Origin of the sequence: Duganella sacchari (assembly GCF_900143065.1) — a bacterium.
Taxonomy (GTDB): Bacteria; Pseudomonadota; Gammaproteobacteria; order Burkholderiales; family Burkholderiaceae_D; genus Rugamonas; species Rugamonas sacchari.
In genome coordinates this window covers 1-41,281 of record NZ_FRCX01000022.1, presented here as the reverse complement: position 1 = coordinate 41,281, position 41,281 = coordinate 1, and the positions used below count along the sequence as shown (strand labels likewise).

The following is a 41,281-nucleotide window of genomic DNA, read 5'->3' as shown; positions in this document are numbered from 1 at the left end:
GACGCCAGGTTGTTGAGATTACCGGCGTAGGTCAGCTTGTCGTAGTTAAGAACAGGCTCATCCGACTGAGCCAGCCAGTCGAGGACGAAATTCGAGCCTATAAAACCAGCACCACCCGTTACAAAAATCATTTAGTATCCCGCAGCAAGAGTCAAAATTAGTCGGTAGACATGATTTTATGTGAAGTACCCGATATCCGGGGAAAATTCAGGGTATTTCAGATTCCCAAGCAACGAACCAGCGAGTATTCCTATGAAAACCTATGTAATCGGGGATTTGCAGGGCTGCCATGAGCAGGCTCTGGCGATGCTCGACCGCATACGCGAACACGCCGCCGCCGATGGCGTGGCGGAGCCTGCCATCCTGTTTGCGGGCGACCTGATCAACCGTGGCCCCGATTCGCTGGCCACGCTGCGCCATGTCCGCAAACTGGCCATGGCCAGTGGCGGCCTCATCGACAGCGTGCTGGGCAACCATGACCTGCACCTGCTGGCCGTGGCGTATGGCATCCGGCCCGAGCACAAATCCGATACGCTGGCCGAGATCCTGCATGCGCCCGACCGCGAGGAATTGATTGACTGGATACGCCACCGTCCGCTGGCGATCCGCGTCGACCATCACGTGCTGGTGCATGCCGGCCTGCTGCCGCAATGGACGGCTGCGCAAGCCATGGCCCTGGCGGGCGAGGTGGAAACCATGCTGCGCAGCGAGCAGGCCGCAGAATTTCTGGCCGAGATGTATGGCAATGAACCGGCCCAGTGGTCGGATGCGCTACACGGTGCGGACCGGCTGCGCTGCATCATCAATGCCATGACGCGCCTGCGCTTCTGCTCGGCCGATGGCGTGATGGACTTCAAGATGAAGGAAAGCGGCACCGCCGATCCGTCCAGCGGCCTGATGCCGTGGTTCGACGTGCCCGGCCGCCGCAGTGCGCGCGAGACCGTGGTGTTCGGCCACTGGTCGGCGCTGGGCCTGAAGCTGGAGTCCAACCTGATCGGCCTCGATAGCGGCTGCGTATGGGGCGGACAATTATCTGCCGTGTGCCTGGAAGACCGCAGCCTGCTGCAGGTGCAGTGCCCGGAATTCCAGCAGATCAGTGCGAAAGCAGCAAAGCAGGCATAAGCGCCGCCATCACCTGGTAGCCGCGGTCATTCGGATGCAGATGGTCGCCACTGCCATAGGACGGCAGCAGCCGCTCCGGCTGTGATGGATCGCGCAGCTGTGCGTCAAAATCCACCATGGCGTCCAGCAGACTGGTGCTGCGTATCCAGGCGTTGACCGCCTGGCGCTTGGCCTCGCCGGCCGCCGTGTACACAAACGGTGCGCCGACGCCGCCATACGGCAGCAGGGTTGCGCCGCATACCTTGACGCCGCGCTGGTGCGCGCGCCGTATCAGCGTCTGCATGCCGTCGACGATGTCTTGCGCCGAGGCCTGTTGGTCCGGCGTGGCCAGCATGTCGCCAGCATTGATGTCGTTGCTGCCCGCGTGCAGCACGATCCAGCGCACGCCCGCCTGGTCGAGCGCATCGCGCAGCAGCCGCCCCAACATGCTGGAGCCGACAAACGGCGGGACCGCATCACGGATCAGGCGGTTGCCGGCGATGCCGGCATTCACCACCGCCATCGATGCCGGCGCCAACCGCGCCGCCAGCACATCCGGCCAGCGCGCATAGGCGTTGGCGGTCGCGCCGACGCCATCGGCAATCGAATCGCCCAGCACCACCACGGCGCGTGCATCGCTGGCGGAGAGCACCTCTACGCCAGCCAGGAAATAGCGGCTGTCATCCGTTTGCGCCGCCAAAAGAACGGGCGCTGCGGTGGTATCCGCCCCTGGCGCCAGATAAACTGTCTGCAAGCCTTCGCCGTGGATGCTGGCGCGGCTGGCGCCCTCCGGCAGATACAGGCTGATCGCCAGTTCCTGCAGGGTCGCCACCGGCAGCGCCACGGCGTCGCTGACCACGCTCTGGCCCGGCGCAATGGTGACAGCCGGCTGGCCGTCAAAGCGCACCACGCGGTCGCTGGCGGGATCGATGGCGGCGTCTCCCACGCGCCGGGCGACACGCACCGGCCCTATCGTCACTGCCGTCAGTCCGTAGGCATTCGACAGGCGGATGCGCAGCTGGCTGCCACCGGCACTGGTGCGCACCACCTGGCGGATGGTCTGTGGCTGCATGGCCGGCCCGGCACTGTCCGGCGCCGCCGTCCAGCTGCTGACCCAGTCCGGCGCGGCCATACTCCATGCCGACGCCAGCAAACATAACAGAGCTACCACCACACGCATCATCGGACCATCCTGTCGGCTGTTGAGTGCGGCCAGTCTACGGATGCCGCAGGGGCAGATCAACAGCGTTGGCCGCATACCCGGTATGCACGCCGCGCATGCTGAGCTCAGTGAGCGTTGAAGTGGGTGACGCCGTGTTCGAAGCGGTTCAGAACGTCGAACATCAGCTGGCGGAACCACTGGTGTGCAGGATCGTGGTGGTTACGGACATGCCACAGCAGCCAGTAGCGGTAGGCGGGCACCTCAAACGGCAGCGGCTTCCAGACCAGCGGTGTGGCTGCGGCAAACTGGATCGCCATGTGCTCCGGCACCGTCAGCAGCAGATCCTGGTTGCAGGCGACGCGTAGCGCCGCCGAAAAAAACGGCACCGTCAGGCGCACATCGCGCCGCAAACCCAGTCTGGCCAGCGCCTGTTCGATGACGCCGTCCCTATCGCTGCCGCCGCTGATGCGCAGGTGTGTGGCGTGCACATAATCGTCCAGCGTCAGTGGCTGCTGCGCCAGCGGATGGCTGGCGCGCATCAGGCACACGGCGCGGTCTTCGCCCATCGCGCGGCCGTGCAGATTTTCGGGCAGCAGGTCGGCAATGGTGGCCACCAGGTCCACGCCTTCATCGCTGAGCAGGCGGTAGTAACCGGGTTCCCATAGCCGGAAGTTCAGGCTGGCCGCAGGCGCCTGCGCGCACATGGCCTGCACCAGCGCGGGCAGCATGTGATCGGCCAGATAATCGGAACCGGCAATGGCAAACGTGCGGGTGCAGGTGGCGGGTTCAAAGCCCGGACCATCGAGCACCGAGTGCAGCGCCGCCAGCACGGCCTTGAGTGGACCGCGCATGGCTTGCGCGCGCTGGGTCAGCAGGAAGCGCTGCCCTTCCCGCACCAGCAAGGGATCGCCATATTCAAGGCGCAGCTGCGCCAGCTGGCGGCTGAGCGCAGATTGCGTCAGCCCCAGTATCTCGGCGGCGGTGGTGAGATTGCGCGTCTCCAGCAGCACATCCAGCGACCTCAGAAGATTCAGGTTGTTGGATGGCTGCGGCATGATGACGGCGCCGTTAGTGCGCTACGACGGGCACGCCCAGCGCAGCGGCGACGGCCTTGTGCGAGGCTTCTGCCAGATCGCGGCGATGCGCACCGTCGCTGCTGAGCGGCGGCAGAATGGCCAGCCTGGCTTTCACCGGCGGACCGTTCAGGATCAACACGATGCTTTCCGCAAAACTGGTTTCGCCGATGAAGTCCACCGACGGATGCGAGCCGCCGTCAGCGTCCTCATAGGTCAGCGCAAACGGCTGTACCGGCACCTTGGCGTCAATCGCCGCTTCAAACAGATTGGCGTGGAACGGCAGCAGGCTGCCCTGCGCCGCCGTGGTCCCCTCCGGGAAGAAGGCCACGCGTTCGCCCTGTTCCAGGCTGGTGACCAGCCCTTTGAAGATGTGGCGCAGGTCGCGGCGGTTACCGCGCGAGATGAACACGGTGCCCGCCTTCTCCGCTAGCCATCCCGCCAGCGGCCAGGAACGGATCTCCGCCTTGGCCACGAAATGGCTGGGATAAAGGCTGTGCACCACAAAGATGTCCAGCCACGACACGTGATTGGCCACCACCATGGAGCAGTTCAGCACCGGCGCGCTACCGGCCGCGTGCTCCACCGTCACATTGCACAGTTTGAGCAGCTTGGTGGACCAGCGGCGGATATGGGCGTTGCGTTTCTCCAGCCCGATCCATGGGAACACGGTAGCGCAGATCGCCATCCCCTGAAACACGTGCAAAAGCACCCGCGCAAGGCGGAATATCGTCGACAGTTTCATGCAGGCGTATCAGCGTTGGTAAGCAACGTGGCCGGCCACGATGGTGGTTTTCACCTGGCCCGCCAGGTTATAGCCCAGGAACGGCGTGTGCTTGCCCTGGCTGGCCAGGGCGGAGGCTTCCACCGTCCAGTGGGCGCCGGCGTCGAACAGCACCACGTCCGCGACCGCGCCAACCGACAGCGTGCCAGCGGCCAGGCCAGCGACACGCGCGGCTTCCGACGTGATGCGGGCCAGTGCGCGTGACAGTGGACGCTGCGCTCCCGTATCCTGTTGCACGGCGTAGTCCTCGGCCCATTTCAGCGTCAGCGACAGCAGCAGTTCCAGGCCGGTGGCGCCTGGCGAGGCTTCGGCAAATGGCAGCAGCTTTTCGTCGTCGTCCACTGGCGTGTGGTCCGAGCACAGTGCGTCGATGGTGCCATCCAGCAGACCCCGGCGGATCGCATCGCGGTCGCGCTGGCTGCGGAATGGCGGCGTGAAACGCGCGTTGGAATCGAAGAAACCGATATCGGCGTCCGTCAGGTGAACGTGGTGGACACCGACGTCGCAGGTGACCGGCAGGCCTTCCTGCTTGGCGCTGCGGATCAGCTCCAGCGCAGCGGACGACGAAATGCGGCACAGGTGCACGCGCGCGCCGGTGGCGCGCATCAGTTCAAAGATGGTGTGCAGCGCGATGGTCTCGGACATCACGGGCACGCCGGACAGGCCCAGGCGCGACGCCAGCGGACCGGAAGCGGCCACGCCGCCACGGCCGATGTACGCATCCTGTGGACGCAACCACACGGTGTAGCCGAAGGTCTTGGCGTACTGCATGGCGCGCAGCAGTACATTGGTGTCGGTGACAGGTTCTTCCGCTTGCGAGAAGCCGATGCAGCCGGAGCCGGTCAGTTCAACCATCTCGGTCAGCGATTGGCCTTTCAGGCCGACCGTCAGCGCGCCCAGTGGGTGCACGTGCGCCTGGTTCAGCTGGCGCGCGCGGTGTTTGAGCATTTCAACCAGGCCTGGTTCGTCCAGCACCGGATCGGTGTCCGGTGGGCAGATCAGGCTCGTGACGCCGCCCTGCATGGCCGCCTGCATTTCCGACTGCAGCGTGGCCTTGTATTCAAAGCCCGGTTCGCGCAGGCGCGCCGAAAGGTCGACGAAACCCGGCGAGACGATCAGGCCAATCGCGTCGATGGTTTCGTCCGCAGTGAAACCCGCCGGTGCGGCGCCTACCGCCAGCACTTTGCCGTCGGCGATATAAAGGTCGTTGAGGCCGTCGATGCCGTTGGCCGGATCGATCACGTGGCCGTTCTTGATGTGGATATTTTTATTCAATGCGTTCATGCTTGCGTTCCTGCGACGATGCTCATGACAGCCATACGGACTGCGATACCAAAGGTCACCTGCGGCAGGATCACTGCCTGTGCGCCATCCGCCACGGCGGAGTCGATCTCCACGCCGCGGTTCATCGGCCCCGGGTGCATGACGATGGCGTCCGGCTTGGCCAGCGCCAGGCGTTCCGGCGTCAGGCCGTAGCTCTTGAAGTATTCGCCGGCCGACGGCAGCAGCGCGCCGCTCATGCGTTCATTCTGCAGACGCAGCATGATGATGACGTCCACGTCTTTCAGGCCTTCGTCCATATTGGTGAAGGTGCGCACGCCCATCTGCTCCAGGCCACCTGGCAGCAGCGTGTGCGGGCCGATCGCGCGCACTTCCGGCACGCCCAGCGAGGTCAGTGCGTGGATGTCCGAACGGGCCACGCGGCTGTGCAGGATGTCGCCGACAATCGCCACGCGCAGGTTGGTGAAGTCCTTCTTGTAGTGGCGGATGGTGTACATGTCCAGCAGGCCTTGCGTCGGGTGGGCGTGGCGGCCATCGCCCGCGTTCACCACGTGCACGTGATTCTGCTTGGTCTCCATCAGGTGCTTGGCGATCAGGTACGGTGCGCCCGATTGCGCGTGGCGCACCACGAACATGTCGGCGTGCATCGCCGCCAGGTTGTCGATGGTGTCCAGCAGCGACTCGCCCTTGCTGGTCGAGGAAGCCTGGATGTTCAGGTTGATGACGTCCGCCGACAGACGCTTGGCGGCGATTTCAAACGTGGTGCGGGTACGGGTCGAGTTCTCGAAGAACAGGTTGAACACCGATTTGCCGCGCATCAGCGGTACTTTTTTGACGTCGCGGTCGGAGATGCCGACGAAGGACGAGGCGGTGTCCAGAATGTGATTGAGGATGGACTTGGGCAGTCCCTCAATCGACAGCAAGTGCTGCAGCTCGCCGTGTTTGTTCAGTTGCGGATTAAGCATGGTCTTATTCGATAGTTAGCGTGAATTTGTCATCATCGGTGCGCTTGAGCACCAGCGCCTGGCCCGCAGGCACAGCGACCTTGGCGGCGACGAAATCGGCGGCAACCGGCAGCTGGCGCTCGCCACGGTCAACCAGCGCGGCCAGCATGATGCGCGCTGGACGGCCGTAGTCAAACAGCTCGTTGATGGCGGCGCGCGTGGTGCGGCCGGTGTACAGCACGTCGTCCACCAGCAGGATGTTGGCGGCGGCGACGTCAAAGGTGATGTTGGTCGGCTTGACCTCGGCCGGCAGTCCCTTCTTGGCGTAGTCGTCGCGGTAGAAGGACACATCCAGCACGCCGCAGCGCGCCGACAGGCCCAGGTCAGCCGCCAGGCGTTCAGCGATCCAGGCGCCGCCGGAGTGGATGCCGACAATCGCGACATCCGGCACGCCGGCCAGGCCGGCTTTCACATCGGCCAGCAGCGTCGCGTACAGCGCTTCGGCATCGAGTTGGTTGGGATTCAAGGTCATAGGGAGTCGAAGTATTGTTGCAGAATGATGGCGGCAGCGCGGTCGTCAATCACCTCGCCGCGTTTGGCCGAAATCACGGCCGAGGAATAGCGTTCATCGACCAGCTCCACCGGCAGGTTGAAGCGGCCATTCAATTGATTAGCAAAACGGCGCGCCCGCGCCGTCATTTCGTGTTCTGCGCCGTCCGGGTGCATGGGCAGCCCGACCACCAGCCGGGCGGGCTTCCACTCGTCGAGCATTTTCTGGATATCGGCAAAGCGCGTGGCATTGTCGATGGCGTTGATGACTTTGAGGGGTTCCGCCTGCAGCAGCATGGTGTTACCCATGGCCACACCGATGCGTTTTACGCCGAAGTCAAAAGCAAAGACTGTTTCTATGCTCATTTACGCGTGGCCCGCCTCGGAGGTCAGCATCAGCGGATCGATACCCAGCAGGCGCATCGCCGCCGTGTAGCGGTCTTCAATCGGCATATTGAACAGGATTTCCGGATCGGCGCCCACTGTCAGCCAGCCATTGCGGCTGATCTCTTCTTCCAGCTGGCCCGGACTCCAGCCCGAGTAGCCGATCGAAACCAGCATGCGCGGCGGACCATCGCCGGCGGCTACCGCTTCCAGCACGTCGATGGACGTGGTGAAGGCGATGTCCTTGGTCACCGTCAGCGAGGACGAATAGCGGTGGCCGGGCGTATGCAGCACGAAGCCGCGGTCGTCCTGCACCGGGCCGCCAAACATGATCGGTTCGTCGTCATGGCCTTCCAGGCCGTGATCGACCTTGAGGTCAATGCGCTCGAACAGCGTGTGCATGGTCATGTCGGTGGGCTTGTTGATCACCACGCCCAACACACCGTTTTCATTGTGCTCACAAACATACACCACCGTACCGCCGAAGACCGGATCCTGCATGGATGGCATTGCTATAAGGAAATGATTTGCGAGATTAAGGGTAGAAGCCGTGACGGCGCCAATGGGTTCCAGGGAATCGTCGGCGTCCTGCATCAAGCCGGCTACAGGTAGAGTTTTGCCTATTTTGCTCTTCTTCATACAAGTTGCTCTCTCTGCTGGGGTGCGTGTTCTCTCTGTGCTGCTGACAATTACTGTAGTATCGCGCGGCTAGCAACTCTGTTTACCCTGTAGTTTACACTGAATTGGGGCCGGATCTACGATCGCGTCCCCTACAAGATTGATACAGACCGAATGAAACTGACTTCTTCCCTCGTATGGCTACGCCGCGATCTGCGTGTTTTTGACCACGTTGCCCTGCATCAGGCGCTACTGGAAAGCGACAAGGTGTATTGCGTTTTTGTCTACGACACCACGATCCTGGACACCCTGCCGCGCCGCGACCGCCGCGTTGACTTCATCCACGCCAGCATTGCCGAAGTGGCATCCGAACTGGAGCAGATGGGCGGCCATCTCATCGTGCGGCATGGCGATCCGGTGCATGAAATTCCGGCGCTGGCGGCGGAACTCGGCGTGGAAGCGGTGTTCTGCAACCACGATTATGAGCCGCAAGCGATAGAACGCGACGCCACGGTGGAACGCAGCCTGCGCGCCGCCGGTCGCCAGTTCGCCAGCTACAAGGACCAGGTGATTTTTGAAAAGAGCGAGGTGCTGTCGCAGACCGGCGGCGTGTTCTCGGTGTTCACGCCGTACAAGAACGCGTGGCTGAAGAAACTGGCGGCCGATCCGTCGGTGCTGGCGCCGTACAACATCGAACCGCATGCGGCGCGCCTGGCGCCGCGTCCAGCGCACGCACCGGCGCTGCCCACACTGGCGGACCTGGGCTTCGAACCGAGCAATCTGTCCAAGCTGAAAATCCCGACCGGCATGTCGGGCGCCTCGGCGTTGTTTGAAGATTTTTTATCGCGCATCGCCGACTACAATGTGGCGCGTGACTATCCGGCCGTCAAAGGTCCATCCTACCTGTCCGTGCACTTCCGCTTTGGCACGCTGTCGGTGCGCCATCTGGTCCGCACGATCGTGGATCTGCAGGAACGCGGCGCTGGCGGCGAAGGCGCGGCCGTCTGGCTATCGGAGCTGATCTGGCGCGAGTTCTACGCCATGATCCTGTTCCACAATCCGCATGTGGTGGGCACGTCCTACAAGCCCGCCTATGACGCCATCGAATGGGAAACCGGGCCGGAAGCGGACCAGATGTTCGACGCGTGGTGCGAAGGCCGCACCGGCTATCCGCTGGTGGATGCGGCCATGCTGCAGATTAACCAGACCGGCTGGATGCACAACCGCTTGCGCATGGTGGTGGCCAGCTTCCTGACCAAAGATCTCGGCATCGACTGGCGCCGTGGCGAAGCCTACTTCGCGCTGCACCTCAACGACTTCGATCTGGCATCCAACAACGGCGGCTGGCAGTGGGCGTCGTCGTCCGGCTGCGATGCACAGCCCTACTTCCGCATCTTCAATCCGGTGTCGCAGTCGGAGAAGTTTGACGGCGAAGGGAAATTCATCCGCCGCTACCTGCCGCAACTGAAAGAGTTGAGCAACAAGGAAATCCACGCGCCATGGCTGGCGCCACGCCTGCTGGCGCCAGGCTATCCGGCGCCCATCGTCAAGCACGACGAAGCGCGCAAACGCACGCTTGAGCGCTACGAGGTGGTCAAGAAACCGTCAACAGGCCAGTGATCGCCTCCATCAGCACATCCTCCTGGAACGGCTTGCCGAAGTAGGCATTCACGCCCAGTTCCAGCGCTACGTTGCGGTGCTTGTCCGCGCTGCGCGAGGTAATCATGATGATGGGGATGTGCCTGGTGCGTTCATCGCCGCGCACATTGCGGGTCAGATCGAAGCCATCCATGCGCGGCATTTCGATATCGACCAGCATCAGGTCCGGCGAGGTTTCCTGCAGCTGCTCCAGCGCATCCACGCCATCCTTGGCCAGCAGCACGCGGTAGCCTTCGCGCTCCAGCAGGCGCTGCGTCACGCGCCGTACCGTCAGCGAATCGTCCACCACCATGATGGTGCGGCCAACTTGCGGCGTCACCGCCGGGCTGTCCGCCGCCACTTGCGCATAGTGCGCCTTCACTTCGGGATGGTGTGCCAGATGCTGCGCCAGCGCGACCGGATTCAAGATCAGCACAATGTCGCCGGTACCCAGCACCGTGGCGCCGGCGATGCCGACCATGCGCGACAGCTGCGGGCCGATGTTCTTGATGACCACCTCGCGATTGCCCAGCACCTCATCCACCTGCAGCGCCAGATGCTCGTTGCCGTTCTTAAGCATCATCACCGGCGCTGAGCGCTGCACCGGCGGCTGCGCGGTATCGCCCAACAGCGTCGGCAGGTACCGCATGCCTTGCTCGCGTGCTTCGCCGAGGGCGGCTTCCTTCATTTGCACCACCTGCTCAACCAGAATTGCTGGCAGGGCGTAGGTCTTGCCGCCAGCGGCCAGCAGCACGACCTGCGTGACGGCCAAGGTCAGCGGCAGGCGGATCGCAAAACGCGTGCCTTTGCCGCGTTCCGAGTACATATCCACGCGGCCACCCAGCGCCTGCGCTTCCGACTGCACCACATCCATACCGACGCCGCGCCCCGACAGCTCGGTCAACGACTCGGCGGTGGAAAAGCCGGGTTCGAAAATCAGGTCGGCGATTTGCGTATCGCTGGCGTCCTCGCCCTCGTGCAGCAGGCCGACGCTGATGGCCTTGGCCTTGATGCGGTCCAGATCCAGGCCGCCACCGTCATCGCTGAATTCAATCACGACTTCATTGCCTTCCTGCGCCACCTGCACCAGCAGTTCGCCTATTTCATTCTTGCCTGCGGCAGTGCGGCCCTGGCGCGACTCCACGCCGTGGGCGATGGCGTTGCGCAGCAGGTGTTCGAACGGTGCGGACATGCGTTCCAGCACACTGCGGTCCAGCTCCACCGAGCCGCCACGGATATCGAGGTTGACGCGCTTGTCCACGTCCTTGGCGCTTTGGCGGGCAACGCGGAACAGGCGTTCGGCAATGCTGGCGAATGGCACCATCCGCACGCGCATCAGGTCACGTTGCAGGTCGCGCGTCAGGCGGGCTTGCTGGGTAAGGTCGCCGTGGGCGTTATCGACGCTGCGGGTCAGGCTTTCGTGGAAGCTGGCGACGTCGTTGACGCTTTCGGCCATCATGCGGGTGAGTTCTTGCAGACGGGTGAAGCGGTCGAATTCCAGTGGATCGAATTCACGCTCGGTGGAAATCGACATGCGCGACGCGATCTGCGATTCGGCCTGCATTTCGATTTCACGCAGTTGGCGGCGCAAGCGGGCCAGGTTGTCGGAGAAGTCGCTCAGCGAGGTGCGCAGGGTTTCGACTTCGTTTTCCAACCGTGAGCGCGAGATCGATACTTCACCGGCCTGGTTCACCAGGCGGTCAAGAATGTCGGCGCGGACGCGGACCAGTGGCGATTTGGTGCTGGCCTGGGCTTCGTCGGCCGGTACGGCAGGTAGGGCGGCGGATGCATCGCTCTCCATTGGCGCAGGCGGCGCGTCGGCGAGCAGCGCATCCGGGCGTTGCAATTGTTCGAATAGCAGCAGCGCGTGGTCGTAGTGGGCCAGCAGTTCTTCGAAAGCGTGCGGCGTTGCGGAGCCGGCATGTACCATGTTTTCGATGTGGGTTTCGATTTCATGGCAATGCTGGCCGAGGCGCATCGCACCCGCCATGCGTGCGCTGCCTTTGACGGTGTGCAGCAGACGCAGCAGGCTTTGGGCTTGCGAGACATCGGCCGGATGGTGCTGCCAGGCGCGCAATGCTTCGCCCACCTGCGGCAGCAGGTCGGCGCCCTCTTCCAGGAAAACCGGCAGCAGGTCGGCATCCAGTTCGTCGTGGAAGACGGCGGGGGCTGCAGTCAGGATTTCCGGCTCGGCCGGTGCCAGCGCGATCACCTCGGCGTCGGCCTCGGGTTCGAGCGGCGCCGCGTCCGCAATGACTGGCGCAGGCGCGATGAAATCCGTTCCAGCGTCGAACGGATCTGCTTCAACTGGCGCAGGCGCTGGCGCTGCGGGCTCCAACTCGGGCTCGGGTGCGAGCGGCGCGGCGATCTTCAATGGCGGCTCAGCAAAGGCATCGTCAAACGCGGCGTTGAACAAATCATCGATGCCGTCATCGATATGCACTTCCGGCTTTTTCTTCACTGGCGGCGCGACCGGCGCTTCCGATTCCGGCACGGTGCCACTGATAGCGTTGTAAGTCTCGCGGAACAGCGTATCCAGCGCGGATTCCTGCGGTGCTTCCGGCGCAGGGTTCAAGCCATCCATGGTCTCAGCCACCAGGCTATCAAGCCGCGCCTCGATCTCATTGCTGGCTGCAGGCGGCATCGCCATCAGCTCATCGCGCAAGCCGTGCAAGGCGCCGATCAGTTCCGGCTGCGCAGAGGGCAATTCGCCTGCTGCAAAGCTTTGCAGCATCTGGCGGATGCGCTCCATGGTGAAGTCCAGCAGATCATGTTGAACCTGATCCAGATGCGGCGCTGGCGGCAACAGCACCTCCAGCGTGGACTCCAGCGCCAGCGCCAGTTCGCGCAGGACGTTGAAACCAACCGTGCCGGAGGTGCCCGCCAGTGTGTGCGAGGCCTGCAAAGCGTCCGGATTCACCGGACGGCGCGGCTCGTGGCGCCATTCGCCGAAGTCCTGCACCAGCTTGCGCACCAGGTCATCGGATTCGTGCAGATAGATGTTATACAGCGGCAGAGGAATTTCCAGATCGCCGATGTGCTTAATGTTGTCGTCACGCGGCGCGGCTGGCGGCGTGATAGTCGGGAACTCGATGACATTGCCATGGCTGACGACAGGCGGCGTGATTGGCTCAGTGACGAATGCTTCGTCAGGCGCGGCGATGGCTTCAATTTCCTCAACTGCTGGCGGCAAGGCTGGCTCGCCGCCTTCCTGCACCCGCACGGCGGCCTCAATGATGGCATCCGCGCTGCGGTGCGAAATGCCGTTGGCGACCAGTTCCGCCACCCAGGCCGACATCTCACGCGCCGCAGCGTCGAGCAAATCAAACAATGCATCGGTCGCTGGCCGCGCTTCTGCCAGCCAGACATTCATCACCTTCTCGATAGCGTAAGCAGCATCGGCAAACTGATTCAAGCCCACCATACGTCCGCTGCCCTTCAGCGTATGGAAGGAACGCCGCTGCATGGTCAGATTCTCTTCACTGCCAGACTCCACGCGCGGCTTGGCCAGCGTGGCATCCACAAACACCAGCACCTCTTGCGCCTCGGCGATAAAGATCTCCAGCAGCTCCGCCTCCACCGCAGCGTCGCTGGCGGCCGGTGGCGGCGTCTCGACCGGCATCGACAGCGGCGCGGGCGCCGGCACCTGCTCATCCAGTACCGGTATCGAGTCCGACGCCGCCATTTTCTTGAACGGCACCGAACGGAACGTGCCTTGTGCAGCATCGAACACAAACCGCTCGCGCGCACCCGCCGCATTCTGCGCCAGCATATCCACAAAGAAGCCCAGCGCGCCGACGTTCTGCGCAATGTCATCCAGCGCCTTCGGTTCAGCAGAAGGATCACCCTCGCCATGGGCCAATGCCGACACCATCCCCTTCACATGCTGCGCGGCGTGCATCGCACCGTCCTGGTCCAGCACCGCCAGCGCACCTTGCAGCTGATGCAGCACCGGCTCCAGTTCAAGCAGCGCTGGACGTCTGGACGGATCGGCATAATAATCATCCAGCCCCTTCTCCACCTGGCGCAGGCCGGTCTTCATCTCCATCGCCAGCGCGATGACCGTATCGTCCTGCTGCATCTGATGCGCCAGACCCTTTTGCCACTGCGCCGGCTCCGGTGGAGTCTCGCCGGACACCAGCGCCAGCAAGCGCGCGCCTATGGTATCGGCGTGCGCCGCAAAATCATCCGGCAGATGACGGACGTGCTGCAGGCCGTGCTCCGCAAACAGCAAGGCCGTCGCCATTTCCAGCGCCAGCTCCTCGCTGCGGCCTGCGGAGACGGCTTTGCGCGCCACATCGGCCAACTGGCGCAGCAAAGCGCCCAGCGCGGACAGATTCAGCCTGTCGCACTCCGCCGCCACGTCATGCAGCGCAGCGTCAAACGAAGCATCCAGCGCTGGATCGATTTCCGCTGCCGCCAGGCGATCCCAGTATGTCTTGGCTTGCGCGATGCCGTGTTTGGCACGTTCCAGCGCTTCCGTATCGACCTGGCCGTAGCGCCGCGTTTCATAGTCCGTGGACGCCAGGCCGTCCAGCGCAAACGCGCCACGCAACTGCTGCACGATGGACGACGACGATTCGCTGCCTGCGGTCGCAATGAAGAACAAGGCATCCCGCAGCATCGCTTCCGGCTGCGCCGCTGTCCCCTGGCTCAAACGGCGTATCTGCAAATTGATCAACCCGAACAACTGCTTCACGTACAAGCCGCCAGCCAGCTGGCCGCCAGCCACCAGCTCCGCAAAGCCCTGCATCGTCAGCCAGAACGTGCGCGCCGCGTCGTCCTGCTGGGCATCGGCCACCAGCTTGACGGCGTCCAGCAGCGGCGCCGCCAGTTCCTGCTGCTGCGCGGCGTCGGCCGATTTCAGGTAAGGCAGCAATGCGCGCTCGAAGCGCTGGCGGAAGGCCGCGTAGTCCGGCGCGGCCGCATCGGACGCACCGGCGGCCGCTGGCAAATGCACCGGCTGCGACAAGTCGGGATAGAACAAATCCGCCGGGTGGATGCGCTCCACACCCAGCATCTCCTGCACGGCGCGGTAGTAAGGGAACAGCTTCACCGGCTGCGATGGCGCCCCTTCCAGCAGCTCTTCCAGATACTCCACCAGCGCCTGATACAGCTGCGCCACCGCCTGTGCGTTATCGGCGCTGCACTTGAGCGTCCCCGCCTTGAAGGCGTCCAGTGCCGCCTCGGCCACTGCCGTCATCTGGCTGACGCCATCCACATCCACCATCTGCAAGGCGCCATGCGCCTGGTGCAAATGCGACTTCGCATGCTGCAGCTGGGTGGCCTGATCTTCCGGCGCCCGTCCACCCGCCTCGAACAGCGCGGTGCGCGAACGTGCCAGCGACTCGCGAATTTCCACCATCACCCATGACAAAGGGCCAGTGTCGAATTGCGGCTGCTGTGGTGTCGATAAATCAGTTGTGGTCATGCTTGGTCTCGGCCTTTAAGCGATGCGGAATCGCGCCACGGAGTTCTTCAACTCCTGCGCCAGCACCGATAACTTGTGAATCGATTGTGCGGTTTGCTGCGTGCCGTCCTGGGTCTGCTCCGTCACCGCGAGAATATGCTGGATGTTCTGCGCCACGCCGGACGCCGACGTGGCCTGCTGCCCGGTCGCCTGCGCAATGCCGGAAATCAGCTCCGCCAGACGGTTGGACACCTGCGAAATATCATGCAGCGCCGCGCCAGCCGCATCGGACAGGCGCGCGCCTTCCACCACGCCCTGCGTGGATTTTTCCATCGCCGCCACCGCGTCGTGGGTGTCAGTCTGAATCGTACGCACCAGTGCGCCGATCTGCTTGGCCGCTTCGGCCGAGCGCTCCGCCAGCCGCTGCACCTCTTCCGCCACCACCGAGAAGCCGCGCCCCGCTTCCCCTGCGGAGGCGGCCTGAATCGCGGCGTTCAGCGCCAGCACGTTGGTCTGTTCGGTAATGTCGGAAATCAGCTCGGTGATCTCGCCAATCTCCTGCGACGATTCGCCCAGCCGCTTGATGCGCTTGGACGTATCCTGAATCTGCTCGCGGATCTCGTGCATGCCCTTGATGGCGTTTTCCACCGCCGTCGAACCCTGCTGCGCCGCAGCGACCGACTGGCGCGCCACGTCCGCCGATTCGCTGGCGGAGCGCGACACATCGGTAATCTCGTTGGCCATCGTCACCACGGTGGACGACGCATCCTGGATTTCGCGCGACTGCTGCTGCGATGCCGACAGCAGATCGCTGGAGATGCTTTGCGCGTGCGTGGAAGCCTTGGTCACCTGTTCGGCTGTCGCCGTCACGCGCCCCACCAGGCCCCGCAGCTCCTCTACCGTGTAGTTGACCGAATCGGCAATCGCGCCGGTGATGTCTTCGGACACCGTCGCCTGCACCGTCAAATCGCCATCCGCCACTTCCTGCAACTCGTTCATCAGGCGCAGGATCGCCGCCTGATTCTGGTCGTTCATCGACTTGGCTTCCTCTTCCTGGCGCTGCGCCTGCTGGCGCATGGCTTCCGCTTCCTGGCGGCGGCGTTCCGCGCCGCGCGTGCGGTTGTGCGAATCCATCAGCAGCACGCGGCCGATCGCGGCGGCCGTCACCAGCGTCATCATGCCGCCGGCCACCATCAGCCAGAAGGTGATGTCGAGCGAGTCCTGATTTTCGCGGTAAGCCTGCTGTAAAACGCCGAGGCGCTGGCGCAGTGCTTCGTTATCGTTGAAGATCAGCTGTTCGGCGGCTTTGGCGGCGTTGAATTTATCCAGCTTGTCCAGGATGGCCGTCACCAGCTTCTGGTACGCCTCGAAAGCGTCCCGCAGCTCGGTGAATTTGGCGCGCAGGTCCGGTTCGCGCACGGCAGCCAGCCCTTGCGGCACGCTGCCACTCAGGAAGCCGTCGATGGTATTGCGGAACACCGTGGTATCACGCCCCAGCTGGAAAGCGGTCTCCGAGCTGATGCCGCCTGCGGTGAGGAATTCACTGGCGCTGCGGCTCATGCGCTGGGTCAGCATGGTCAGCTTGCCCAGTGCGGCGATCTCGCGTGCCGAGGCGCCACGCTGTACTTTGAGGCCGATGATGTCTTCGGTACGCACCAGCAGATCGGGCGACATTTCGTTCAGCGTTTGCAGCGTCTTGTCCATGCCGCTCAGGTCCGCCTTGAGCGTCAGGATGGTGCCGGCAGCAAGATCGGTTGCGGTCCATTGCTTGCGCGCGGCAGCCACCACCACGGCGATGTCGGAGCGCGGCTCCCCGATGGAACGGCCCTGGTACTGGCCGCCGCGCGTCATCAGGTTGATGTCGTTATTGAGTTCCTTGCGGCTCTCCTCCAACTGGCGGAAGCCCTCCACGCTGCCCTGCACCGCGTTTGGCGCCGCCTTGCCGATGCGCTGCGAATGCATCAGCGCATCGCTGGCCACCTGGGTTTGCGCCGAGCGGTTGGCGCTGTGGACGGTGTTGAAGGCCACGAACACGGCGCTCAGGCCCAGCGAGACCGCCAATGCGGTCGACAGCACGCTCAGCTGGCGTTGTGCCGGCAGATGGCCGATCAGCGGCAGCTTGAATCCGGGACCGGTTTCGACGGGAGCAGGCGTCCGGCGGCGTCCCAGCGCATCGCGCAGGCGCAGCGGCGCGGCGTCGCTGTCGTCAGCTGCGGACGTGGGCGTGGACATGGACGCCGGCGGCGCGGGCGTGCCGCCGGCGGCGGTATGCAGGAACTGCGAATCGCCAAACTCCGAATTCGCGGCCGCATCCTGGGCGGCATTCCGGCTGCCGCGCGAGAAAATACCCTTAAAAGCCATACACCCTCTCCGGATTAGTGTTTGCCTGCTATACCAGCCCTACTTGTACAAACCGTGCTTCCTGCACCAGCTGCGCCAGATCGATGCGCCGCCATTGTTGCCCTTCGCTGTCGCGGAATGCATCCGACGGCAGCGCTTCCATGTCAGCCAGCTTGCGCAGGCCCAGCACGCGCTCCACCAGCAGCGCGCAGTTGAAGCCCAGTGGGGGCGCAAAGGTAATCAGCCGCCGTTCGGACGGCGCCGCATCGCCCGCAGCCTGCTGCAGATAGCGCGCCAGGTCGATCACGCCGGTCAGGTGGCCGCGGACATTCACCAGGCCCAGATACCAGTCCTGCGTCAGCGGCACCGGCGTCGCGGTTTGCAGTGGTACGATCTCGCTGATCTGCGTCAGGTCCAGCAGGCACTGATGCCCGCCGATCAGCACACCCAGTTCACGCCCGCCTTCCGGCGCACCGGTCTTGGCGGCCTGCATGCGCTCCAGCAGCTGCACCTGGTACTGGCGCAGGCGGCTGCGGCGTTCTGTCCCTGGCGTAGGGCCGCTCATCGTTAGCCGAGGGCCGCGATCTTGGCCAGCAGTTCAGCCGCATCCACCGGCTTGACCAGATAGTCCCTGGCGCCCTGGCGCAGGCCCCAGATGCGGTCAGTTTCCTGGTTTTTGCTGGAGCAGATGATGATGGGGACATCCTTCAGCTCGGGGTCCCGCGCAATGGAACGCGTGACCTGGAAGCCGTTCGCCCCAGGCATCACCACATCCATCAGGATCAGTTCCGGCTTGTCGGTCTTGATCTTGATGAGCGCTTCCTCACCGCTTTCGGCCACCGTCACGGTGTAGCCATTCCTGGTCAGGATATCGTTGAGGTAATAGCGCTCCGTGGGCGAATCATCGACGATCAGAATGCGTTGTATGGCCATATTTCCCCCTGGGGCTTTCTTATTCTGGTATTCCAGCAGCGCCGCCGGTGTGCTCGCGCACCGCGGCCAGCAGGCTGTCTTTGGTAAAAGGTTTGGTCAGATACGCAACGGCGCCGACCATGCTGCCCCGCGCGCGGTCGAACAGGCCATCCTTGGAGGACAGCATCAACACGGGCGTGGCATGGAATTTTGCGCTTTTCTTAATCAGTGCGCAGGTCTGATAGCCGTCCAGGCGCGGCATGAGGATGTCGCAGAAGACCAGCGCCGGGTGGTGATCGTTGATTTTGGCGAGGGCGTCAAAGCCATCCTCGGCCAGCACCACCTGATAACCGGCCTGGGTCAGGAAGATCTCAGCGGAGCGACGAATGGTGCTGCTGTCGTCGATCACCATGATTTTCAGAGCAGAGTTCATAGTCGCTAGGCCGGGCGGCGCGTTAAAATCAGATGGCTACCATCTCGAAATCGTCCTTGCGGGCGCCGCATTCCGGGCAGCTCCAGTTCATCGGGACGTCAGCCCAACGGGTGCCGGCAGCAATGCCTTCATCCGGCAGGCCGGCTGCTTCATCGTAGATCCAGCCACAGATCAGGCACATCCAGGTCTGGAACTCCTGCGTTGTTTCGTTGCTACTCACGTTTTGCCACCCTCAATCTAGTAAAATGCTGAATTAGGTATCTTAATCTACCCGCCGTGCAAAACCAAACTTCTCCTCTTATATTGAGCTTCGGTGCTGCCGATCCGGCTGGCGCCTCCGGTGTCCAGGCCGACCTGGCGGTTTTTTCGGCCCTGTCCTGTACCGGCACAGCGGTCACCACTGCGTTGCTGATCGGCGACAGCGCTGGCGTTGAAGATCTCCAGGACATCGACCCGGACTGGGTGGCCGACCAGGCCCGCGTGCTGCTCGAAGACATGACCATGGCCGCCTTCAAGGTCGGCGCCATCACCAATATCGAGCAGGTGGCCGCGATCGCCGAAATCCTGTCCGATTATCCCGATGCGCCGCTGGTGCTTGATCCCTTCAGTTCACGCCTGCCGCAGCCGCCCGAAGACGATGCGGAAGACCTGCTGACCGCCCTGCGCCAATTGCTGATTCCACAGGCTACCGTGGTCATGCTATCGCAAGTTGAGCTGGGACGCCTGGCGGAAACGTGGCGCGAGGCCGGCGAGGACACGCTGGAGTCGGATGTCGAGCATTTGCTGGCCCTGGGCTGCGAATTTGTGCTGGTCACCGGTACCGCGTCCGGCAATGCGGGCGATCCGGCGGCGCCCAATACGCTGGCCAATACCTTGTACGGCGCCGATGGCGTCATCAGCCACGACGCCTGGCAGCATCTGGCGGGGCCGTTTATCGGCGCCGGCGGCACGCTGTCGGCAGCAATGACCGCCTTCATGGCGCGCGGCGCCGACGCCCCAGAAGCAGTGGCGGCCGCACAGGAGTACACTGTCGGCGCGCTGGCGCATGCGCAGCGCTACGGGATGGGCAAATTTGTGCCCAACCGCTTTTTCCATTTGCAGTCCGCCGAGGACATGCAATAAAAATTAAGAAGATGCCATCATGACTACGATTTCCAAAAACGACCAGCTGTTCGAACGCGCCCAGAAAACCACGCCGGGCGGCGTCAACTCGCCGGTGCGCGCCTTCCGCTCGGTGGGCGGCACGCCGCGTTTCATCACCCGCGCCGAAGGCCCGTACTTCTGGGATGCGGATGGCAAACGCTATATCGACTACATCGGTTCCTGGGGTCCGGCGATTGTCGGCCATGCTCACCCGACCGTGGTGAAAGCGGTGCAGGAAGCCGCTGCGCGCGGCCTGTCGTTTGGTGCGCCGACCGAAGCGGAAATCGAGATGGCGGAAGAAATCGTGCGCCTGGTGCCATCGATCGAACAGGTGCGCCTGGTATCGTCGGGCACGGAAGCGACCATGAGCGCGCTGCGTCTGGCGCGCGGCGCCACGGGCCGCGACAAGATCGTCAAGTTTGAAGGCTGCTACCACGGCCACGCCGATTCGCTGCTGGTCAAGGCGGGCAGCGGCCTGCTCACCTTCGGCAATCCAACATCGGCGGGTGTGCCGGAGGACTTCGTCAAGCACACGCTGGTGCTGGACTATAACAACGTGGCGCAGATCGAAGAAGCCTTCGCCAACTTCGGCGACGAAATCGCCTGCGTCATCGTGGAACCGGTGGCCGGCAATATGAATCTGATCAAGGCCTCGGAAGCCTTCCTGCAAGCGCTGCGTACACTGTGCACCAAACATGGTGCGGTGCTGATCTTCGATGAAGTGATGTGCGGCTTCCGCGTGGCGCTGGGCGGCGCGCAGGAACTGTACGGCATCAAGCCGGACCTGACGGCGCTGGGCAAAGTGATCGGCGGCGGCCTGCCGGTGGCAGCGTTCGGCGGCAGCGCGGCGCTGATGAGCAAGATGGCGCCACTGGGCGCCGTGTACCAGGCCGGTACGCTGTCGGGCAATCCGGTGGCAGTGGCAGCGGGCATGACCACGCTCAAGCTGATCCAGGAACCGGGCTTCTACGACAAACTGAGTGCATCGGCAGCGCGCCTGGCGGCTGGCCTGACGGCGGCCGCCAAAGACGCCAACATCGCCTTCTGCGCGGATTCGGTGGGCGGCATGTTCGGCCTGTACTTCAGCGTCACGCCGCCGCACAACTACGCCGAGATGATGGCCGGCGACCGCGAACGCTTCAACGTCTTCTTCCACCGCATGCTCGATGAAGGCGTCTACTTCGCGCCAGCGGCGTTTGAAGCCGGCTTCGTCTCCGCCCAGCATACCGACGACGTCATCGACGAAACCATCGCCGCCGCCCGCCGCGTGTTCGCCAAGCTTTAACCCTCGGCCAGCCCCTCTCAGCAATGCCGAAGTTCAGCGTCAAGACGCGCACTGTGTCACAGTTAGCCTCAGAAAATTGTGACACTTTACGCGACTTGATCCTGGATTTTTCCACACTATAAAAATGACAGATCACTCTTATTTTTTTGATAAAGAGATCCCCTATATTTTGATGTCGCCTGCGGAAGCCATATTCCTCATTGCAGGTATGGTGCTCGCGGCGGCCACCGTGCTGGTTTTTACAGAAGTAAAATTAGTGTGGCTTTCTTTGGGATTTTCCGCCTTCAGCATTCTTGGCACGTTACTTCTGTGCCGTGAGCGCATTCATGAGTTGAGGAAGCTCGCAAAGAAGGAAGAGGAAGAAAAAAAGAAAAAGAAAGCTGAAGATAAGGAAAAAAAAGGCCCTTCCGAGTATGCAATCAAGGTTGCCCTACTAAAGAGGAATGCCGAAGTTTATGCCGCTTTTAGTATGGTAGGTCTCGTGATTTCTCAGCTGAAAAGCAGCTGCGAGCTGGATAAAATGGTGACGCATGCCAGTTGCGGCCAGTCGCTTTATCAGGCATTAACGTTTGCCAGCGGCTATATTCTTTTAATGTTGTTTGCTACCCTGGCTATATCCATCAAGGTCGCCATCACCACGTTTGAATATGAGAAGCTCTTAGTCAAGCCATCGGGGGCGCCGACTGATAACGCATCATTGCCTCAGCCCTCCTCTTCTTCATCTTCCTCTGAGCGCTGAATCACACCGGTGTTGAAGTTGTACTCGAACAGGTCGCCGTAGCGGCCCCACTCGATGGCCACACGCAGTGCACGCTCGGCCTCTTCTTCGCTGAGCGTAAAGCGCAGCAGCTTGAGGAACAGGTCTTCCGGCAGATCGCCGGATTTGTCCTGTTCCAGGCCGTGGCAGATGTAGGCGATCAGCGGCACGTGTTCCAGCAGCTGTTTGCCGAACATGGCCTGGCGCTCGGCGTTCTCCGCTTTCACATAACGCCCGCCCAGCTCCGTCAGCAGGATGTCGCCGTTGGTCAGGTAGGCAAAGCCCAGCAGGATCAGCGCGTTCAACACCTCCAGCAATTCGGCGTCGGTCAACTCGGTTTCTTCGGCAATCTTCGGCAGGTCGGCGCGGCCGTGGAATGGCTCTTCGGCCAGCAGCTCCAGGATACCTTCCATGTGCGCGATGTCGGCTTGCGGCAGGCGGTCGCCCAGTTGCAGCTTCACTTCGCGCTCGCTGATCAGGCCACCGCCGCTGCCGCGACGGCCGGAGCTGGCGGTCATCAGCTCATACACCTTGTCGATCAGCTGGCGCACTTCCGCGCTCTCCGCCTTGCGCGGCTGCTGCAAGGAGATCGGCAGCTCGGCGCGCACGCGGCCCGGATCACTGGCGAAGATCAGCACGCGGTCCGCCATCATCACCGCTTCCTCGATATTGTGCGACACCACCAGGATCGCCTTGGTCGGGATCTGGCCGGACTGCCACAGCTCCAGGATTTCTTCGCGCAGGCGTTCGCCGGTCAACACGTCCAGCGCCGAAAACGCCTCGTCCATGAGCAGCACTTCCGGCTCCATCACCAGCGCGCGGGCGATGCCGACCCGCTGGCGCATGCCGCCCGACAGCTCGCGCGGCAGCGCGCCTTCAAAGCCGGACAGGCCGATCAGGTCAATCACCTTCTCGGCGCGGCGTGCGCGCTCTTCGGGCGGCATGCCCTGCGCTTCCAGGCCCAGTTCCACATTCTTCTGCACCGTCAGCCACGGGAACAGCGCGAACGACTGGAACACCATGCGGATCCCGCGCGCCGTGCCATACAAAGGCATACCGCGATACAGCACCTGGCCCTCATCGGCCTGGATCAGGCCCGCCATGATGCGCAGCATGGTGGATTTGCCGGAGCCCGACTGCCCCAGCAGCGCGACGATCTCGCCTTCGCGCAGCGTGAAGTCCACGCCTTCCAGCACCGAGCGCGCGGAGCCATCGGCGCCACGGAAATGCTTGCCGACGGCTTTCAGTTCAACGATAGGAGTGCTCATGATTCTGTTCCTAGAAATGTAGCCGGCTTTCGGCCAAAGTATACAAACGGCGCCAGACGAAGTGGTTAAAGCCCATCACGAAAATACACATGATGCCGATGCCTAGCGCGATACGCGGGAAGTCACCGGTGGCCGTCATCTCGGCGATATAGCTGCCGATGCCATGCGCCTTCAAGGTGGTCGGTCCCCAGCTCACAAACTCTGAGACGATGGCGGCATTCCATGAGCCGCCCGAGGCGGTAATCGCGCCCGTCACAAAGCTTGGGAAGATCGCTGGCAGCAGGTAGCGGCGCCATTTGAGCCAGCCCGTGAGGCCGAAGTTCTTGGCGGCGTGACGCAGCTCGGTCGGTATCGTCGAGGCGCCGGCAATCACGTTAAACAGCAGATACCACTGGGTGCCCAGGATCATCAGCGGCGACAGCCAGATGTCCGGATTCAGGTGGTAACGCACGATGATGATGACCGCCACCGGGAACACCAGGTTGGCCGGGAATGCTGCCAAAAACTGCGCCACGGCCTGGGTGCGCGATGCCCAGCGCGGGTTCATGCCGATCCAGATCCCGACCGGCACCCACACCAGCGCCGCCAGCGCCAGCAGCACCACCACGCGCAGCATGGTGTACACGCCCAGCATGAGCACATGCCCTACTTCGCTCCAACCGACTTCGGTGCGGATGAAGTGCACCAGACTCCATAGGGCATAGAACACCACGGCGGCAATCACCGCATCCCACACCCGTTGCGGCACTACCGACGGCTGGTCGCGGCGCGCGCGGATCGAGGTGCCGTCATGCGACAGGCGGAACACGGCGATGGAACGCGACAGCTGGTTGCCAAACCACTCCACCATCTGCTGCGTGCGGTCGGTGCGGCGCAGCCAGGTCAGCAGCCACGACGACTGCGCAGTATCGCTGCCGGTTTCCTCGAAACGGAACTTGTCGGCCCACGCCAGCAGTGGACGGAAGAACAGCTGGTCATACAGCAGCACCGCGATCAGCATGGCGAAGATGGCCCAGCCGATTGCGCCCAGATTACTCTGTTCGATCGCCAGCGCGATGTAGGAACCCATGCCCGGCAGCTTGATGGTCTGGTTGGACACCACGATGGCTTCCGACGCCACCACGAAGAACCAGCCGCCCGACATCGACATCATCATATTCCACAGCAGGCCAGGCATGGCATACGGCAGTTCCAGGCGCCAGAAGCGCTGCCAGCCGGACAGCTGGAACACCTTGGCCGCCTCCGACAATTCGGCCGGCACCGTGCGAAAGCCCTGGTACGCGGAGAACGCCATATTCCACGCCTGCGAGGTAAAGATCGCAAACACGGCAGCGCATTCCACGCCCAGCAGATTCCCGGGGAACAGCGCGATGAACGCCGTCACGGTAATCGACAAAAAGCCCAGGATCGGTATCGATTGCAGGATGTCGAGCATCGGCACCATGACCTTTTCCGCAGTGCGGTACTTGGTGGTCAGCGCGGCAAACACGCAGCTGAAGACCATTGACGCGCCCATGGCGATAAACATGCGCAGCGTGGTGCGCAGCAGGTAGTACGGCAGATACCAGGGATCCAGCGTCATCGGCAAGGTCTGGCCCAGTTCATACGGACGCGCCATTTGCTGGCTGCCATAGGCCATCAACACGAAGATCGCGAGCACGATGGGCAGCAAGGCCCAGTCCCAGCGGTTACCGCCGGCTTCCACCACCTGGCGGGGGAAAAATTGCCGTTTCTTGTTCATTGCATTTACTTTCTCAAAGCGACAGGAGGTATCGCGTGGAGATCAAAGGAGGGAGCTTTTTTAGCCAGCGCCATTCTAATAGATTATTACGACGAATATATTACATTCGTGAAAGTTACCTAATATATAATTGCCAGCTATGAAACTGATAGCCGAAAAGCGGTCCCGGACCGACAAGTACGATGTGCTGCGCTTTGTGCGCAACAATGGCAGCTGCACGGATGCGCTGATGCCACGTCAGGGCATCTTACCGCACGACCTGGTGCACTACGTGGTGGAGTCGGCGCTGCCGCTGCGCCATGGCTTCCTGAGCCTGCTCGCGCGCGGCGCCGATGCGCAGTTCGTCATGGAGTCGGTGCACGACAAGAGTAATCCGCATGTGGCAACCGAGGCGGTGCAGGCCGAAGCAATCGTCGAAGGCTTGCAGGCGCAGCTATGGTCCGGCGCGTTTGATGAAGCGGCTTTCCTGGCCGGCGCCGCGGCCGCCTGCACCGCGCGCAACAAGCCGCCGTTCGACTTCAGCCAGCTGGCAATGAATGTCAAGGAAATGCTCTACGACCGCGCCCTGGCTTTGCACGAGCAATGGCACGCGGCGCCCTACTACAGCACCCTGTCGCTGGAATTCAATCCGCAGCCAGTCTGATTATTTGAGCCAGCCGCGGTGGCGGAAGTAGAGGAACGGGGCGATGGCGCTGGCCAGCATCATGACCAGGGCCAGCGGGTAACCCAGGTCCCACTCCAGTTCCGGCAGCCACTTGAAGTTCATGCCGTAGATGGATGCGATCAGCGTTGGCGGCAGGAAGGCCACGCTGGCCACCGAGAAGATCTTGATGATCTTGTTCTGGTTAATGTTGATGAAACCCACCGTGGCGTCCATCAGGAAGTTGATCTTATCGAACAGGAAGGAGGTGTGGCCGTCCAGCGATTCGATATCGCGCAGAATCTGGCGCGCTTCTTCAAACTGTTCCGAATTGAGCAGGCGGCCGCGCATCAAAAAGCTGACCGCGCGGCGCGTATCCATCATGTTGCGGCGGATACGGCCATTCAAGTCTTCCTCATGGGCGATGGCGTTCAGCGCGGCAGCGGCGTCCTGGTCGGTGAATTCTTTCTGCAACACGCGGCCGCTGACTTCTTCCAGGTTCTGGTAGATGCCTTCCAGCGCGTCGGCCGAGTACTCGGCATCGGTGGCGTACAAGTCCAGCAGCACGTCCATGTAATCGACGATCGAACCGGGGCGCGAACGCGCGCGCATGCGTACCAGGCGGAACACGGGCAGGTCGTCGGTGTGCACCGAGAACAGCATCTTGCGCGCCAGGATGAAGGCCACCGTGACGATGCGCGACGGGCCGTCCTCTTCTTCCAGCAGGAAGTCGGTGCGCAGGTGCAGGTCGCCGTTTTCCGCTTCGTAGTAACGGGCCGAGGCTTCGATGTCCTTGACTTCGTCTTCGCCCGGCAGGGTCACGCCATAAATCGTCTTGACCCAGGCCCGTTCGTCATCCGTCGGATCGGTCAGGTCGACCCAGACCGGTTCAGCCTTTTCCAGGTCTTCGCGCGTGTCGATAGGTACCTGGTTGAGCCGGCCATTCTGGAGAACGAAAACATTAATCATGAGTACACGCGCCTTTGGAAACAGCGCAAGTGTACCCGCAAAGCCGGGCTGAGACCAGCTTGTTAGGGCAAATCCGCCGAGCCCATACGGCGCAGGATCACGGCGGTCCGGCGGGCCAGATAGTTGGAGTCGCGATGTTTGTCGAAATAGCGGGGATTTGGCAGCATCACCGCCAATTTCGCCGCCTGCACGGCGCTCAGGCCGGCCGCGCTGACGCCATAGTAGTGGCGTGCCGCCGCCTCGGCGCCAAAGGTGCCGGTGCCGAATTCCACCACGTTGAGGTAGATCTCGAAGATGCGCTCCTTGTCCATCAGCGTCTCCAGCATGAAGGTGATGACCAGCTCCTGCCCCTTGCGCACATAGCTGCGCGAGCCGGACAGGAACAGGTTCTTGGCCAGCTGCTGGGTGATGGTCGAGCCGCCCGACACCACCTTGTGCTTCTTGTTGTTCTTCTCATAGGCCTTCTGCATGGCTTCCCAGTCCACGCCGTCGTGATCGGAGAAGTTGGCGTCCTCGGAGGCGATGATGGCGCGCTTCAGGTTATTCGAGATGCGGTCATACGGCACCCACATCTGCTGGATATTCGCCTTGGGGTTTTTCTCCTGCAGCGTCGCCTGCTGCTCCCGCATGAAGCTGGTCATGGAGGGGTTATGATCCACCCACCACCAGATCTGCAGGAAGAAGTACAGCTGCACCACCAGCACCAGCAGGATAGGCAGGATAAAGACCCATTTCACCCAGCGCCATTTGCCGGCGGATTTGGTCGCGATCCTGCTCATAGCCTGCTCCGCAGATGGTGCAGCACATCGGCCGTGGCTGGCTGCACGCCGCGCCACAGCTGGAACGCTTCCGCCGCCTGCTCCACCAGCATGCCCAGGCCGTCACGCAACTGTGCGCCGTGCTGGCCCGCGAACTGCAAGAATACGGTGGGGGAAGCGCCGTACATCATGTCCAGCGCCAAAGCGCCAGGCGCAAATACCGATGGCGATATCGGCGGCAGTTCTGCGCTCAGGCTTGCTGCCGTGCCGTTGACGATGATGTCGTAGTCGCCTTCAATGCCGTCAAAGCCGCACGCCGACACCACGCCCTGGCCGCCCAGCGCGGCAAACTGCTCAACCAGCTCTTCGGCCTTGGCCACGGTGCGGTTGGCAATCACCAGTCTGGCCGGACGATGCTCGAGGATCGGCAACACCACGCCGCGCACCGCGCCGCCCGCGCCCAGCAGCAGCACGCGTTTGCCCGTGATCGGCACGCCGGCATTGTTGACGATGTCCGCCACCAGGCCAGCGCCATCGGTGTTGTCGCCGATGATGCCGTCGTCGCTGAACACCAGCGTATTGACGGCGCCCGCGGCGCGCGCGCGGATGGTCAGCGCCTGCGCCAGCTTGACGGCTTCCAGCTTGAACGGCACCGTCACATTGGCGCCCTTGCCGCCTTGCGCGATGAAGGTGCGCACCGCATCGACAAAGCCGTCAAGCGGCGCCAGGCAGCGCTCGTATGCCAGCTCCTGCCCGGTCTGCGCTGCAAACGCGGTGTGGATTTCGGGCGACTTGCTATGGGCAATCGGGTTGCCGAACACGCAGTAGCGGTCCATATTCTTAACGTCCTCCGCCGCTTAAATCGGCTTGTAATTTATCGTCACGGGTGAATTTGAAGGTCGTGATGATGACCCACAAATCATCGCGGTCGCTCGAGCGCATATTCGGCGGGAACTTACCGAACGGCGCCGAGCGCCGCACGATGCGTATGGCCGCCTCGTCCAGCGCAGGATTGCCGGAACTGCGCTCAACCTTGATGCCGCCGTCTTTGTCGTAGATGGTGCCATCCTGGAACACCGGGATCGACAGCATCAGCTGGCCATACAGCTTGTGGCCGTTGTTGTTCGGGAAGTTGAGCGTGCCGAAATCTTCGATACGCTTCTGCATGGTCTTGTAATACGTGGCGTAGCCAGCCTCGCGCGTGCTGGGCGTGATCGTGGTCTTCTTCGGCCGCTTGTTCTGATCCTCGATGGTCTCGCTGATCTCCGCCACGCGGCGGGCGATGGCCTTGCTCGACTCCAGCAGATCGGCGCCGGTCGGCGTCGGATCGGGCTTGTTTTTTTCGGTGATCGGCGGCGCCTCTATCGACGCGCTGGATTTCACCTGGGTCAGCAGATTCTTTTGCTGCTCTTCCAGCTCGCGGATGCGGCGTTTGTTGGCCTTGACGCTATCGCCCATCTCGGTCTTGCGCATGTCCGGCATCGGCGATTTGGAGCGCCCCTGGTCGACCGTGCCGCCGCCGTCCAGGTTGGCCTGCGCCACGGCGTCCGCCTTGAGCGGCGCCTTGTTGTGCTTGGCATTGACGAGGATGACTTCCAGCCCCGGGTCCGTGGCTTGCGCCGGCGCCGGCGCCGGCGCCGCAAAGTGCACCGCCAGCATGGCGCCGTGGGCCACCAGCGAAATGCCGAGGGCAAGGTACAGCAAGCGATTTTCTTTAAAAGACTTCACTCGATGGCCGGACGAAAGAGATGGGACTGATTTTACACGTCATTCCGCCGCTGGCTGCTGGCCGGCTGACTCGGCAGCGGCTTCCACCGCTACTTCCGGTGCATCGACCGCTTCTTCCGGCGCGTCTTCGACCTCGTCTTCTTCGAAGTCCACATCGCTGGCCGCCACATCGGCCGGAATTTCCAGGATGCGCGCTTCCACCGTCAGGTCCACCTCGTCCCAGCGCAGGATGTCCAGCTTGACCTGGGCGCCACGCGCCACCGACGGCATGCCCGGCAGACGGATGATGAGCGGAATATCGGTCAGGCGCAGCACTTCGTCCTTGAGCACCACCGCCTCCACCTGACGGGCATTTTCCTGGCCCAGCCAGCGCAGGCACCAGTAGCGTTCCATAGTCGACTGGTGATCCGCATAGGCCGCGTACGCCGCATCAAACTGCGACACGATCGCAAACAGCTCCGCATCCTTGTGCTTGAAGTGCGCAACAAACGGCGCCATCACGCCCTTCTCGGCGCAGGCCAGGATCTGCCACTGGTTAACCAGGTCGGTATAGCGGCGCAGCGGCGAGGTGCTCCATGCGTACTGGTCCACGCCCAGGCCTTCATGCGGCGCGGCGTGGGTCAGCATGCGGACCTGCATCTTGGCGTTCCAGCCGCCGACGCCACGGCCCTGGCTGCGGTAAATACCCGGTACGCCATTGTCGTGCATCATCTTGCCCCAGCTGCTGTTGGCAAAGATCATCAGCTCGGCGACGATCTTGTCCAGCGGCGCGCCGCGCTTGCGGCGGGTGACGCTGACAACGTCGTCTTCCACGTAGAAGTTGTAATCGACGCGGTTGTTCTGTTCCGGCTTGAGGCCAAAGCCTTCGCGCTTGACCATGCGCGCCGCTTCCAGCACTTGCGCCCATTTCCAGATCAGGCACAGGTCGTCCTTGTGCGGATACTCGCCGGCGCCGCTGGCCAGGGTTTCTTCGTTGACCAGGTCGTCGAGGTCGTTATGGCGCAGGTTGTGCGCGATCGGCACCATCTCGGCGCGGGTTTCCGTGGCCAGGACGCTCCAGTCGGCCGGGTTCAGCGTGGCATACAGCGACAGCGCCGGGCAGGTCTTGCCTTCGGCCAGCGTGAACGCCTCCACCACATTATCCGGCAGCATGGTGATCTTATCGCCAGGCATGTAGACAGTTGACATGCGGCTGCGCGCCAGCTTGTCCACCGCGTCATCGGGCTTGATGGCCAGGCCAGGCGCGGCAATGTGAATGCCGACCTTGACGTTGCCGTCAGCCAGATGGGTGACCGAGAACGCATCATCGATCTCGGTGGTGGTCACGTCATCGATCGAGAACGCCTTGACGTCCGCGTGCGGCAGATTGGTGGGCGGCACCGGCACCGGCACCTCGGGGAAGCCCGCGCCTTTCGGGAAGTTCTCGAACAGGAACTTGGCCATGTGCAGCGCCTTGGCCGACGGCACGCCGCCGACCGCCAGCATCAGGCGCTGCGGATTGGTGTGCAGCTCGGTGCACGCGGCGTCCAGCGCCTTGTACTCGATGGAATTCTTGTCCGGCTTGAACAGCAGCTGCATGACGATGTTGTGCATCGACTCCGGCAGCTGGTTGGCTTTGAGCTCGTCCACATAGGATGCTTGCACCAGCGCCTGCTGTTTCTTCTTCTCGATGCCAGCCAGCGCCGCGCGCAGCGATTGCTCGGGCGCGGCCTTGTAGCGGCCACGGCCTTTTTTGTAGAAATAGACCGGCGACGAATGCAGGCTCAGGATCAGGCCGGCCGCTTCCGCCGGCTGCGGCGCATGGCCGAAGTATTCCGCGCCCAGTTCGGCAAAGCCAAACTCTTCTTCGCCGGCGACTTCCCACAGGAATTCCAGGTCGATGTCGGCGGCAATCGCCTTGGCCTGCTCCATGAGATCGGCCGGTGACGGCTTCTCGAACTGCAGCAGCACATCCTTGGCCTTGACCTTGGTGCGCTTGCCGCTGGCCATCTCCACCTGATAGGCCTCGCCCGCTTGCGTCATCACACTGCCGACCTTGAAATCGCCGGATTCTTCAAAAAATACATTCATCGTTTATTCGTGCTCGTTTTAATCAGTTCCAGGACAGAAGGCAGAAACACTTCCGTCACCAGCAGGGTACCTTGGCGGCGCTGATAGAGACAGCGCCGTGCATATAATATGTGGGCGTCCGGAGCCGCCACGCCGTTGGCGATCAGCGCCGCCCGCGCGCGTTGCGCCAAAGGATGCCCTTCCCGCAATCTTGCAAATTCCAACACACCACGCCGGACCACCGGATCGCCAAACAGCGTGGTGCCCAGCGAGCGCTCGCCCAGCGCACTGAACAGCGGCCAATCCGTGGCCGTGGCCGACATCGGCACCACCGTGTGCGCAAACACCGCAGGCGTATTATCACATCTCAGCAGCACATCCCTTTCCCAGACCCGGCCCGGCCGATGCATGCCGATCCTTGCGGCCTCGTCGGTCAGGCATATTGCGCTGCGCTGATGCAGCCGCTGCACGCGAAAAGCCTGGCTATGCGCCTTGAGGCGTGCGGTCAGCGAACCACCTTCCGTCAGCCACGGCACATAGGCTGACGGCGCGTTCACCGCCAGCACATGCGGCTGCCACTGCGTCTGCCGCAGCGAGGCGCCACGCCGCGCGTTCAAGACCGCGCCTCGATACCGCAGAAGGCCAGTATCGCATTCAGATATTGCGGGAATTCGGAAATCGCGTGGTCGCTGCCTTCAATCACATGCTGGCGCGCGCCCTGATAGTGACGCAGCATGTCGCGGTAGTCCAGCACTTCGTCACCGGTGGCGGCAATCAGGAAGTAGCGCTCCGGTTGGCTGATGTGCGCGACTTCCAGTGCGCGCAGCTCATCAATATATGCGCGCTTGAATTCAAACGGTTCGTCAGAGTGGTATTGCGTGGTCACGCCGACGTGCCGGTCCAGGTCCAGGCTTGGCACCACGGCAGGATTCAGCAGCACCGCGCGGCAACCGATGCGTTCGGCCAGCCAGGTGGCGTAATAGCCGCCCAGCGAGGAGCCGACGATGCTCAATTGCTGCGCCGGAATGCCTTCTATTAAAGAGAGCGCCAGTGCCATTGCCTGCCTGGGCGAGGCTGGCAGCTGCGGGCAGATCAGTTGATCGGCCAGGCCCAGCGCCGCCATGCGCTCGCCGACCAGGCGCGCCTTCATGGATTGCGGCGAAGAGCGAAAGCCGTGGAGATAAAGAATCATCAGGCCAGCGCTTTCAGTATCTTGTCATGAATGCCGCCGAAGCCGCCGTTGCTCATCACAATAATATGGTCACCCGGCTGGGCGGCCTTGGCGATGGCGGCCACCAGCGTGTCGATGTCTTCGTAAGCGCTGGCCATCTCGCCCAGCGGCGACAGCGCCGCGCCCACGCTCCAGCCCAGCGATTTTTCGACGCCGTAGCCAAACACCAGGTCAGCATCTTTCAGGCTGCCCGGCAGCGCGTCTTTCATCGCGCCCAGTTTCATGGTGTTGGAGCGCGGCTCCAGCACCGCCAGGATGCGGGTCGCGGCGCCAACCTTCTGGCGCAGGCCGCCCACGGTGGTGGCAATGGCGGTCGGGTGGTGGGCGAAGTCGTCGTACACGGTGATGTCGTTGACCACGCCGCGCACTTCCATGCGGCGCTTGACGCTGTCAAACGCCGCCAGCGATCGGGCCGCCTGCGCAATCGGCACGCCCACATGGCGCGCGGCAGCAATCGCCGCCAGCGCGTTGGCGCGGTTGTGCTTGCCGGTGAGCTGCCATGCCACACGGCCTTCCATTTTGCCCTGGAAGATGACGTCGAACGTGCCGTCATCGTGCTCGTTCATCGCCCAATCCGTACCCTCGCTGCGGCCAAAGCTTTCCTTCTCGCTCCAGCAGCCGCGCTTGAGCACACGCTGCAGCGGGTCTTCGTCGCCGTTATAGATGACGCGGCCGATGCCCGGCACGGTGCGCACCAGGTGATGGAATTGGGTTTCAATCGCGCCCAGATCAGGGAAGATGTCAGCGTGATCGTATTCCAGGTTGTTCAGGATGGCGGTCTTGGCGTGGTAGTGCACAAACTTGCTGCGCTTGTCGAAGAAGGCGGTGTCGTACTCGTCCGCCTCGATCACGAAGAAGATTGAATCCTTGTCGCCCTGCATGCGCGCCGAGACGCCAAAGTTCATCGGCACGCCGCCGATCAGGAAGCCGGGCGCGTAGCCGGCATCTTCCAGTATCCAGGTCAGCATGGCGGAGGTGGTGGTCTTGCCGTGCGTGCCGGCCACGGCCAGCACCCATTTGTCTCTTAATATATGGTCGCCGATCCACTGCGGGCCGGAGACATACGGCAGGCCGCGGTTCATGATTTCCTCGATCAGCGGATTGCCGCGCGTGACCACATTGCCGATCACATACAAATCCGGCTGCAGTCCAATCTGCTCCGGACCAAAGCCGGTAATCAGCTCGATGCCCTGCGCTTCGAGCTGGGTGCTCATCGGCGGATAAACGTTGGCGTCGCAACCGGTGACGCGATGGCCCGCTTCTTTGGCCAGGACGGCCAGGCCGCCCATGAAGGTACCGCAAATACCGAGGATGTGAATGTGCATAGTAAACAAAGACGACAAGCTGACTGAATACGCGATTTTACCCGACCCGCCGCGCTTTTCCCGGTTCAGAGTATTATCTCGTCCATGACGCCGAATGTTAATGAAGAACTCCAGCTCCTGCGTGCCGAGATCGCGGCGGCTGCCGCGCGCCTGATCGCCGAGGACGGAGCCGACTACAACACGGCCAAACGCAAGGCGGCCAGGCAAATCCTCGGCGACACCCAGCCGCCGCTCAACCTGCTGCCGGACAATGCCCAGATCGAGGCCGAAGTCCGCCTCTATCAGTCGCTATTCCACGCCAACACCCAGCCGGCCCGCCTGTTCCGCCTGCGCACGCTGGCGGTGGACATCATGGAAGGCCTGGAGAAATTTCAGCCCTATTTAACTGGCGCCGTATTAAATGGCACTGCCGGCCCGCACGATGACATCCACCTGCAGCTGTTTGCCGACAGCGCCAAGGAGGTGGAGATCTTCCTGCTGAACCGGAATGTACAAATCGACATTTCGGAAACGCCCCATTTCAAAGGCCCGCGTTACGGTGTGGTCGAGACGGTCAGCTTCATGTGGCACAAGGAAGGCGTGCACGCCGCCATTTATGAACTGGACGATTTGCGCGGCGCCGTCAAAACCCGCGGCGACGGCAAACTGGCCCGGGCCGACATTACCGCCGTGCGCGCCCTATTAGTTAACAGTACCCATCCACCAACGCCATGAATCCAAAACACCTGAAAGCTTATATTGTTGTCGGCCTGCTATTTGCCGCCTCGGGCGCCTATGTCGGTTATCAAAAACAAAATACGCCGCAAACGCCGCCGCTGACCACCACCCAGCCAGCCGGTGTGACCGGTCCGGTGCAGGAACTGTATAAACAGACGCTGCCCGATGCAAAAGGCGTGTCGACCGCGCTGGCCCAATATAAAGGCAAGGCCATGCTGGTGAATTTCTGGGCGCCGTGGTGCGGCCCGTGCGTGCAGGAGATGCCGGAACTGTCGGCACTGGCAGCCGGAGAAGAAGGCAAGAAGCTGCAAGTTATCGGAATTGGTATTGATTCACCAACAAATATCGCCGAATTTAGCGACAAATTCAAAATCAGCTATCCGGTCTTCGTGGCCGGCATGAGCGGTACCGAGCTGTCGCGCCAGTTTGGCAACAGCGGTGGCGGCCTGCCCTACACGGTCCTGATCGGCGCCGATGGCCAGGTCAAGAAGACGTACCTGGGCCGACTCAAATTTGACGAGCTGCGCAAAGATTTAGCAACTCTGTAAGTAGTTTCACAAGTTTTTTTCTCTTGCCAAATGTCTGCACTTAGCGTCAAAATGCGGATCTTTCGCGGAGAAGGCTCAGGAATCATGGCAAAAAACCTCCTACTGCTCAACGGACCCAACCTGAATTTGCTGGGGACGCGCGAGCCCGAGGTCTACGGCGCAAGCACTTTGGCCGACATCGAACAAGCTGCCCAGGCACAGGCCCAGGCAGCGGGTGCGAGCTTGTCCTGCTTCCAAAGCAACCACGAAGGTGCACTGATCGATCGCATCCATGCCGCCAGAGCGGAGGGCGTGGACGCCATCGTCATCAATCCGGGTGGCCTGACCCACACCAGCGTCGCGTTGCGCGATGCGCTGGCCGGGGTGGCAATCCCGTTTGTGGAAGTGCATATTTCGAATATTTACCAGCGCGAGTCGTTTCGCCATCACTCATTTCTTAGCGCGATTGCAATAGGGACCATTTGCGGACTGGGTATCGAAGGATATCGGTTTGCCATCGACTTCGTGCTTAAAAAGCGATAACCTACGCGATCTGCGCGCAATTTAGACCGGTTCCGCCCACAAGGCGCCACCGCATAATCTTACAAACAAGACATTCCTGGGGGTTACATGGATCTACGCAAGCTGAAGACCTTGATTGATTTGGTCGCAGAATCGGACATCGCCGAGCTCGAAGTGACCGAAGGCGAGAGCAAAGTCCGCATCGTCAAGTCGTCCGCACTGGCGCAAAACCAAATGGTGATGATGCAGCCGCAGGCCATCCCGCAATACCATGCAGCGCCTGCTGGCGCCGCACCAGCCGCCGCACCGGTGGCTGCCGCCGCAGCAGCAGCCCCTGCCGAACCGACCGGCCACATCGTGAAATCGCCGATGGTGGGCACCTTCTACCGCTCGTCGGCGCCAGGCGCCGCAGCCTTTGTGGAAGTGGGCGCGGTGGTCAAGGAAGGCGACACCCTGTGCATCATCGAAGCGATGAAGCTGCTGAACGAGATCGACGCCGACAAGTCCGGCACCATCACCCAGATCCTGGTCGAGAACGGCCAACCGGTCGAATTCGGCCAACCGCTGTTTGTGATCGGCTAAGACAGGCCAGCGCCCTCCCCATCGGCGACGGGCGCGCCTGCTTGGTCCGCAATCCCTCCTCACCTGACGCAGCCCATCATCGGCGCTCACAGACATAGCGAACCTATCATGTTTGAAAAAATCCTCATTGCCAACCGTGGCGAAATTGCCCTCCGTATTCAGCGCGCTTGCCGCGAACTCGGTATCAAGACGGTCGTGGTCCACTCGGAAGCAGACAAAGACGCCAAATACGTGAAGTTGGCCGATGAATCCGTTTGCATCGGTCCTGCGCCTTCGTCGCTCAGCTACCTGAACATGCCGGCCATCATCAGCGCTGCTGAAGTGACCGATGCTGAAGCGATCCACCCAGGCTACGGCTTCCTGTCGGAAAACGCCGACTTCGCTGAGCGCGTGGAAAAATCCGGCTTCGTCTTCATTGGCCCGCGTTCGGAATCGATCCGCACCATGGGCGACAAAGTGACCGCCAAGCAGACCATGATCAAGGCGGGTGTGCCATGCGTACCAGGTTCGGAAGGCGCACTGCCGGACGATCCGAAAGCCATCGTGCAAATTGCCCGTAAAGTTGGCTATCCGGTCATCATCAAGGCGGCCGGCGGTGGCGGTGGCCGCGGCATGCGCGTAGTGCATACCGAGGCGGCGCTGATCAACGCGGTGCAGATGACCAAGACCGAAGCCGGCACGGCGTTTGGCAATCCGGAAGTCTATATGGAGAAGTACCTGGAAAATCCACGTCACGTGGAAATCCAGATCCTCGCCGACGAACACAAAAACGCCGTTTGGCTGGGCGAACGCGACTGCTCGATGCAGCGCCGCCACCAGAAGGTGATCGAGGAAGCGCCGGCGCCAGGCATCCCGCGCAAGCTGATTGAAAAAGTCGGCGAGCGCTGTGCCGAAGCCTGCCGCAAGATCGGCTACCGTGGTGCGGGCACCTTCGAGTTCCTGTACGAAAACGGCGAGTTCTACTTCATCGAGATGAACACCCGCGTGCAGGTGGAACACCCGGTCACCGAAATGATCACCGGCATCGACATCGTGCAGGAACAGATCCGCATCGCTTGCGGCGAGAAGCTGCGCTTCCGCCAGCGCGACGTCATGCTGTCCGGCCACGCCATCGAGTGCCGCATCAATGCGGAAGACCCGTTCAAGTTCACGCCGTCGCCAGGCCGCATCACGTCCTGGCACGTGCCGGGCGGTCCGGGCGTGCGCGTCGACTCGCACTCGTATGCGGGTTATTATGTGCCACCGCACTATGATTCGATGATCGGCAAAGTCATTTCCTATGGCGCCACCCGCGAGCAGGCCATCCGCCGCATGCAGATCGCGCTGTCGGAAATGGTGGTCGAAGGCATTTCGACCAACATCCCGCTGCACCGCGAGCTGATGGTTGACGCCCGCTTCATCGAAGGCGGCACCAATATTCACTATCTGGAGCAGAAGCTGGCTGACATGCCAGATCTGCACAAACTGAGCTTGAGTAACAAAGCTTAATTCAAAGGTTTAATAATGAGCTGGACTGAAATCGTCATCGAAATCGCGCGCGACCACGCCGAAGCCCTGTCCGAGGCGCTGATGGATGTGGGCGCCCTGTCGGTTTCCGTGGAAGACGCGGATGAAGGCACCGACGCGGAAAAACCGCTGTTCGGCGAGCCGGGCATGGAGCCTACCGAAGCAGCATGGGACCACAGCCGCGTTGTCGCGTTGACCGACGAAGATGACGACCAGGCGGTGATCGTCGCGGCTGCGGCCGGCCAGATCGGCCTGACCACCCTACCGAAGTTCACCACCCGCAAGGTGGAGGAGCAGGACTGGGTGCGTCTGACCCAATCGCAGTTTGCGCCAATTCATATCGGCAAAAACATCTGGGTGGTGCCGTCGTGGCACGAAGCGCCGAATCCGGATGCGCTGATTCTGGAACTGGACCCAGGCCTGGCCTTCGGCACCGGCAGCCACCCGACCACCCGTCTGTGCATGGAATGGCTGGAGGCGCATCCGGCGCCAGGCAAGACCGTGCTGGACTACGGCTGCGGTTCCGGCATCCTGGCCATGGTGGCCAAGAAGACCGGCGCTGGCGAAGTGGTGGGCGTGGACATCGATCCACAGGCGATCGAATCGGCCGCCGACAACGCCACCCGCAACAACTGCGACATCAGCTACTTCCTGCCCGATACCTTCGCCGAGTCGCAGCACGCGACGCAGCGCTTTGACATCGTGGTGGCCAACATCCTGTCCAGCCCGCTGAAACTGATGGCGCCGATGCTGTCTGGCCGCGTCGCCGACGGTGGTGCGCTGATCCTGTCCGGCGTGCTGGCACGCCAGGCCGAAGAAGTGGCTGCCGCTTACGCCCCGTTCATCAAGCTGGGCGTGTGGGCCGAGCAAGAAGGCTGGGTGGCGCTGCATGGCCGCCTGGGTAGCGACACCGTTCCGGCTGCACGTTAAACCCGGCAATGGCGCTCGCCACAAAATGCCCCCACTGCAACACGGTATTTCGGGTCGCACATGACCAGCTGAAATTACGTGGGGGCATAGTGCGCTGTGGCTCCTGCAATGAAGTCTTTGATGGCAACGCGGCCCTGCTGGAGCCGCCTGCCCCTCTCCCCGCCTCGATTCCCTTCGACCAGCAAATGGCCGCGCTCGACACGCGCGCCGAAGCAGTGCTGGCCAGCGCCGCCCCCGAACCCGCGCTGGAACTGGACGCAACACCCGAGCCCGCCGCACCGGAGCTTGAACCCGAGCTTGAACCGGCCACCGCATTCGACATCGATCTCGACGACGAGGCAGTCGCCAGCGCTCCCCCCATCCCGCTGCCGGCCGAACTGGCGACACTGCCGCCCAATACCGAAGCGCTGTTCGACCTCGACCTGAACATCGAATCCGAACCCGACCTGGAAGCCAGCAGCGAGCCGGAAATTGCCGCCGTGCCCGCCAGCGATGCCGTGCTGGACGACCTGGAAAGCCTGGGCGAAGAAGAACTGGAAGCCGCGCTCGAGGCCGAATTGCAAGCCATGGAACAGACCCTGGCCGATGTGCAGCACGACGCTGACGGCCAGCCGATCACAGAAGACGCCTACGCCAATATGTCAGGCGGACGCATCGAACCGACCTGGGACGAGGCGCCGCTCGACGAGCCGCAAGCCGGCGCAGGTCCCGCGCTGGACCACGCCTTCGCGGCCGCCGATGCCGCTATCTTCTCCGCCGACGACGAAGTCGAAGACAGCGACGCGGAGGCCGCGCCTGCCTCCACGCCGCACGTCATCGACGCCGACCTGGCCAGCTTCCTCGGCGAAGCCGACGCCGAAGCAGCCCCGGCCGAACCGGAGCCGGCACTTGTTCCATCCCGCCCACGGCGCGACGACGAACTTGATGAAGTTGATGAAGAAGCGCTGGTCCAGCTGTCCAGCGCCGGTCTGAACGAAGCGCAATCGGCGCGCGCCCACGCCTACCTGCACACCGCCACGGCGGAAGAAGCGCCAGCCTACGAAGCCCACGCCGAGCCGGAAGAACCGGGTTTCGTCAAACGCGACCGCCAGCGCCAGAAATTCGGCAAGGCCGCCACCATCGCCATGAGCCTGGGCTCGGTGCTGCTGGTGGGCGCCCTGCTCATGCAAGCCGTGACCACCTTCCGCAATTCGATCGCCGCCACTGTTCCCGCGCTGAAGCCGGCGCTGGCTGCGGCTTGCCAGACGCTCGGTTGCAAGATCGAACTGCCAACCCAGATCGATGACCTGACCATCGAACAGGGCGAACTGCAGACCCTGAGCGACACCACCTTCTCGTTCACCACCCTGCTGCGCAACCAGAGCGCCACCGCACAAGCCTGGCCGTCGATTGAACTGACGCTGGAGGACGACAAGGACAAACGCGTTTTGCGCCGCGTGTTCGGGCCACGCGATTATCTGCACCAGGACGTGGCATTCGACCAAGGTTTTGCCCCACATACGGAACAAGCCGTTAAACTTTACTTTGAATTACGCGAGCTGAAAGCATCCGGCTATCACATCGCAGTCTTCTATCCATAAAGACCTATCATGACCCAGACTTCTTTGATTTGCGGTTCGATCGCCATCGACACCATCCTGCAATTCCCCAACCGTTTCGACAGCATCCTGCTGCCGGACCAGCTGCACAAGGTGAACGTCTCCTTCCTGGCGCCGACCATGCGGACGGAATTCGGCGGCTGCGCGCCGAACATCGCCTACAACCTCCAAATGCTGGGCGGCGAACCGCGCATCGTTGGCGTCATGGGCCAGGACAACGCGGCGTATATGGCGCGCTTCCGCAAACTGGGCCTGGCCACCGACAACATCCTCATCAAGCAGGATGCCTACAACGCCCAGTGCTTCGTCACCGCCGACCAGGACAACAACCAGATCAACGCCTTTCACCCGGGCGCCATGTCGTACGCGCATGAGAATGAGGTCGCCAAGGCCGGACCGGCGCGCATCGCCATCATCTCGCCGGACGGCCATCTGGGCATGAAGAAGCATGCGGAAGACCTGTCCAAGCTGCACATCCCGTTCATTTTCGACCCGGGCCAGCAGCTGCCGATGTTCAATGGCGAAGAACTCATCGATTTCATCGACAAGGCCACCTACGTCACCACCAACGATTACGAGATCGAGCTGCTGATCGAACGTACCGGCCTGTCGCTGGCCGATATCGCCAGCCGCGTGGAGGCGCTGATCATCACCCGTGGCGAACAGGGTTCGGAAATCCACACCAAGGGCCAGCGCATCGACATCCCAGCCGTGCCGGTGACGGCCGCGCTGGACCCGACCGGTTGCGGCGACGCCTACCGTGCCGGCCTGCTGTTCGGCATCACCCAAGGCTGGCACTGGGAAACCACCGGCCGTCTGGCCAGCCTGCTGGGCGCCATCAAGATCGCCCACAAGGGCGCGCAGAACCACAGCTTCACCGCGGCGCAGATCGCCGACCAGTTCGAAGCAGCGTTCGGCTACCGCTTCTAACGGCATCGTGGTGGACGGGGCTCAGCCCCGCGCAACCGCGCAATGTAAAAAGGCAGGCCATAGGCCTGCCTTTGTTTTTGGCGCTGACCCGTCCTGGTTTAAGTTGTCACTTCCCGCCTTTTCTTAGGAGAGCGAGATGGGAACTAGACAAAAGAGGACGCAGAGCGATTACAGCCTGGCTTTTAAGCAGGGGGTAGTCGATGCAGTGGAAAAAGGCGAAATGACGTACAAGCAGGCCCAGCGTCTGTACGGCATCCAAGGCCGCTCGACGGTGCTAGTATGGCTGCGCAAGCTTGGCCGGCAGGATTGGAGTACGCTGGCGATGGCTTTGGCCCGTCATCAACCAGCCGAGATCGGTGCTACCTCCATGACTCCGGAACAGCGAATCAAGCAACTTGAAGCGGAATTGGCGCGAGCCAAGGATGAGTCGTTGGTCTACAAAACCA

40 protein-coding genes are annotated in these 41,281 nt (G+C 62.4%); 15 read left to right on the top strand and 25 right to left on the bottom strand.

Features of this window, described 5'->3' with window-relative positions:
• Nucleotides 1-131 (bottom strand): NAD-dependent epimerase/dehydratase family protein (locus BUA36_RS30555; protein WP_139260729.1); only part of this gene is annotated, 131 nt, incomplete at its 3' end.
• A 121-nt stretch (nt 132-252) separates the two neighbouring features.
• On the opposite strand from BUA36_RS30555, the gene BUA36_RS28890 reads away from it, so the two are divergent.
• On the top strand, nt 253-1,122 hold the full coding sequence (locus BUA36_RS28890) for a symmetrical bis(5'-nucleosyl)-tetraphosphatase (protein ID WP_072790669.1): 870 nt from the start codon (nt 253-255) through the stop codon (nt 1,120-1,122).
• On the opposite strand, the gene BUA36_RS28885 is transcribed toward BUA36_RS28890, so the two are convergent.
• From BUA36_RS28885 to BUA36_RS28850, 8 genes are read right to left on the bottom strand one after another with little or no spacing between them, the layout of a single operon-like run.
• Nucleotides 1,094-2,359, bottom strand: coding sequence for an SGNH/GDSL hydrolase family protein (locus BUA36_RS28885; protein WP_084560401.1), 1,266 nt, complete (start codon nt 2,357-2,359; stop codon nt 1,094-1,096). The two genes, BUA36_RS28890 and BUA36_RS28885, sit on opposite strands and share 29 nt — an antisense overlap.
• 29 nt (nt 2,360-2,388) lie before the next feature.
• A complete protein-coding gene (locus tag BUA36_RS28880) occupies nt 2,389-3,318 on the bottom strand; it encodes a LysR family transcriptional regulator (RefSeq protein WP_072790661.1) in 930 nt (309 codons plus the stop codon).
• A gap of 13 nt (nt 3,319-3,331) precedes the next feature.
• Entirely contained in the window at nt 3,332-4,081 is a 750-nt protein-coding gene (locus tag BUA36_RS28875) for a lysophospholipid acyltransferase family protein (RefSeq protein WP_072790658.1), read from the bottom strand.
• Nucleotides 4,082-4,090: 9 nt separating this feature from the next.
• Entirely contained in the window at nt 4,091-5,404 is a 1,314-nt protein-coding gene (locus BUA36_RS28870; protein ID WP_072790656.1) for a dihydroorotase, read from the bottom strand.
• A complete protein-coding gene (locus tag BUA36_RS28865; protein WP_072790654.1) occupies nt 5,401-6,366 on the bottom strand; it encodes an aspartate carbamoyltransferase catalytic subunit in 966 nt (321 codons plus the stop codon). The genes BUA36_RS28870 and BUA36_RS28865 overlap by 4 nt, the downstream gene beginning before the upstream one ends.
• 4 nt (nt 6,367-6,370) lie before the next feature.
• On the bottom strand, nt 6,371-6,877 hold the full coding sequence (gene pyrR / locus BUA36_RS28860; RefSeq protein ID WP_072790652.1) for a bifunctional pyr operon transcriptional regulator/uracil phosphoribosyltransferase PyrR: 507 nt from the start codon (nt 6,875-6,877) through the stop codon (nt 6,371-6,373).
• The gene (gene ruvX / locus BUA36_RS28855) at nt 6,874-7,260 is read right to left on the bottom strand and encodes a Holliday junction resolvase RuvX (protein ID WP_202413750.1); all 387 of its coding nucleotides are present in this window, start codon (nt 7,258-7,260) and stop codon (nt 6,874-6,876) included. The genes pyrR and ruvX overlap by 4 nt, the downstream gene beginning before the upstream one ends.
• On the bottom strand, nt 7,261-7,872 hold the full coding sequence (locus BUA36_RS28850) for a YqgE/AlgH family protein (RefSeq protein WP_072790650.1): 612 nt from the start codon (nt 7,870-7,872) through the stop codon (nt 7,261-7,263). It abuts the gene before it with no gap.
• Between the two features lie 198 nt (nt 7,873-8,070).
• On the opposite strand from BUA36_RS28850, the gene BUA36_RS28845 reads away from it, so the two are divergent.
• Nucleotides 8,071-9,516, top strand: a complete 1,446-nt coding sequence (locus BUA36_RS28845; RefSeq protein WP_072790648.1) for a cryptochrome/photolyase family protein — start codon at nt 8,071-8,073, stop codon at nt 9,514-9,516.
• Here BUA36_RS28845 and BUA36_RS28840 read toward each other — a convergent pair.
• Genes BUA36_RS28840 through BUA36_RS28815 form a run of 6 tightly spaced genes read right to left on the bottom strand, consistent with a single transcriptional unit; the run spans nt 9,491 to nt 18,810 of the window.
• Nucleotides 9,491-14,965, bottom strand: a complete 5,475-nt coding sequence (locus BUA36_RS28840) for a hybrid sensor histidine kinase/response regulator (protein ID WP_072790646.1) — start codon at nt 14,963-14,965, stop codon at nt 9,491-9,493. The two genes, BUA36_RS28845 and BUA36_RS28840, sit on opposite strands and share 26 nt — an antisense overlap.
• A gap of 15 nt (nt 14,966-14,980) precedes the next feature.
• Nucleotides 14,981-17,305: a methyl-accepting chemotaxis protein gene (locus BUA36_RS28835; RefSeq protein ID WP_072790644.1), complete on the bottom strand. Its 2,325-nt coding sequence runs from the start codon at nt 17,303-17,305 to the stop codon at nt 14,981-14,983.
• A 28-nt stretch (nt 17,306-17,333) separates the two neighbouring features.
• Nucleotides 17,334-17,849, bottom strand: a complete 516-nt coding sequence (locus tag BUA36_RS28830; RefSeq protein ID WP_072790642.1) for a chemotaxis protein CheW — start codon at nt 17,847-17,849, stop codon at nt 17,334-17,336.
• 2 nt (nt 17,850-17,851) lie between these two features.
• Nucleotides 17,852-18,217, bottom strand: coding sequence for a response regulator (locus tag BUA36_RS28825; protein ID WP_072790641.1), 366 nt, complete (start codon nt 18,215-18,217; stop codon nt 17,852-17,854).
• Between the two features lie 19 nt (nt 18,218-18,236).
• Complete coding sequence (locus BUA36_RS28820; protein WP_072790638.1) at nt 18,237-18,629, bottom strand: response regulator; 393 nt, start codon at nt 18,627-18,629, stop codon at nt 18,237-18,239.
• Between the two features lie 28 nt (nt 18,630-18,657).
• Nucleotides 18,658-18,810 (bottom strand): rubredoxin, encoded by a 153-nt coding sequence (locus tag BUA36_RS28815; RefSeq protein ID WP_072790635.1) that lies wholly within the window; start codon nt 18,808-18,810, stop codon nt 18,658-18,660.
• 95 nt (nt 18,811-18,905) lie between these two features.
• On the opposite strand from BUA36_RS28815, the gene thiD reads away from it, so the two are divergent.
• From thiD to BUA36_RS28800, 3 genes are all read left to right on the top strand, one after another.
• Nucleotides 18,906-19,751 carry a bifunctional hydroxymethylpyrimidine kinase/phosphomethylpyrimidine kinase gene (gene thiD, locus BUA36_RS28810; protein ID WP_072790633.1) on the top strand — a complete coding sequence of 282 codons (846 nt, stop codon included), beginning with the start codon at nt 18,906-18,908 and terminating at the stop codon, nt 19,749-19,751.
• Nucleotides 19,752-19,770: 19 nt separating this feature from the next.
• The gene (gene hemL / locus BUA36_RS28805; protein ID WP_072790630.1) at nt 19,771-21,057 is read left to right on the top strand and encodes a glutamate-1-semialdehyde 2,1-aminomutase; all 1,287 of its coding nucleotides are present in this window, start codon (nt 19,771-19,773) and stop codon (nt 21,055-21,057) included.
• A gap of 124 nt (nt 21,058-21,181) precedes the next feature.
• A complete protein-coding gene (locus tag BUA36_RS28800; RefSeq protein WP_072790628.1) occupies nt 21,182-21,796 on the top strand; it encodes a hypothetical protein in 615 nt (204 codons plus the stop codon).
• On the opposite strand, the gene BUA36_RS28795 is transcribed toward BUA36_RS28800, so the two are convergent.
• Nucleotides 21,760-23,082, bottom strand: coding sequence for an ABC transporter ATP-binding protein (locus tag BUA36_RS28795; protein ID WP_072790626.1), 1,323 nt, complete (start codon nt 23,080-23,082; stop codon nt 21,760-21,762). The two genes, BUA36_RS28800 and BUA36_RS28795, sit on opposite strands and share 37 nt — an antisense overlap.
• Before the next feature lie 10 nt (nt 23,083-23,092).
• Nucleotides 23,093-24,823, bottom strand: coding sequence for an ABC transporter permease (locus tag BUA36_RS28790; RefSeq protein ID WP_072790624.1), 1,731 nt, complete (start codon nt 24,821-24,823; stop codon nt 23,093-23,095).
• Nucleotides 24,824-24,962: 139 nt separating this feature from the next.
• Here BUA36_RS28790 and BUA36_RS28785 point away from each other — a divergent pair, with 139 nt between their 5' ends.
• A complete protein-coding gene (locus tag BUA36_RS28785) occupies nt 24,963-25,466 on the top strand; it encodes a hypothetical protein (protein WP_072790622.1) in 504 nt (167 codons plus the stop codon).
• Here the strand turns inward: BUA36_RS28785 and corA are convergent, their stop codons facing one another.
• The 8 genes from corA to mpl form a co-directional block, all read right to left on the bottom strand.
• Nucleotides 25,467-26,432, bottom strand: a complete 966-nt coding sequence (gene corA / locus BUA36_RS28780; protein WP_072790620.1) for a magnesium/cobalt transporter CorA — start codon at nt 26,430-26,432, stop codon at nt 25,467-25,469. It lies immediately after the preceding gene.
• Nucleotides 26,433-26,494: 62 nt separating this feature from the next.
• Nucleotides 26,495-27,211 carry a monofunctional biosynthetic peptidoglycan transglycosylase gene (gene mtgA / locus BUA36_RS28775; RefSeq protein ID WP_208861938.1) on the bottom strand — a complete coding sequence of 239 codons (717 nt, stop codon included), beginning with the start codon at nt 27,209-27,211 and terminating at the stop codon, nt 26,495-26,497.
• The gene (gene aroE / locus BUA36_RS28770; RefSeq protein ID WP_072790617.1) at nt 27,208-28,026 is read right to left on the bottom strand and encodes a shikimate dehydrogenase; all 819 of its coding nucleotides are present in this window, start codon (nt 28,024-28,026) and stop codon (nt 27,208-27,210) included. The genes mtgA and aroE overlap by 4 nt, the downstream gene beginning before the upstream one ends.
• A 4-nt stretch (nt 28,027-28,030) precedes the next feature.
• On the bottom strand, nt 28,031-28,918 hold the full coding sequence (locus BUA36_RS28765; protein ID WP_072790614.1) for a TonB family protein: 888 nt from the start codon (nt 28,916-28,918) through the stop codon (nt 28,031-28,033).
• A 39-nt stretch (nt 28,919-28,957) separates the two neighbouring features.
• On the bottom strand, nt 28,958-30,988 hold the full coding sequence (locus BUA36_RS28760; RefSeq protein ID WP_072790611.1) for a ribonuclease catalytic domain-containing protein: 2,031 nt from the start codon (nt 30,986-30,988) through the stop codon (nt 28,958-28,960).
• Nucleotides 30,985-31,584: a chorismate--pyruvate lyase family protein gene (locus tag BUA36_RS28755; protein ID WP_229255841.1), complete on the bottom strand. Its 600-nt coding sequence runs from the start codon at nt 31,582-31,584 to the stop codon at nt 30,985-30,987. Before BUA36_RS28755 ends, BUA36_RS28760 begins: the two co-directional genes overlap by 4 nt.
• Nucleotides 31,581-32,159, bottom strand: coding sequence for a YqiA/YcfP family alpha/beta fold hydrolase (locus BUA36_RS28750; RefSeq protein ID WP_072790608.1), 579 nt, complete (start codon nt 32,157-32,159; stop codon nt 31,581-31,583). The genes BUA36_RS28755 and BUA36_RS28750 overlap by 4 nt, the downstream gene beginning before the upstream one ends.
• Nucleotides 32,159-33,523: a UDP-N-acetylmuramate:L-alanyl-gamma-D-glutamyl-meso-diaminopimelate ligase gene (gene mpl, locus BUA36_RS28745; RefSeq protein ID WP_072790605.1), complete on the bottom strand. Its 1,365-nt coding sequence runs from the start codon at nt 33,521-33,523 to the stop codon at nt 32,159-32,161. Before mpl ends, BUA36_RS28750 begins: the two co-directional genes overlap by 1 nt.
• 84 nt (nt 33,524-33,607) lie before the next feature.
• On the opposite strand from mpl, the gene BUA36_RS28740 reads away from it, so the two are divergent.
• The 9 genes from BUA36_RS28740 to BUA36_RS31390 form a co-directional block, all read left to right on the top strand.
• Nucleotides 33,608-34,237 (top strand): hypothetical protein, encoded by a 630-nt coding sequence (locus BUA36_RS28740; protein ID WP_072790602.1) that lies wholly within the window; start codon nt 33,608-33,610, stop codon nt 34,235-34,237.
• On the top strand, nt 34,234-34,788 hold the full coding sequence (locus BUA36_RS28735) for a TlpA family protein disulfide reductase (RefSeq protein ID WP_072790599.1): 555 nt from the start codon (nt 34,234-34,236) through the stop codon (nt 34,786-34,788). Before BUA36_RS28740 ends, BUA36_RS28735 begins: the two co-directional genes overlap by 4 nt.
• A gap of 84 nt (nt 34,789-34,872) precedes the next feature.
• Nucleotides 34,873-35,310, top strand: a complete 438-nt coding sequence (aroQ, locus tag BUA36_RS28730) for a type II 3-dehydroquinate dehydratase (protein ID WP_072790595.1) — start codon at nt 34,873-34,875, stop codon at nt 35,308-35,310.
• An 87-nt stretch (nt 35,311-35,397) separates the two neighbouring features.
• On the top strand, nt 35,398-35,871 hold the full coding sequence (gene accB / locus BUA36_RS28725) for an acetyl-CoA carboxylase biotin carboxyl carrier protein (RefSeq protein WP_072790592.1): 474 nt from the start codon (nt 35,398-35,400) through the stop codon (nt 35,869-35,871).
• A gap of 108 nt (nt 35,872-35,979) precedes the next feature.
• Nucleotides 35,980-37,359, top strand: a complete 1,380-nt coding sequence (accC, locus tag BUA36_RS28720; RefSeq protein WP_072790589.1) for an acetyl-CoA carboxylase biotin carboxylase subunit — start codon at nt 35,980-35,982, stop codon at nt 37,357-37,359.
• Nucleotides 37,360-37,374: 15 nt separating this feature from the next.
• On the top strand, nt 37,375-38,307 hold the full coding sequence (gene prmA, locus BUA36_RS28715) for a 50S ribosomal protein L11 methyltransferase (RefSeq protein WP_072790586.1): 933 nt from the start codon (nt 37,375-37,377) through the stop codon (nt 38,305-38,307).
• 8 nt (nt 38,308-38,315) lie between these two features.
• A complete protein-coding gene (locus BUA36_RS28710; RefSeq protein ID WP_072790583.1) occupies nt 38,316-39,887 on the top strand; it encodes a DUF3426 domain-containing protein in 1,572 nt (523 codons plus the stop codon).
• Between the two features lie 9 nt (nt 39,888-39,896).
• Nucleotides 39,897-40,835, top strand: coding sequence for a carbohydrate kinase family protein (locus tag BUA36_RS28705; protein WP_072790579.1), 939 nt, complete (start codon nt 39,897-39,899; stop codon nt 40,833-40,835).
• 136 nt (nt 40,836-40,971) lie between these two features.
• On the top strand, nt 40,972-41,281 hold a 310-nt coding region (locus BUA36_RS31390), incomplete at its 3' end, for a transposase (protein ID WP_072790575.1).

Excerpts from the sequence above, each read along its gene's own strand:
- BUA36_RS28740 (WP_072790602.1), top strand. The coding sequence starts at position 33,608 with ATGACGCCGAATGTTAATGAAGAACTCCAGCTCCTGCGTGCCGAGATC.
- corA (WP_072790620.1), bottom strand. The coding sequence starts at position 26,432 with ATGATTAATGTTTTCGTTCTCCAGAATGGCCGGCTCAACCAGGTACCT.
- BUA36_RS28735 (WP_072790599.1), top strand. The coding sequence starts at position 34,234 with ATGAATCCAAAACACCTGAAAGCTTATATTGTTGTCGGCCTGCTATTT.
- BUA36_RS28800 (WP_072790628.1), top strand. The coding sequence starts at position 21,182 with ATGACAGATCACTCTTATTTTTTTGATAAAGAGATCCCCTATATTTTG.
- pyrR (WP_072790652.1), bottom strand. The coding sequence starts at position 6,877 with ATGACCTTGAATCCCAACCAACTCGATGCCGAAGCGCTGTACGCGACG.
- BUA36_RS28850 (WP_072790650.1), bottom strand. The coding sequence starts at position 7,872 with ATGCAGGACGCCGACGATTCCCTGGAACCCATTGGCGCCGTCACGGCT.
- hemL (WP_072790630.1), top strand. The coding sequence starts at position 19,771 with ATGACTACGATTTCCAAAAACGACCAGCTGTTCGAACGCGCCCAGAAA.
- BUA36_RS28835 (WP_072790644.1), bottom strand. The coding sequence starts at position 17,305 with ATGGCTTTTAAGGGTATTTTCTCGCGCGGCAGCCGGAATGCCGCCCAG.
- BUA36_RS28820 (WP_072790638.1), bottom strand. The coding sequence starts at position 18,629 with ATGAACTCTGCTCTGAAAATCATGGTGATCGACGACAGCAGCACCATT.
- mtgA (WP_208861938.1), bottom strand. The coding sequence starts at position 27,211 with ATGAGCAGGATCGCGACCAAATCCGCCGGCAAATGGCGCTGGGTGAAA.
- accB (WP_072790592.1), top strand. The coding sequence starts at position 35,398 with ATGGATCTACGCAAGCTGAAGACCTTGATTGATTTGGTCGCAGAATCG.
- prmA (WP_072790586.1), top strand. The coding sequence starts at position 37,375 with ATGAGCTGGACTGAAATCGTCATCGAAATCGCGCGCGACCACGCCGAA.
- BUA36_RS28880 (WP_072790661.1), bottom strand. The coding sequence starts at position 3,318 with ATGCCGCAGCCATCCAACAACCTGAATCTTCTGAGGTCGCTGGATGTG.
- BUA36_RS28845 (WP_072790648.1), top strand. The coding sequence starts at position 8,071 with ATGAAACTGACTTCTTCCCTCGTATGGCTACGCCGCGATCTGCGTGTT.
- BUA36_RS28825 (WP_072790641.1), bottom strand. The coding sequence starts at position 18,217 with ATGGCCATACAACGCATTCTGATCGTCGATGATTCGCCCACGGAGCGC.
- ruvX (WP_202413750.1), bottom strand. The coding sequence starts at position 7,260 with ATGAGCATAGAAACAGTCTTTGCTTTTGACTTCGGCGTAAAACGCATC.
- aroE (WP_072790617.1), bottom strand. The coding sequence starts at position 28,026 with ATGGACCGCTACTGCGTGTTCGGCAACCCGATTGCCCATAGCAAGTCG.
- BUA36_RS28875 (WP_072790658.1), bottom strand. The coding sequence starts at position 4,081 with ATGAAACTGTCGACGATATTCCGCCTTGCGCGGGTGCTTTTGCACGTG.
- BUA36_RS28865 (WP_072790654.1), bottom strand. The coding sequence starts at position 6,366 with ATGCTTAATCCGCAACTGAACAAACACGGCGAGCTGCAGCACTTGCTG.
- BUA36_RS28710 (WP_072790583.1), top strand. The coding sequence starts at position 38,316 with ATGGCGCTCGCCACAAAATGCCCCCACTGCAACACGGTATTTCGGGTC.
- BUA36_RS28830 (WP_072790642.1), bottom strand. The coding sequence starts at position 17,849 with ATGAGCGGCCCTACGCCAGGGACAGAACGCCGCAGCCGCCTGCGCCAG.
- BUA36_RS28870 (WP_072790656.1), bottom strand. The coding sequence starts at position 5,404 with ATGAACGCATTGAATAAAAATATCCACATCAAGAACGGCCACGTGATC.
- BUA36_RS28840 (WP_072790646.1), bottom strand. The coding sequence starts at position 14,965 with ATGACCACAACTGATTTATCGACACCACAGCAGCCGCAATTCGACACT.
- BUA36_RS28760 (WP_072790611.1), bottom strand. The coding sequence starts at position 30,988 with ATGAATGTATTTTTTGAAGAATCCGGCGATTTCAAGGTCGGCAGTGTG.
- mpl (WP_072790605.1), bottom strand. The coding sequence starts at position 33,523 with ATGCACATTCACATCCTCGGTATTTGCGGTACCTTCATGGGCGGCCTG.
- aroQ (WP_072790595.1), top strand. The coding sequence starts at position 34,873 with ATGGCAAAAAACCTCCTACTGCTCAACGGACCCAACCTGAATTTGCTG.
- BUA36_RS28815 (WP_072790635.1), bottom strand. The coding sequence starts at position 18,810 with ATGTGCCTGATCTGTGGCTGGATCTACGATGAAGCAGCCGGCCTGCCG.
- BUA36_RS28705 (WP_072790579.1), top strand. The coding sequence starts at position 39,897 with ATGACCCAGACTTCTTTGATTTGCGGTTCGATCGCCATCGACACCATC.
- BUA36_RS28890 (WP_072790669.1), top strand. The coding sequence starts at position 253 with ATGAAAACCTATGTAATCGGGGATTTGCAGGGCTGCCATGAGCAGGCT.
- BUA36_RS28750 (WP_072790608.1), bottom strand. The coding sequence starts at position 32,159 with ATGATTCTTTATCTCCACGGCTTTCGCTCTTCGCCGCAATCCATGAAG.
- accC (WP_072790589.1), top strand. The coding sequence starts at position 35,980 with ATGTTTGAAAAAATCCTCATTGCCAACCGTGGCGAAATTGCCCTCCGT.
- BUA36_RS28885 (WP_084560401.1), bottom strand. The coding sequence starts at position 2,359 with ATGCGGCCAACGCTGTTGATCTGCCCCTGCGGCATCCGTAGACTGGCC.
- BUA36_RS28795 (WP_072790626.1), bottom strand. The coding sequence starts at position 23,082 with ATGAGCACTCCTATCGTTGAACTGAAAGCCGTCGGCAAGCATTTCCGT.
- BUA36_RS28790 (WP_072790624.1), bottom strand. The coding sequence starts at position 24,823 with ATGAACAAGAAACGGCAATTTTTCCCCCGCCAGGTGGTGGAAGCCGGC.
- BUA36_RS28785 (WP_072790622.1), top strand. The coding sequence starts at position 24,963 with ATGAAACTGATAGCCGAAAAGCGGTCCCGGACCGACAAGTACGATGTG.